32 protein-coding genes and 10 pseudogenes are annotated in these 47,051 nt (G+C 71.2%); 17 read left to right on the plus strand and 25 right to left on the minus strand.

Going from position 1 to position 47,051, the window contains the following annotated elements; all coding sequences use genetic code 11:
• Positions 1-581 (minus strand): annotated as a pseudogene (locus IE273_RS39640) (hypothetical protein); the annotation flags it as partial.
• Between the two features lie 943 nt (positions 582-1,524).
• On the opposite strand from IE273_RS39640, the gene IE273_RS39645 reads away from it, so the two are divergent.
• Complete coding sequence (locus tag IE273_RS39645; protein ID WP_229888036.1) at positions 1,525-2,418, plus strand: restriction endonuclease; 894 nt, start codon at positions 1,525-1,527, stop codon at positions 2,416-2,418.
• A 57-nt stretch (positions 2,419-2,475) separates the two neighbouring features.
• Positions 2,476-2,838 carry a hypothetical protein gene (locus IE273_RS39650; RefSeq protein ID WP_229888037.1) on the plus strand — a complete coding sequence of 121 codons (363 nt, stop codon included), beginning with the start codon at positions 2,476-2,478 and terminating at the stop codon, positions 2,836-2,838.
• On the opposite strand, the gene IE273_RS39655 is transcribed toward IE273_RS39650, so the two are convergent.
• The 4 genes from IE273_RS39655 to IE273_RS39670 all read right to left on the minus strand — a co-directional run bounded on the left by IE273_RS39655 (position 2,823) and on the right by IE273_RS39670 (position 6,180).
• A complete protein-coding gene (locus IE273_RS39655) occupies positions 2,823-4,604 on the minus strand; it encodes a hypothetical protein (RefSeq protein ID WP_189819974.1) in 1,782 nt (593 codons plus the stop codon). The two genes, IE273_RS39650 and IE273_RS39655, sit on opposite strands and share 16 nt — an antisense overlap.
• A gap of 169 nt (positions 4,605-4,773) precedes the next feature.
• Positions 4,774-5,040 (minus strand): hypothetical protein, encoded by a 267-nt coding sequence (locus IE273_RS39660; protein WP_189819975.1) that lies wholly within the window; start codon positions 5,038-5,040, stop codon positions 4,774-4,776.
• Positions 5,041-5,625: 585 nt separating this feature from the next.
• A complete protein-coding gene (locus tag IE273_RS39665; protein ID WP_189819976.1) occupies positions 5,626-5,973 on the minus strand; it encodes a hypothetical protein in 348 nt (115 codons plus the stop codon).
• Positions 5,974-6,030: 57 nt separating this feature from the next.
• Positions 6,031-6,180 carry a hypothetical protein gene (locus IE273_RS39670; protein WP_158506457.1) on the minus strand — a complete coding sequence of 50 codons (150 nt, stop codon included), beginning with the start codon at positions 6,178-6,180 and terminating at the stop codon, positions 6,031-6,033.
• A 23-nt stretch (positions 6,181-6,203) separates the two neighbouring features.
• On the opposite strand from IE273_RS39670, the pseudogene IE273_RS44310 reads away from it, so the two are divergent.
• Both IE273_RS44310 and IE273_RS44315 read left to right on the plus strand, forming a co-directional pair.
• Positions 6,204-6,350, plus strand: a pseudogene (locus IE273_RS44310) (transposase); the annotation flags it as partial.
• Positions 6,351-7,053: 703 nt separating this feature from the next.
• Positions 7,054-8,022 (plus strand): annotated as a pseudogene (locus tag IE273_RS44315) (AraC-like ligand-binding domain-containing protein); the annotation flags it as partial.
• A 48-nt stretch (positions 8,023-8,070) separates the two neighbouring features.
• Here IE273_RS44315 and IE273_RS39680 read toward each other — a convergent pair.
• Together IE273_RS39680 and IE273_RS44320 are read right to left on the minus strand one after the other, a co-directional pair.
• Positions 8,071-8,328, minus strand: a pseudogene (locus tag IE273_RS39680) (transposase); the annotation flags it as partial.
• 45 nt (positions 8,329-8,373) lie between these two features.
• Positions 8,374-9,255 carry a helix-turn-helix transcriptional regulator gene (locus tag IE273_RS44320; protein WP_229888038.1) on the minus strand — a complete coding sequence of 294 codons (882 nt, stop codon included), beginning with the start codon at positions 9,253-9,255 and terminating at the stop codon, positions 8,374-8,376.
• A gap of 101 nt (positions 9,256-9,356) precedes the next feature.
• Here IE273_RS44320 and IE273_RS44325 point away from each other — a divergent pair, with 101 nt between their 5' ends.
• Genes IE273_RS44325 through IE273_RS39695 form a run of 3 tightly spaced genes read left to right on the plus strand, consistent with a single transcriptional unit; the run spans position 9,357 to position 11,256 of the window.
• Positions 9,357-9,836, plus strand: coding sequence for an MFS transporter (locus tag IE273_RS44325; RefSeq protein ID WP_229888039.1), 480 nt, complete (start codon positions 9,357-9,359; stop codon positions 9,834-9,836).
• 30 nt (positions 9,837-9,866) lie between these two features.
• Complete coding sequence (locus tag IE273_RS44330) at positions 9,867-10,946, plus strand: MFS transporter (RefSeq protein WP_229888040.1); 1,080 nt, start codon at positions 9,867-9,869, stop codon at positions 10,944-10,946.
• Positions 10,921-11,256 (plus strand): EthD domain-containing protein, encoded by a 336-nt coding sequence (locus tag IE273_RS39695; protein ID WP_229888049.1) that lies wholly within the window; start codon positions 10,921-10,923, stop codon positions 11,254-11,256. The genes IE273_RS44330 and IE273_RS39695 overlap by 26 nt, the downstream gene beginning before the upstream one ends.
• 711 nt (positions 11,257-11,967) lie before the next feature.
• On the opposite strand, the pseudogene IE273_RS39700 reads toward IE273_RS39695, so the two are convergent.
• Positions 11,968-12,263, minus strand: a pseudogene (locus tag IE273_RS39700) (transposase); the annotation flags it as partial.
• A gap of 258 nt (positions 12,264-12,521) precedes the next feature.
• Between IE273_RS39700 and IE273_RS45400 the strand changes: the two are divergent.
• Together IE273_RS45400 and IE273_RS39710 are read left to right on the plus strand one after the other, a co-directional pair.
• Complete coding sequence (locus tag IE273_RS45400) at positions 12,522-13,100, plus strand: transposase (RefSeq protein WP_189819977.1); 579 nt, start codon at positions 12,522-12,524, stop codon at positions 13,098-13,100.
• A 183-nt stretch (positions 13,101-13,283) separates the two neighbouring features.
• Entirely contained in the window at positions 13,284-16,082 is a 2,799-nt protein-coding gene (locus tag IE273_RS39710; protein ID WP_229888043.1) for a helix-turn-helix transcriptional regulator, read from the plus strand.
• Between the two features lie 69 nt (positions 16,083-16,151).
• Here the strand turns inward: IE273_RS39710 and IE273_RS39715 are convergent, their stop codons facing one another.
• The 7 genes from IE273_RS39715 to IE273_RS39745 all read right to left on the minus strand — a co-directional run bounded on the left by IE273_RS39715 (position 16,152) and on the right by IE273_RS39745 (position 27,145).
• Positions 16,152-17,387, minus strand: a complete 1,236-nt coding sequence (locus IE273_RS39715) for a thiopeptide maturation pyridine synthase (RefSeq protein WP_059265103.1) — start codon at positions 17,385-17,387, stop codon at positions 16,152-16,154.
• Entirely contained in the window at positions 17,384-18,409 is a 1,026-nt protein-coding gene (locus tag IE273_RS39720; protein WP_014677375.1) for a lantibiotic dehydratase C-terminal domain-containing protein, read from the minus strand. Before IE273_RS39720 ends, IE273_RS39715 begins: the two co-directional genes overlap by 4 nt.
• Complete coding sequence (locus IE273_RS39725) at positions 18,381-21,008, minus strand: lantibiotic dehydratase (protein WP_189819978.1); 2,628 nt, start codon at positions 21,006-21,008, stop codon at positions 18,381-18,383. Before IE273_RS39725 ends, IE273_RS39720 begins: the two co-directional genes overlap by 29 nt.
• A gap of 14 nt (positions 21,009-21,022) precedes the next feature.
• Positions 21,023-23,059, minus strand: coding sequence for a TOMM precursor leader peptide-binding protein (locus IE273_RS39730; protein ID WP_189819979.1), 2,037 nt, complete (start codon positions 23,057-23,059; stop codon positions 21,023-21,025).
• 117 nt (positions 23,060-23,176) lie between these two features.
• Positions 23,177-23,359: a hypothetical protein gene (locus IE273_RS39735; RefSeq protein WP_014677372.1), complete on the minus strand. Its 183-nt coding sequence runs from the start codon at positions 23,357-23,359 to the stop codon at positions 23,177-23,179.
• Positions 23,360-23,520: 161 nt separating this feature from the next.
• The gene (locus IE273_RS39740) at positions 23,521-25,251 is read right to left on the minus strand and encodes a SagB family peptide dehydrogenase (protein WP_229888044.1); all 1,731 of its coding nucleotides are present in this window, start codon (positions 25,249-25,251) and stop codon (positions 23,521-23,523) included.
• Positions 25,244-27,145 carry a hypothetical protein gene (locus IE273_RS39745; protein WP_229888045.1) on the minus strand — a complete coding sequence of 634 codons (1,902 nt, stop codon included), beginning with the start codon at positions 27,143-27,145 and terminating at the stop codon, positions 25,244-25,246. Before IE273_RS39745 ends, IE273_RS39740 begins: the two co-directional genes overlap by 8 nt.
• A 491-nt stretch (positions 27,146-27,636) precedes the next feature.
• Between IE273_RS39745 and IE273_RS39750 the strand changes: the two genes are divergently transcribed.
• The 3 genes and pseudogenes from IE273_RS39750 to IE273_RS39760 form a co-directional block, all read left to right on the plus strand.
• Entirely contained in the window at positions 27,637-28,749 is a 1,113-nt protein-coding gene (locus IE273_RS39750) for an epoxide hydrolase family protein (RefSeq protein ID WP_189819980.1), read from the plus strand.
• Between the two features lie 127 nt (positions 28,750-28,876).
• The gene (locus IE273_RS39755) at positions 28,877-29,617 is read left to right on the plus strand and encodes a competence protein CoiA family protein (RefSeq protein WP_229888046.1); all 741 of its coding nucleotides are present in this window, start codon (positions 28,877-28,879) and stop codon (positions 29,615-29,617) included.
• A gap of 449 nt (positions 29,618-30,066) precedes the next feature.
• A pseudogene (locus IE273_RS39760) lies at positions 30,067-30,519 on the plus strand (transposase); the annotation flags it as partial.
• A gap of 103 nt (positions 30,520-30,622) precedes the next feature.
• Here IE273_RS39760 and IE273_RS45015 read toward each other — a convergent pair.
• Genes IE273_RS45015 through IE273_RS39775 form a run of 3 tightly spaced genes read right to left on the minus strand, consistent with a single transcriptional unit; the run spans position 30,623 to position 33,073 of the window.
• Positions 30,623-30,868 carry an Lrp/AsnC ligand binding domain-containing protein gene (locus tag IE273_RS45015; RefSeq protein WP_308437084.1) on the minus strand — a complete coding sequence of 82 codons (246 nt, stop codon included), beginning with the start codon at positions 30,866-30,868 and terminating at the stop codon, positions 30,623-30,625.
• Positions 30,798-32,315: an acetoacetate--CoA ligase gene (locus tag IE273_RS39770; RefSeq protein WP_189819982.1), complete on the minus strand. Its 1,518-nt coding sequence runs from the start codon at positions 32,313-32,315 to the stop codon at positions 30,798-30,800. The genes IE273_RS45015 and IE273_RS39770 overlap by 71 nt, the downstream gene beginning before the upstream one ends.
• Entirely contained in the window at positions 32,312-33,073 is a 762-nt protein-coding gene (locus IE273_RS39775) for a crotonase/enoyl-CoA hydratase family protein (protein ID WP_229888047.1), read from the minus strand. Before IE273_RS39775 ends, IE273_RS39770 begins: the two co-directional genes overlap by 4 nt.
• Before the next feature lie 96 nt (positions 33,074-33,169).
• Here IE273_RS39775 and IE273_RS39780 point away from each other — a divergent pair, with 96 nt between their 5' ends.
• The gene (locus tag IE273_RS39780) at positions 33,170-33,874 is read left to right on the plus strand and encodes a TetR/AcrR family transcriptional regulator (RefSeq protein ID WP_189819984.1); all 705 of its coding nucleotides are present in this window, start codon (positions 33,170-33,172) and stop codon (positions 33,872-33,874) included.
• A 39-nt stretch (positions 33,875-33,913) separates the two neighbouring features.
• Here the strand turns inward: IE273_RS39780 and IE273_RS39785 are convergent, their stop codons facing one another.
• From IE273_RS39785 to IE273_RS45405, 6 genes and pseudogenes are all read right to left on the minus strand, one after another.
• Complete coding sequence (locus tag IE273_RS39785; RefSeq protein WP_189819985.1) at positions 33,914-35,551, minus strand: amidohydrolase; 1,638 nt, start codon at positions 35,549-35,551, stop codon at positions 33,914-33,916.
• Positions 35,552-35,601: 50 nt separating this feature from the next.
• A complete protein-coding gene (locus IE273_RS39790; protein ID WP_189819994.1) occupies positions 35,602-37,020 on the minus strand; it encodes an APC family permease in 1,419 nt (472 codons plus the stop codon).
• A 538-nt stretch (positions 37,021-37,558) separates the two neighbouring features.
• Entirely contained in the window at positions 37,559-37,720 is a 162-nt protein-coding gene (locus IE273_RS39795) for a hypothetical protein (protein WP_189819986.1), read from the minus strand.
• 223 nt (positions 37,721-37,943) lie between these two features.
• Entirely contained in the window at positions 37,944-38,462 is a 519-nt protein-coding gene (locus tag IE273_RS39800) for a hypothetical protein (RefSeq protein ID WP_189819987.1), read from the minus strand.
• Between the two features lie 149 nt (positions 38,463-38,611).
• Positions 38,612-39,460, minus strand: a pseudogene (locus IE273_RS39805) (IS5 family transposase).
• Between the two features lie 714 nt (positions 39,461-40,174).
• Positions 40,175-40,435, minus strand: a pseudogene (locus IE273_RS45405) (transposase); the annotation flags it as partial.
• A gap of 222 nt (positions 40,436-40,657) precedes the next feature.
• On the opposite strand from IE273_RS45405, the gene IE273_RS39815 reads away from it, so the two are divergent.
• Positions 40,658-43,570, plus strand: coding sequence for a carbohydrate binding domain-containing protein (locus IE273_RS39815; RefSeq protein ID WP_373309481.1), 2,913 nt, complete (start codon positions 40,658-40,660; stop codon positions 43,568-43,570).
• A 437-nt stretch (positions 43,571-44,007) separates the two neighbouring features.
• On the opposite strand, the pseudogene IE273_RS39820 reads toward IE273_RS39815, so the two are convergent.
• Positions 44,008-44,462: pseudogene (locus IE273_RS39820) on the minus strand (transposase family protein); the annotation flags it as partial.
• Between the two features lie 271 nt (positions 44,463-44,733).
• Here IE273_RS39820 and IE273_RS39825 point away from each other — a divergent pair.
• The 3 genes and pseudogenes from IE273_RS39825 to IE273_RS39835 all read left to right on the plus strand — a co-directional run.
• Positions 44,734-45,234, plus strand: coding sequence for an LLM class oxidoreductase (locus IE273_RS39825; protein ID WP_229888048.1), 501 nt, complete (start codon positions 44,734-44,736; stop codon positions 45,232-45,234).
• A 110-nt stretch (positions 45,235-45,344) separates the two neighbouring features.
• Positions 45,345-45,740, plus strand: coding sequence for a MarR family winged helix-turn-helix transcriptional regulator (locus IE273_RS39830; RefSeq protein ID WP_189819989.1), 396 nt, complete (start codon positions 45,345-45,347; stop codon positions 45,738-45,740).
• Between the two features lie 748 nt (positions 45,741-46,488).
• Positions 46,489-47,051, plus strand: a pseudogene (locus IE273_RS39835) (SDR family NAD(P)-dependent oxidoreductase); the annotation flags it as partial.

Raw genomic sequence — 47,051 nt, forward strand, 5'->3', positions numbered from 1 at the left:
GTGAACTCCGGCTCGTTGCTCCTGGCCAGCTGCTCCTCGGTGACGTCGGCGTCCGCCAGCTGCTGGTCGGTCTTCCGCGGGCCCTCCGAGAAGTCCGTGACCTCGGGCGGCTGTTGCCGTGGTGTCGCGTCCGCGGCGCTCGGCGCACCCGGATTCGCCGGAGGCTGGTCCGGGCGCAGCGGGACGACCTGCTTCTCCTTGGCCTTGGAGGTGTCGGGGGCCGCCTTGGTCGTGGTCTCGATGTCCTTCGCCGAGGCCTTCTTGCCGTCCGTGACCTTGCCGTCGACCGCGCCCTTGACCTTCTCGGCCTTGCCGGAATCGGCGAACTTGTCCGCCTCGTCGAGGTTCTTGGGGGCCTGCGCGGCGATCGCCTCGTTGACCGCCGCGATGAAGGCCGCCTTGTCGAACGCGCCGGGCCTGGCCGCGTTCATCTTCTCCGCGTTGGCGGCCTTGCCCTGCGCCTCCTTGTCGTCGGGCGGGGCCTTCGCCGCGTCCTGGGCGGACTTCGACTCACTTGCGGCAGGCTGGTGGTGAGCGATCTTCTGCTTTTTCGCGGCAACGTCCGCGTTCACTCGCCGCATGCCGGGCGCCTGCGAAGGCGGCGTCTTGACCGGAGCGGTGTACCGCTGCGCCACCAGCCGGGAGACAGCGGCGTTCCCTGCCGTCCCCTGAAGTAACTGAACGGTGTGCCTGCTCAGCCGCCGAGTTTGCGGTACCGGGGCGGGTGCGGGTGCCTGTCCGGGAACCGGGGAGCTCTGCTGGGGTGCGTCGCGGGGAGACTGACGTGCCCCATTGCTGTCGGGTGACTTCTCCGGAGTGGCTTTCACGGCAACAGCCCCATCGCCTCGCCCGCTCATCCGGCCGTGCGCTCCCTCAGCATGCGAAGGAACACAGAGCTGAGGGATGAGCACCCGGGTAGTCACCGGTGCAAAGACGGCTGCCCGATGGGGAAGCGTGGGGCAGAGATGATTGGCGCAGTCAACGGACGCGTACCGATCGGCCTTCGTTTCGTACACCCTCACGGGCCATGAGGAAATGCCACGGCCCGTGAGACTGGAGCGCGTGGGCGTGGCGTGAGACAGCCTGAGAATCAGCAGGTCAGCCTATGGACGACGCGGCGTGTGCAGACGGCCCGTGATCAGGCCACCCGTTCGGCTCCGTGTGCGTGGGCTGGCACGGGGGCACCCCGCTGTGTGCGTTGTGAGTGCCCTCCGGGCGGGGGTGTCGCGGCCCGGTCCCCGAGTCCGGTCGCGACGCCCACCGGGCGCCGGCCCCGGAACGCCGCCGCGCGCCCGAGCGGGGTGGCCGGCCGCGTTGCTTCGCGCGGGAGCGGTCCATCCTTCGTACAGCTGCGTGCGGTAGCCGTCCGCGATCGCGCTCAGTCCTCGTTGGTTGCTCACCGGCCAGATGGCGGTGCCCTGGTCCGGTGTCGCCTGGCTGGCGGGCCGAGGGCGACGCCGGATGTCGGTGCTCTGTGGTGGAGCGGCTGCCTGACCTGTTACGTCAACTCGTCAAGGGGCATGGATGGTTGAGGGTGAGGGGCATGGCGGTCAGCGGCCCGGCGACGGCGAGGAATCCTGTGGCTTAACCCAGCCGTCCGCGGTCCCGGACGGAGGTTCGGACGCGGACCTCGTGGTGGACCTACAGGCCCCGGGCCGTGGGTCGGCCGGGGCGGAACGGTGGGTCGTGTCGGAGGGGCTGCGCGGTGGCGTGCTGATCGGCGCAGCGGTGGCCGCTCTCGCGACGGTGGTCGGGTTCGGGATCTGGCTGGGGTCCTGGCTGAACGAGCACTGGGGGATCTATGCCGTTGTGCCGCAGGTGGCGTTCATGCTGCTGGCCGTCTGGGGTCTGGCCGGCGAGCAGCGCCGGCGGTGGGAGAAGCGGCGGGCCCGGGGGGTGCGGATGTCTCTGGAGAAGATCGACGCTCTGCACCACCGGGAGTTCGAGTTCGCGGTGCGGGATTTGATGCGCCGCGACGGGTTCGAAGTCGAGCGGGTCGGCGGAGCGCACGATGGCGTCTGTGACGTGCGCGGTGTAGACGCTGACGGCCTGATCTGGGCCGTTCAGTGCAAGCACAAGCGAGACGGCTGGGAGGGCAAGGCCATCGGGGTGGACGCCTTGCAGCAGCTCAACGGCACCGCGCAGCCGGTCCACGGCGCCCGGTTCGCGGTGCTCGTCACCAACGGCCGCTTCACCCTGCCGGCGGTGGAGTGGGGCGAGAGGTACGGCGTCCACCTGATCGACCGGGGCCGGCTGGAGCTGTGGTCCGCCGAGGGCCGACCCCTGTGGAAGGTGCTGGAAGGGATCAAGCCAGCCCGGCGGCTTCCGGGACAGCGGCACCGGCGGCGGCCCGCGTCTGCCCGGGCCGCCGCTGCGGTGCCGGCCTTGGGCCGTCAGGGTCGGCCGAGGGCCCGGTAGATCCACCCGGCGCTGCGCCAGTCGTCGGCGGTCAGGGTGCCGCGGGCGTCAATCACCTTGAACCAGCAGGCCGCCGCCATGCCGCCCGGGGTGTTCACCCGCTCCGTCGGCATGCGGCTCGCCATCGTCGGCACCGCTCACCTCCAGGCCCGCGGCCTCGACCACGGACTCGACCTCGGCAACCGGTCCGTCGACATCCTCGCCCGCGTCCAGTCCAGCCGCGCCAAGGACTACGTCCGCGAGTTCACCGACGCCCTCGCCCCATGGAGCCGGGAGCCGGCCGTCCGCGGCTTCCTCCACCACGCCCGTACCGAACGCGGCGTGACCCCGCGCCCGGGCGGATTCCGGAGGCCGGCTGAACCGCACTCCGCACGGGGTGGGAGCGGTGGCCGCCGTTGCTGCTCCTACTGCGCCCGTTGAAACCGGGAGACCTCCACGGCCCACTGCGCCACCGCTTCCAGGTCTCCCCGCGGGCGCGGCCGGCCGGCAGCAGCCGCTATCCGGGGGTAGGCCGGGTGCATGTCGTGATCGGCCCCCGTGACCAGCGCGGACAGCAAGGGCGCGGTCCCCGCGCGGCTCCGGTCTACCTGGATGAGCACAGCAGTTTGCTGGCTCCGGTCGAGGGCGGGCAAACCTGGCGGGGGCTGGGCGCGAATCTGCGCCCAGGTCAGCGTGGTTCCGGTCGCTGCTGCCTTCTGCAGGATGGTCTTGACCGCGGCGGCCAGCGGGCCGAGCTTCACCCGAGCGGGGCTCTCCGGCTTCCCGGCCGCCATAGGCTTCGTGCGGGCTCGGGGCTGAGTGGCCGTGGTGCGCGCCGGGCGTCGCTGTCGCGCCTTACGACCCCAGCTGGCGACCCGCTTGCGTTCGGGGTCCCTAAGGTTGGGGCCTGCGATGTTCGCCGCCCGCGTCAGCTCCTCCACCAGCTGCGCCAGCTCATCGTCGGCCAGGAGGTCGCTCTCGCGGGCGAGCCGCTCCAGCAGGGCACGGGCTCTTGCTGCCGACTCCTTTGCCCGGTTCGGCTTCTTGCTCTTGGAGGGCCCCGGCCTCTTCGCGGCCGGCGCCGGCCGGTAGTGCGACTGCCTGCGCAAGGCCGCCTGGGCCGGGAACTGACCGGCGTAGTCGTGCTCGCGCAGATAGGCGCGCGCCGCGGCCAGGATGCGGCGCTCCTCGGCGCTGGCACCCCGGCGGGTCAGAGATGCGGCCTGCTGAATCCCCGAGCGGACGTCCCACGCTCGTCGTTCACGGACCGCTGCCTCGAGGTCCTTGAAGATGCGGCGCTGGTACTCCTCGTGGGTGACCAGCCACGCCTTCGCTTCCTGGAGGGCCCGCTCGGCTTCGGCGCGGGCCGTGGAGGGCAGGCTGTCCAGGAAGGAGCTGCTGCCGTTGCAGAGCCGGCGCACGTGGTCCACCGTCCCCGTCCGCTGCGCTGCCTCCAGGCCGCGGACGAACGTGACCACGCTCTCCGGCAGAGCGCCCCGGCCGGAGGACGGCGCCGGTACGGCCGGCCGGTTCCCGGCGGCGGCACGGTCGTGCAGGATGCGGGAGGCAGCAGGGGTGAGCAGGCCCTCGTCCGTCCACGTGCACTCGCTGAACGGGACCCACTCGGTGGAGCGGGCCAGGCTCTGGGTTCCGATCCACACGCTGCGACCCACCCCGTCGCTGTCGCACCTGACGCGGTAGACGTACGGGCAGCCCGCGAGCACATCCGGATCCGGCACCACGCCGGGGCCGAGGATCACGGCACCTTGATGCTCCCAGTCCGGCTGCACGGCGGCGTCCATGTGGATGCGCAGAGACAGCCCGTCCTCCAGCTCGACGTCGACGAGGGAGCCGATCGGCGGCGGAAAGGCGAACCGGGCGGCCCGACCGAACTCGAGCAGCGAGCGCGACATCGCCGACTTCACGTACAGGTGGTCCGCGCTGGACTCGCCGACGGACGGCCGACGGCAGGTGTTCGGGGCACAGTTCGGCAGCGGATTGTGCTGGAAGTGGCACTGGCGGTCGACGTAGAGCTTGGTGGCGAGCTGGCCCCCGCAGCCGCCCAGGAGCAGCCCACACCAGAATGTGTCCTGCTGGTGGGCGCGGCGGAAGACGTCGAGTTCGATCGCCTCCGTTGGCAGGATGATCGGGACATCGGAGTGTTCATCACCGATGACCGCGGTCTGCACCAGTCTCGTGTCCCGCACCACGTCGCCCCCACTCAACCCTCTGCAACAAACGATAGATCGCTGGATACATACGCGCGGGCGTTCCGCCGACAGCGGACCCGTCAGCGGGCCAGTACGCCTATGTGGGCCAGTCGGCGTGCCGGATGGTACCGAGCGGACGTCCGCTCCTGGGCTCCAGACGAAGTGGTCAGGAGCAGGTGAAGCCGTCCTGGCGCCGCCGCTCGGCGAGCACAGAGACGCCTCCCTGTCGATGACCGGGACTGCGAAGGGCTTCGTTCTCGATGGACAGCTCGGTGACGGCCCGGCGAAGGAACGCGGTCGTGCGGCGTTCGACGGCCAGCTCATCCTTGGCCTGCTGTAGTTCCTCCCGCGTCTTCTCCAGCTCGCGGGCCATGGCCGCCATCGCCTCGGGCACCGCTTCACGGGCCCTGACCTGAGCCTGGTAGGACTCCACGAGGTCGGCGTGCTGGTAGACGACATCCCGGCGCAGTCCGGCTTCGACGGCGAGCTCGCTGGTGGTCAGCCTGCCGGTCCTGGAACGCAGCGGGGTGCCGGTCAGCAGCCGCTCGGCCTCTGGGTGTGCGGGGCGCAGGGCCGGCCGGCGCGGTACCTGCCCAGAACGTGCCGATGACCCGGACTAGCACGGCAAGCCCCGACGCTCGGACCTGTGGCGTGAACAAGCCGGGAGTACGGGGAGCGTGTGCTTGCACGAGTACCAGCCAGCGGTGAGGCCCGATGAGGGAGCCGGGGTGTGTCGTCACGGGTCGGTGGCAGGCCGATTGCCGTACACCTCTGGCACTTTTGACGCACCACCGGCCTGAAGGACCGCTCTCTCTCACGGCAGGACACGATCGGAGGTCGCCTCCCGAACCCCTGGGAGTTCGGGCTCCCGCACCGGTCAGCGGTTACCTCGCCGCGCAGCACGGTTCCAGGGGCCGGCCCACTGGCCGGCCGCGGGTGGAAGCGGCCCGGGACACCAGGCATGCTCTCCCACAGCTCCTCGCGCGGCGGGCACTTTCCCTCGGGGTGCCGCAACGATTCAGGCGTAGTCCGCCCGGAGCAGTTCCCCGGTGCCGGCAGGCACCAGGCTTCCGCACCGCTCGCACTCCTGCTCACGCTCGTTCACGCGCGGCGGGGCCGCCTTTCGCTCCTCCGGTGGCGGGCAGTCCTGCGGGTGCCGGGCCTTCGTCATCGGGGCCAGCGCCGTTCCCACCTGGTAGTGGAGGCATTCCTCGGCCACCAGCCAGCCACCGCACCTCCCCCAACTCGTGGCCTTGAGGACGGCCGGGGCGTTGCGTACGGCGTCCTGGGAGAGGTACCGCGCCGCGCGGATGCCGATGGTGTCGGCCCCGAAGCCTGTGTGAACGTGCCGACGGCCTTCGCTCACGTAGCAGAAGCGACCAGGGACGCTGCCGAGTCCCGTTCATCCGAGGGGACCCGGCAGCTAGTTTCCGCGTTGCTTGTCGGCGTACAAGGCGCCGACGTTGAACCCTTGGGCCCAAGTGATCGCCAGCAGACCACGGATGGTCTCTTCGGGCGTCTTGCTCTGCGCCAGACCTCGCAGCATGGTCTCGGCATCCAGCGACTGTGCCACCGCGTCAGCTACCAGCTTGATGGTGGGTCATCGAACATACCATGTCCTGGCTGACCGGCTACCGGCGTCTCAACCACCGTTACGAACGGAAACCAGGCAACTACCTGGCCCTTCTCGGACTGGCATCCGCCCTCTGCTGCTACAAGCGGTTTCTCAGACTGACCATGTAGGACACGGTCTTACAGTCCCTGAGCGGGCGTGCATGCCGGCCGAGGTGTCCTGGTGGTGCCGCTTGCTGCGTCTAGTGCTGCCGTGCCGCAGCGGTGCCCGGTCGTGTGCTGGTACGACGGCGGCGGCCGGCACCGGGTCAACGCGATGGCGATCGAGGCCCTCGGACGGGCCCGGACGCAAGGCGTGGACCCCGACGGCATGGAGGAGTTCGCCACCGCCCACGCGGCTACGGCCGGCGCCACCGGTTGGGAGACCGGGGCGCCGGCCGCCCCGTTCAACGTCGCGAACGCCCTCCCGCGGCACCGGCTACACCAACGTCCGGCACCGCACGCAGGCCACGCCGGAGTGCGGCGCACGCCGCACCGTCGTCCTGCACCGCGCCGACGAGACGCAGCCCGCGCGCCGCCCGCCGTCCGGCTGCCCAAGCCCCGGCCCACGACCGGCCCGCACCCGAGCGCCGGCACCGGCCTGGCCGGCGACGCCCCCGGCTCCCGCTCCGCGTCGGCCGGGGGCGTCGCCGTGGGCTGCGCGGCTCAAGGAGCTCGGCATCGGCCCCACTTCGCGGGCAGGCCGGACGGTGGCGTATCCGTGGCAGGAGTCAGCTGGCGGAACTCGCCCGCACCCTTGGCGCATTGCAGCTGTCGCGTCGCTTCGAAACCGGGAAGGGAAGGGGGCAAGGACTCAACGAGGGCATGGGGGGCCATGGTGCGCGAGACGGTGTTCCGAAGCGAAGACGTGCCTGCCGCGGACCGGTTCGACTACTGGCGTGAACTGATGATCCAGACGCTCGCCCCACTGGACATGAGCAGTGACCATGCTGACGATTTCCAAGCCTCCATGAAGCTGCTGGAGTTCGGTGCGGTGCACGTTTCGCCGCAGACCTTCCAGTCGATGCGCTTCCACCGGACTCCCGAGCTGATCCGGCGGTCTGATCCGGGGCTGTTCCACATGTCGCTGGTCACGCGCGGGACGGTAGGCATCGTCCAGCGTGGACAGGAGACCACGTACAACCCTGGTGACCTGTGCGTGGTCGGCTCCTCGCGGCCGTTCGACTGCCTAGCGGCCAGCGGCCGACGAGCGGTGGAAACGGTAGCGGTCGCATTCCCCACGGAGATGCTGGCTTCGGCCGGGAACGCGGTCGACAAGCTGATCGGGCACCCCGTATCAGGACGGGAAGGCTTCGGTGCCCTGCTGGCGCAGTTCCTCACCCGCATCACGACGGACACCGGTTCCTTCACGTCCTGCGACGGCCCCCGGTTAGGGGTCATCCTGCTCGACCTGCTGTCCGGGCTATTGGCCCACGTCCTCGAAGCCGAGAAGCTGCTCACGCCGGAATCTCACCGCCGGACGCTTGTCCTTCGCATTCGTGCCTTCGTCCGGAGCCACCTGCACGACCCGCAACCGACCCCGCGCAGCATCGCCGCCGCCCACAACATCTCCACCAGCTACCTGCACCGCCTCTTCCAGCACGAAGAGGAGACAATCGCGGCCTGGATACGCCACCAGCGCCTGGACCACACCCGCCGCGACCTCGCCGACCCGGCCCTGCGCACCACCCCCATCCACGTCATCGCCGCCCGCTGGGGCTTCCCTCGCGCTGCCGACTTCACTCGCGCCTTCCGCGCTGCCTACGGCATGCCGCCCAGCGACCACCGGCATCACGCGGACGCTCCAGTCCGAGTGGACTCATCCCCCAAGCCGATCGAGGACCCCTCGCTAGTCCCAGGTGCCGTCCGCCGACCAGCGGCGATGCCGTTCAGAGACCGTCTTCCAGGCCCCGTAGCGTTCCGGCAGGTCACGCCACGGGACACCGGTGCGGACCCGGAACAGGATCCCGTTGACCACCCTGCGATGGTCGCTCCACCGGCCTCGCCGACGGCCCGCCGAGGGCAGATGCGATTCGAGTAGCGACCACTCGCGATTCGTCAGATCCCCCGACCCATGCCCCGTCCAACGAGCAACCGGTCGGAGAGTCACATGATCCGTCGGACAGTGCCTGGCCGCGGGCCTCGACCGGCCTCCTCAGGTTGCTGCACGCAGGTGCCGCACACGCGCAGGGCCGTCGATGGTGCCGCGGGCGATGCGGTGGGCCAGCTCTTCGAGCCGTTCCTGGGTCGTGCGATCCGCCGGTTGGTACACGACGACGCGGGTGCGGGGATTCTCCTCGAGCAGCAGGGTGATGGCGCGCACGGACAGGCTGCCGACGTGCCGTGACCGGATGCGCTTCACACGTCCGGGCTCGGTGGACACATCCGCCTGCTCCCACAGGCGCACGAACAGCGGTGACTCCTCGCGGAGCCGGGCCAGCAACGGCGCCCACGCCGGATCGGTGACCGACTCGCCGTGGTACGCGCGCAGTTTGGCCACGACGGCCGCGCATTCCTGTTCGTGGTCGGAGTGTGCGGCGATCCAGTCGGGGTGCGTGAAATGCAGGTAGGCGCAGTTGCGATCGGCCGGAGGCAGTGCCTCCAGGTCGTCGATCATGAAGCGGAACGGCGCGTTGTAGGCCAGAGGCTCGAACCAGGGGTTCATCACCACCGCCGGGTGCGGAGAGAGGCTGTCCAGCAGCGTCTGCACCCGGCCGTTTGTCCCTTCGCAGTTTGAGGGTGGTTCTGCGTCCGGGTGTCCGCCGAGGAGGAACAGGTGCCGGCGCTCGCTGCTCGACAGGCGCAACGCGTCCGCGATCGCGGCCAGCACCTCGACGCTCGGCCGCACGTCACGTCCCTGTTCGAGCCAGGTGTACCAGCTCGACCCGACATTCGCGAGAACCGCGACCTCCTCCCGGCGTAGTCCCTTCACCCGACGCCGGCCGCCACCGCCGGGCAGACCCACGTCCGCGGGCGAGAGCCGGTCACGCCGTGCCCGCAGGTACGCGCCGAGTTCGCGAGATCGTACATCCGCCATGGCAGCGATCATCGCACGGTGAGACCAGGCCGGACTGGTGGTCCGAGCACCAGCATCACCGCACTCTGGGTCGTGGCCCGCCGGACGCGCAGGGTGAGTGCATGCAACGGACCTGGTCGGTTTGCGTCGCGGCATTCGGCGCGACGTACACGTTCAGTATCGGCAATGTCACCGGCCCGCGCCTCGGACCGGAACTGGGCGCCAGTCGTGGCGAAGTCGCCCTCGTGCTCGCCGCGTTCGCGGTGTCGTTCGCGGCCGGGCTGATCCTCGCCGGCCGCCTCGGTGACCGGTATGGCCGCAGGCGGCTGCTGGGCATCGGGCTTCTTGCGCTCGCGCTGACGTCGGCGCTGGCCGCGGCGGCACCCGGTCTGTGGCTGCTGATCGCTGCCCGCGTCCTGCAAGGCGCGTCCTCCGCGATCGTGATGCCCCAGACCCTGGCGATCATCCAGACCTTGGGCAGCGAGCCCGCCCGGGCACGTGGGCTCGCGGCGTTCACCGCGAGTTCCGGCGTAGGAACAGTGGCGGGCCAAGTCGTCGGCGGCCTCGTCATGGGGCTCGGCCTGCCCTTCGCGGGATGGTGAGGGGCGGCCCTGACCTCCGCGATCCCCGGTGTGCTGGCGCTGCTCGGTGTGCGCCGACTTCTGGTTCATCCGCCGAGCAGCACCGAACGGCCCGACCTCGGCGGCGCGCTTCGGCTGGGCACTTCGCTCCTGGCTCTGGTTGCCGGGCTGTCGCTCGGCCCGGCAACGGGCTGGGCCTGGTGGGCGTCGGCGCTGGTGGCACTGGGGTTCCTTGGGTTGTACGGTTTCTGGCTCGACCAGGGACGGCGCGAGCGTGCGGGACGTCCGGTTCTCGTCGCGCCCTCCAGCCTGCGGCTGCCCTCGGTTCGGCTCGGCCTGCTGATGGCTGTGCTGCTTTTCGCCGGCTACGGCGCGTTCAGCTACGAGTACTCGATGCTCACCCAGGTCGGCCTCGGGTTGACACCGGTCCAGTCCGGTCTCGCGCTGACCGCGTTCGCGGGGACCTTCGTACTCGCCGGGCTTCACATGCCGGGCATCATGTCGCGGTTCGGCGAGCGCACAATGGAGCTGGCTGCGGTCCTGCTGTGTGCCGGCCTGACACTGCTCGGCGTGGCCTCGTGGTTCGCTCAGGGCAAGAGCGTCGCGATCTGGGTCGGTTGCTTCGAAGTGCTCGGCGTACTCCTCGGCGCGGCGCAGGCGAGCCAGTACGGCCCCCTCGTCGGGACGGTCATGGCAGCGGTGCCCCACCGTGTCGCGGGCCTGGCCGGCGGTCTGTTCACGACGGCGCAACAGGCCTCGCTGGGACTCGGCATCGCCACTATCGGCGGAGTCTTCGGGACTCTGGCCCCCAGGCTCGGCTGGGAGCGCGCCTTCGCGGTCGCTCTCGGCGTCCAGCTGATCACCACCGTGCTCTTCTGGGTCCTCGCACGACGCCTCCGCAGCCGACCACGTGCCTGCGGCACCGTCCTTGCTCCGGGCGTAAGCACAGGACGGAGGCACTCGATTGACCACATCCCCGCCCGCGGGCGCAGGCTCGATCAGAGCCGGACCTGTCGCGTCCCGCTCACCTGTCCACGAAGTGCCTGCGCACTGTCCCGCCAGCAGAACTCCAGCCAGCAGAAGGAGACATCCCGCTGTGATCAAGATGATCATTACGCTCAAGCGTCGTGAAGGCATGACCCACGACGAGTTCAAGCACTACCAGCAGAACATCCACCGCCCGCTGCTCATGTCGATTCCGGAAGCAGACCGGTACATCCGCCGGTTCGTCGTGTCGTATCCCGTTCCGGCACCGCGCTACCCGGAACCGGAGTACGACTCGGTGGTCGAAGCGTGGTTCGACACCATGGCCGACCTCGAAGCCTTGTTCTTCAGCGACAACTTCCTGAAGACCGTCGACCCGGATCACGGGAACTTCATCGATCTGTCGACGTTCGGGCGCGTCATCACCGAGGAGGACGTAGTCATCGACGGCCGATGAATGCGCACCGGCGCATCGGTGTGCGAGCCGGTTGACCACCGATACGCGGCCGGCGCCATGTGCAGATCGCAGAGCCGGAGGTGGAGGTCGCCCGCCGCGCGAGCCGTTGGCCGCGCGACGGGGCAGGTCCGGTCAGTGCGCCGCGACTTCCGGTCGTCATCACGGCGGCGACGAGGCCGCGCCCTTTCGTCCCTTCTCTTCAGGAGGCGGCAGCGGCTACGGATGCCGCAAAGGGGCCTGGTAGTCCGGGGGCCCGGTCCCCTTCACGGCCGGGGGCCGGCGCCCGGCCGCTGGCCGGTCGCGGAGGGCAGGAGGGCAAGCCTGATGGCGGGCAAGCGCATGGAGAACGAGGCGGGATCGAGCAACGATCCGCGCGCGGATGTGCTGCGCGTCCTGGGGATGCTGAAGGTCGCCACCGCCGACCGGATCAAGCGGCTGTCCTCGCCGCACCCGACCTACCGGCACACGACCAAGCCGACGGCGGCCAAGAAGGAAGCCCGGACCGCCTCCCACCGCGCCGCGGTGCACGACCTTCGGCTGCACGGCCTGGCTGTGGAGGGCGGCCGGACGCGGGGAGGGGGAGGAGACCCGGCTGGTCACGAAGAAGGTCTGGCCACCGCCGCGATCGACTTGGACCGCGAGATAGAGGAGATGGGCGGCATGCCCAAGAGGGCGGGCCGCTCCGGCGCCTCGCACGCGATGACGGTGAACCGTGTCGTCGATGATCAGCACCCGTCGGGCCCCAGCTGTTCCGCCACGTAATCACGGACGTCGTCACGCAGGGCGTCCACGTCCCAGACGCCGCTGTTCAGCAGCCGCTGGAAGCCGTCCGGAGTGCGGTGCCCTGCCCATTCCGCGAGCTGCCAGCCATTCTTGCGTGTCGACCGCCCCAGCAGACCACGGACGCAGTCCCGCATCCGCCACCGCAGATCCGCCCGAGCGAACCGGCCCGCCACCCGAGCGAACACCGACTCCAACTCAGCTGCCCAGACCGCTACTTCAGTCATTTCCTCCGCTCTTGTGGCCCAGGCCGACGCCGATGAGGACCTCGACTGGGCCGTCCCGGTGGACTCCACGATCGTGCGGGCCTACCAGCACGCGGCCGGAGCCCGCAAAAAGGGGCCCCGGCCGGCGGACCGGACGACCACGCCATCGGCCGGTCCCGCGGCGGACCGACGACAAAGATCCGCCTCGCCGCCGATGCCCGCTGCCGGCCCCTCGCATCCGTAGGCCAAGCCGGTGACGCACCTGCCTTCACCGCCGTCATGGGCCGCCTGCGCGTTCCCCGTCGGCGAGGACACCCCCGCACCAGGCCGGATCTGGTCCTGGCCGACAAGGCGTACTCCTCCCACGCGATCCGCGAGCACCTGCGCAAGCGCGGTATCCGGGCGGTGATCCCCGTCCCAGGCGGACCAACGCAGCCACCGGCTCCGCCAGGGCGGCCGAGGCGGCAGGCCACCGGCCTTCGACCGCGAGACCCACAAGCAGCGCAACACCGTCGAGCGGTGCATCGACCGCCTCAAGCAGTGGCGAGGCATCGCCACCCGGTGCGAGAAGGCCGCGCCGGCGCGGCGCATTTCGGACGCGGAGGTGTCCACAACGGCGTCCCATACTTCACCGGTCAGAGTCAGGGTGGCGTGGTCCCGTCGACGTGCCAGCACCGGCCCGGCCTTCGCGCGCGGGCGCCGCGGACGGGCGTCGGGTCTTTTCGGAGCCGGCCGCAGGAAGGCGGCGCCCCACCCGCGGCGGGGCTCGGCCGCTCCCCCGGTGAGGGAAGCATTGCTCGGTTCGCGCCTAATCCTTCGGCCGCTCGTCCCCGTTCGGCGGCGGGCACGGACGGATGAGGAGCAGGCCGCAGTCGAGGTATGACGGGCCTGGCCTGGTGCGAGCACTGTGCGCCGGAATGCTCGCTTTCAGGTCATGTTGCGTCGATCCTCACATCCTCCCAGGTCAACGCCACTAAATTGAGGTGCTCGTACATCCGGTTGACCGCGGATGCACGGTACGTCGTGCAAGGAGGCGAGCAGTTGACCTCAGTCGATCGAATCGGGCACGCACGCGAGCGGGCACGGCTTCTGGCCGTCATCGACAGAGCACGCGGGGGACGGGGTCCGGCGAGCATCGTCATCAGGGGAGAGCGGGGGATCGGCAAGTCGGCCCTGCTGGGCGAGTTCGCGTCGCTCGCCGCCGACGCCGGGTTCCGAGTGTCCGCCGTGTCGGCAGGGACCCAGCCCGGTGACCCGCTCGGCGCCGCCCTCCGCGTCGTCAGCCGACTGGACGCGAGGTGCGCCGAGCCCGCCGAGGGCACGGCGCTCCACCGGCCGGCGTCGGCCGGCGAACCCGTGCCCCACCGTGCCGCCCCGAGCGAGGAAGTGCTCCGCGAACTCGTGGAGACCGTGTGCCGGCAGGCCAGGCGGACGCCGGTCGCGATCTGCCTGGACGACGCCGGACATCTCGACCCGTGGTCGCTGCACTGGCTCTCGGGACTGTACTCCGCAGCTTCCGACCTGCCCCTGGCCATCGCCCTGACCGGCGGGGACATCGCGGCGGCGGACCAGGACCCGTGGCCCCCCGCACTCGCCGCGGACGCAGAGCACATCGCACTGTCCGGGCTGGACCCGGAGGAGGTGGGCGCCTTCGCGGCGGCGTACCGCAACGTCCCGCTCGACGCGCCGACCGCCCAACTGTGCCACGAGTTGACCGGCGGCAACCCGGCCCTGCTGCTGTCCCTGCTCGCGTGTCACACCGGCACGGCCCCCACCGCCGACGCCCTGCGCGACACCGCCGCGTCGGCGGTACTGCCCGGTGCCGATCGCTGGCTGGCCGGGCTCGGGGGAGCCGCCCTCGGGCTGGCACGGGCCGTCGCCGTCCTCGGCCCCCAGGCGGAGATCACCCAGTGCGCCGAACTGGCAGGGCTCTCCGTACGGGAGGCGCTGCCCCTGATCGACGAGTTGGTCGCCCGCTCGCTGTTCGCCAACCGCACCCCGCTGTCCTTCCGCCACCCCCTGCTCGCCGGGATGGTCATCAGCCGCGTCCCGGCCGGTACCCGGGCTGCCCTGCACCTCACCGCCGCCGGGATCCTGCGCGACGGGCACTTCGGCGCCACCCACGTGGCACGGCAACTGGTCGCCGCCGGACCGCTCGGCCTCGCCTGGACCGTCCGGCCGTTACGGATCGCGGCGAACCAACTGGAGCGCGAGGGCAGGCATGAGGAGGCCGCCGGACATCTGCGCGGGATGCTGCGGGAACGTCTGCGCCCGCGGGTCCGCTCGTCCGTCCAGTGCCAGCTCGCCGCGCTGGACGGGTTCGCCGCCCCCGACAGCGCCGTACGCCGGTTGGACGCCGCGCGGCGCGAGGCCGACGACCCGCGCTGCGCCACCGACTACGCCGTGGCCCTCGGCACCCTGCTGGCCGAGTGCGGACGGCCTGAGGACGCGGTGGCCGTACTCGACGACACCGCCGAGCGGCTGGGTCCGCAAGCGGCGGCCCAGCGCTGGCGGCTCCGGCTACGCAAGGCGCTCCTCTGCCTGGGCGGACCGGTCCCTTCCGTCCTCCCCGCCGATCTGCCCGACAGTCTGGCCGCGCAGGCCCCGTCCGACGACGAGGCCCGACGGGAGCTGTCGGCGCTGCGGGCCGTGCACGCCCTGCGCGACGGCACCGACCGGGACGCCGCCGTGGGACACGCGCGCGGAGCGTTGACCGGGAGCGAGGACCCCGGCCGCCTGTTGTGGCACGGCTGCGAGGTCCTGATCCGTGCCGACGAACTCGCCGAGGCGTGGTCGTACTGCAGCCGGGCCCGCCTACTGGACCAGTCCCGGCCCGGCACGTGGGGAGACGTCGGCGTCGGTCTGCTGCGTGCCCTCGTCCTGTACGCCCGCGGCAGCCTCACCGCCGCCGACGCCGCCCTGACCCCGCTGACGGACCTGCTGCGCCCGGCCGCCGAGGCCGCCCGGCTGCCGGCCACCCTCACCGTGGCGGCCCTGGCCGAGGTGCGGGCCCAGACCGGTGCCACGGACGCAGCCCTCGCCCTCCTCGCCGACTGCGGACTGGACGGCGAGCTGCCGGCCCGCCAGGACACCGTGGCGGTCCTGGGCGCCCGCGCCGCCGTGTGGGAACAGGCCGGGGACACCGCTCGCGCCCTGGAGGACCTCTACGCCGCTGGACGGCTGCTGGCCGACTCCCGGGTGCGCAACCCCGCGGTGCTGCCGTGGCGGTCCCGCGCCGCCCGGTTGCTGGCTTCTCGCGGCGACCTGACCGAGGCGTCCGGGCTCGCCGCCGCCGAGTGGGAGGACGCGCGCCGCTGGGGAACCCGGCGCGCGGTCGGCACGGCCCAGCACGCGCTCGCCCTGACCGAGACGGGGGACCGCCGGCTCCGCCGTCTCGCCACGGCCGTGGAGACCCTGGCCCACTCGCCCGCCCGGCTGGAACTGGCTTACGCCCGCCGTGATCTCGGGGCCGCGCTGAGCGAGGCGGGACGCGCCGACGCCGCGCGCACGGAGTTCCGCGCGGCGCTCTCCCTGGCCAAGTCCTGCGGAGCGCAGCCGCTGGTGCGCCGCGTCCTCGCGGACCGCGAATGTCTCTGGCCGGTGGTGGACGACGACCGGGGCTCGCCCGCGCTGAGCGGCCTCACCCCCCAGGAACAGCGGATCCTGGGCCTGGCGCGAGCCGGGCACACCAACAAGGCCATCGCGGGCAAGCTGTTCGTCACCGTGCGGACCGTGGAGTTCCATCTCTCGGGTGCCTACCGCAAGCTCGGCATCTCCGGACGCGACCAGCTGGCCGATGTCATCCCCGCACCCTTGGGCACCGGCGGCGGCCGGGCGTAGCGGCGCGGCGGGGGAGGCGCCGGGCCGGAGCCTCCCCCGCCACTGCCGGAGCGGGCCGTACGGCGGTGTTCAGCCGGCTCCGCCGGCGGCCCACGCCTCGCCGATACGGCGCCACTCGGGCCGTTCCGAGGAGGGGTCGACGGAGGCGACGTACCGCTGGAAGCTGTCGACCGCGTCAACGCCGTGCACCGCCTCGACGGTGAGCGCCGCCAGATGGCACAGCAGCGCCCGGTCGACCGGCTTGAGTCCGAGCCGGTTGAGGTGCAGGTAGAGGTAGTTCATCATGAGGCGGAACGAGGCGAACCAGTCGTCCGTCCGTACGAAGTCCTCGTGCCCGTGGTCCGACCGCAGGACCGCGTGGAACTCGCTCGTCCGACGCGTCGGCATCCGAGGTGCCCGGGCGGCCCCGCCCATCGACACCTCGCCGGAGGCCAGCAGCGGGTGCGCGATCCGCTGGTGGTGGCGCACCGCGGCCGCCCATTCCGTGACGAACGGCACCACGTCACCGACTGCCTCCGAGCGGTCCGACCGGTCCGAGCGATCCGCTCCGTCCCCTTCAGTCGCTCCGTCCGAGAGGGCCGCTTCCACGGACCGCAGCCGCTCGCACAGCACCGTCTCCTGCCGCCGGAACCGGTCGTCGAAAGCGGCCCGCACGGCCACCGGGTCCCGGGTGCGGGACAGGAAAGCGTCGGCATGCGATCGCAACGACAGGAAGCCACGCTCGATCGGCTCCCCGCCCGTGGTGAAGGGGACAGCCGCGACGGACGTCGTCGTCCACATCAGGTCCAGAGCGAGCAGCGACAGCGCGCCGCCCGCCCGCACCCGCTCGTACGCCCGGAAAGCCTGGCCGTTGGTGTCGCTGAGGAAGCCGGCCAGCAGCTCGCTCGCTCGCAGCGACTCCAGCACGGGCAGCCGGTGATCGTACGGCCGTTCCAGCACCGTGTTGTCGGGCACCCACGGGTGTCTCGGGCCGGTCTCCATCTCCAGCTCCGCAAGCCGGGCGTGCACCGGGGCGAGCGCGCCCTCGTCCAGCCGTGCCGCGGAGGGACGGGCGCGCAGGTAGTCCGTCACGATCCCGGTCACCGTCGGCCGGACGCGCTCCTCCCAGTCCGTGCCGCGACAGCGGAAGTTCAGCCGCAGATGCGGACCGCGCAACCAGTGCCGGCCGAACCAGGCCGCCTCGGCCCACGGTGCCACGGCCTCGAAGGCCGGCCGGACGGCGCGCAGGACCAGTTCCGGCTCGGCTTCCTCGTCGTGGTGATGGACATGGAGGCTGTACCAGCTCGATCCCGCCGTCCCGTTCACGAGGCGGCCAGTGCCTCGGGCAGCTCCGCGAGCACCCGGCCGACCAGGAACCGCAGTTGATTCTCCTGCCACAGGGTCAGCCCCAGCCGGTTGCTGACCAGGTGGGCACAGCGCAGCAGCACCAGACTCGTGCCCGGATGACGGGTGTCGGACAGTCCGAGGGGCTCCGCCAGCGGAGACCCCGCCCACGCGGAGGTGAACACGCCCGTCTCCTCCAGGGCGTGCAGCCGCTCGCGCAACCGCCGCACCGAAGCCAGCCAGTACGCCCGCTGATCGTGCCCGCCCGCCCCGGGGTCCTCCGCCATCCGCCAGGTCAGGCGGGCCCGCGCACGCAGCTTGTCGCGCTGTGCCAGATAGCGCGGGGCGACGTCCTCGGCCTCGGGACCGCTGCCGAACGGAAGTGGCGGTCCGCCGTGCCGCGCCCACTGGTCGCGGACCTCCTCGCACAACGCGAACACACCGACGACCAGGTCGAAGGCCAGCAGCGCACGCTGCTCCACCGTCGCCCCGGCCGCGACCACGGACAGCGCGAGCCGGCTCGACTCGAAGAAGTGCTGCTCCACGGCGGCGATCGCCGCACCCCGCCCGTAGTCGTCGTACTCGCGTTCATAGGGCAGGAACTCCACGGAGTTGTTGGGGCGGACCAGGACGTCATGGCCGCTGCGGCCCTCCAGACCGGCCAGTCCGGCGGCGACCTGGGTGAAGCGGGACCGGTCCACCACGTCCGCGGCCGGGGTGCTGGCCAGGAACTCCCGGATGCGTTTCCCGGTCCGCAGCTCGATCGCCGAGCGGTCGGCGCTCGCCGCGGGCAGCAGCCGCAGCCGCACATGGGGCCCGCCCTCCCAGTACCGCAGGAAGAAGTACCGCTGCACCAGCCCGTCGGCGGTCAGCTCCGCGACCAGGGGTCTGACACAGTCGGTCAGCAGCAGATCCTGGTCGGTGTCGTAGAAGATGTGCGCGCACACCCAGTCCGCGCCCCGGGCGGCCTCGGGGTCAAGCGGGCCGCTGTCGTTCTCCGGCATCCTGTCCTCCGTTGATCTCGATCAGAAACTCGGTCACCCGGGGTCCGCTGTCCCCGTAGCCGGGCATGCCGTCCGGGCCGGGCAGTGCCTCCTGGAGGAACAGCACCTGCCCGTCGCCGGCCACCGCCCGTTCGAACACGCCGGCCAGCAGCAGGTTCGCGAAGTCGACGTAGAGCGGCTTGCGCGACTTGATCCGCCACACGCTGCCCCCGACCACGGAGGCCGGGTCCAGGGCGCGTACGAAGCAGCGGCGCGGGATGCCGCGCTCGCGTAGCCAGCCGGCCAGTCGCAGCAGGTGCGCCCGGTCGCTCGCGCCCTTCTCGCGGACCGGAACGGCGGACGCCGGGAACACCCACTGACGGCGGCTGACCGTGGTCGCGCCGACCGTCACACGGGGTTCGGCCAGCACGCCGCCCACCTCGGCCAGGGACGGGTCCCCGAACATCCGGCGGCCCGGGATGAGCAGGTTGGATGTCGCTCCGAACACCTGGAGCAGCAGCCGGATCGCGGGTGGGAGCCACAGCTCCGCGATGAGGTTGGGATGCACCGGGCGCACCTCGGTGTCGCGACCGCGCGACCACAGGACGAGCAGGCCCCGCGCGGGATCGTGGCGCACCAGCAGGTCCGACAGCGGAATGCGGTGCTCGGCCGCGCGCTCGCTGTGCCCTTCCGGGTAGTCGATCTCGGCGGCGACGGCGGACCGCCGTAGCCCCACGTTGCTGCCGAAGTGCCGGCAGGTGTCCGCGACGATCACTGCGTCGTCCGGTGCGGCTGTCTTCGCCCGGGCCTCGATACCGGCCTGCGTCAGCAGGCGGCTGATGCGGTCGCGCCCTCGGCCGTGCCCGGAGTTGACCGCGTTGACCACGAACCGGGCGTCCGGCCCGTCGAGCGGCTGCCCGTAGAACGCCACGGAGTCCGGCGCCCGCATCCAGCGCGGCCAGCCGTCGGCCAGATCGGCCAGCCGCGCCGGGTCCAGCCGCACCACGCCGTCCTCGTCGGCGTGGACCGGTGCGGCTAGCGCGCACAGGTCGGCCCGTCGGGCGGCGAGTTCACGGATGCGGGGGAGGCGGTGGTCCAGCAGGGACGCGTAGCCGTGGGTCGCGATGGACAGCAGGCCTGGCAGCTCCGGGTCCTCGCGCAGCCACTCCTGCACCGTGCGGTGGAAGGTCAGCAAGGGCATGCCGGCACCAGTGCCCACGCGTTCGGCGAAGGTGTCTGCGAGGGCCACCCGGCCGGGCAGCGCCGGGTCCAGTACCGCGTAGCAGCGGCGGACGGTGTCGAGGTCCCGCAGGACGGGCTCCCAGTCCTGCCGGACCGGGCCCGCCAGGGGCTCCGCCAGCAACGCGTTCTCGATGACGCTGTTCTTGGCGGGCAGCTGGATCTGCTCGGGCCCGGCCAGGTCCCGTACGCGGCGCAGCACCTCCTCGATCGCCGTGCCGCACCGCAGCCGGTCCGCCGCGTCCGGCAGCGTCGGGTACCGCGCCACCAGGGCCGCCAGCGCGTCGACCTCACCGACAAGCGCCGCCGTGTCGGGGCCCGAGCCGGCCAGCCAGTCTCGCAGGGCGGCGAGCGGGTCCAGCGCCTGGTCGGCGAAGGGACGCTCGGCCTCCAGCAGCCCCAGTTCCACCAGTCGGCCCAGGTACGTGTCGGCGGCGGCCACGCCGTTCCCGGTGCGCGTCGCGATCTCGCGCGCGGCGTCCGCACGGACCCGCCCGGCCTCGCCGACCGCGGCCACACAGGCCGCGACCGCGGCTCCCGCCGGCAGCCTCCGCAACGGCTCCTCCGGCCCCGTGCCGAGGAACTCCCAGCGCCCGTCCGCCAGATGGGCGCTGGGGTTGAGACGCAGCCGCATCCGGGCGGCCAGCACGGGGCGCAGGCTCAGCTGCCGTACCACTTGCTGCACCACCCACACGTTGATCTCCGCGACCGTCACCACGGCGAGTCCCGGGGCGGGCGCGGGAGCGGGGCGCGCGTCCGGCTCCCGCCAGACACCGAGACCGCTGACTGTGAAGGTGCTGAAGGGGCTGGTCTTCATGGTGACCCGGGCCAGGTACTTCGCCAGGCGCAGGGCCAGCGAGTGGTCCGGCACCGCCTCGTCCGGACGCGCCAGCCACTTGCGGACCTGCCGGTAGAGAACCGGACTGCTGAGCACCAGGCCGTGCTGGAAGCCCGGGTCGGCGACCGCCTTGCGCAGCAGCAGGTGCTGCTCGGCCGTCCGGTGCGCCACCAGCCCGTCCAGTCGGGCGGTGGCCCGCTCATGTTCCGCGAGCAGTTCCGTCCAGGACCGCACGCCGGCGGTCACGGCGGGCGGCAGCGACGCCCTTACCTCGTCGTTCCAGTACCGGTCGGTCAGGGCGCGCCGGTTGTGGACGGCCCGGCGCAGCGCCACCAGCAGGGACTTGCCTGTCGTGGCCTGCCCGATCAGCCCGTACAGCGCGTCGGACAGTCCGGCCTCCGCGGCGCCGAGCGCCCGCTCGCCGTCCAGGACCGTCCCGACCTGGTTCCACAGCTCCGGTGAGCTCATGTCGTCGAGCATCGGTACCGGCAGGCCGCCGACGCGCACGCCGAAGACGTCCGGGGTGGTGTGGTTCTCGGTCATGGCCGGCTCCAGTGTCACGGGAACGGGTGCGGGTGCGGGTTGATGTCCGACGGGGACAGCGGCCCGGCCCGGTAGCCCAGCAGCGCGGGCAGCCGCAGCAGCCGGGGCAGTCCGTGGGTGCGGCGCATGCCGTGGCCGAAGGTCATGGGCAGCAGACCGGGGACGATCACCTTCGCGCAGGCAAGTCCGCCGGCCCGGTGCTCGTCCGTGGTCTGGTCCACCACGATCACGTCCTGGCCGCGGCGGGTGAACCGAGCCACCACCTCGATGAGGTCGTCCCGCAGATCCGTGCCGCGCGGCCGGCAGTCCGCGCGCGCGAACGCCTCCTCCACCGGGAGGCCCGGCGCGCCGGTGCCGGGAGGCCCGTCGCCGAGGAGGAAGCCGAACCGGTCGTACGCGGCGGGGTGGCAGTACAGCAGGGCGTGGTCCCGCATGTCCCGCACCTGGTCCGGGTCGGTCACCATCGCCCCGATCCGCTCCCGCTCCTCTCGGTAGGCGTCACGGTTCCAGCCCAGGTTGGCGGTCAGCTCCAGCAGGCCGTTCAGCAACGCCTGTTCGGGATCGAAGTGCGCTCCTGCGGCACAGACGGCGGCCGGTTCCGCCCGCGGGTCCCCGGGTGCGGGGGAGAGGCGTGCGGTGGGGTGCACCGCCATGACCCACGCGGTGGGGATGCCGTGCTCCGGCGTGGTGGCGAAGGCCAGGACCCGGTGCCCGCTGTCCTGCCGGATGCGCTCGGCCAGCACCGCGATACGCGGGTCGGTCACCGTCGCCAGGTCCACCCGGGGCGCGGGCAGCCGCGCGTACCAGGTGAGCAGGAACGCGTCCCGCTCCGCCAGCTCCACCAGCCCGTGCAGCGCCGCCTCCTCCAGACAGCCGCCCAGAGCGCACCCGTTGGACACCTCGTACGCCAGCGGCCGGGCGTCCGGACTGCCGTGCCGGGTGCGGTAGTACGCGTAGTCCTCGGGTACGAGGACGGGCGCGTCGCGGGCGAAGGAGTGCCCCCACACCCAGTCGAGGGCCATTCCCGGGTCGAACGGCGGGTAGGGGAAGCCGGGTGCGTCGTACCGCTCGGACGGATACAGGCCCAGCTCCACCGGACACAGCGCCTGGTCGGCGACCTCGCGGTAGGAGGCCCGCACCGTCGTGCGACGGCCGCCGGGGCGGGCTCCGCCGAGTCGTTCCAACGCCTCGGCCAGCGCGGTGCGTTCACAGGAGGCGTAGGCGAGGTTCCGGCCGAAGCCGGCCTCCTGCTGTCCGTCCGGCAGGTGCAGCGGGGCGGACACCATCGGATAGCGGTAGTCGGTGCGTACGTCGAGTTGGCGGACCACTCCGGTGTGTCCGTCGACGTACGTCCGGGTCAACGCCTCCCAGTCGGCCCGCAGATCGCGGACCCGGTAGGTGTCACGGTCGGGTTTGGGCCGGGCGGTGCCGAGCAGCTCCGGCGGCCGGTCGTCCGGGAGCCCGCCGCACTCGGGGCAGCGCGGGTCGGGCAGGAAGGGATGGGCGTCGACCGTCATGGTCGTCAGTGACAGCATCACCAGACCGCACCGGGTCAGCCGTCCTCCGGGGAAGCGGAGTTCGTCCGCCACCAGTTCCGCGACCGCGTCGCACGCCCAGGCCGTCAGCACAGGGGCGGGGTGGTCGGCGAGGCGCTCACCGAATCGCCGTACCAGTTCGGCCCGGGGGCTGTCCGGCCCCAGTGCCCGCTCCCGGCGGGTGCGGGCGCACCGGGCGCAGCCCGCGCGCCCGGGCACGACCATGGGCCCGACGACCACCCTGCCCAACTCCACCCGGACGGGCAGGCGGGGCGTCTGCGCGGAGACGATGGCCGAGTCGTCGGCCCAGCCGTCGTCGGCGACGACGGTCACGGCAGGGGAGCCGCTGTCGGGGCCGGTGAGGCCGATCCCGTTCGTGGCGCCGGTGGCGTCTTCGCCACCGGTCCCGGCCGGTGTCCCGTGGCTGCGGGAGAGCACCGCCCGGACAGCGGTGGCGAGCAGGCCCTTGCCCAGGACCGCCGCCGTGGCGGGGCGGACTGCGGCGGTGTCGGTCACGGTCACTTCCCTCGTCGGTGGGAGCGGTGCCGTGTCCGGCGGGCGCACCGCCCGCCGGACACGGCTGTGCGATGTGTGCCGCTTCAGCTGTGCGGCGCGTGCCGCTTCAGCGCCGCGTCAGCAGCAACAGCACGAGCAGCAACTCGCCGGGGTACCGGTCGAGGTGCAGTTGGACGCGCCGATCTCGACCATCGCGTGACCCACGTTGATCGACTCCAGGCCGGCGCCCGGGGAGGTCGGCAGCACGTCGAGTTCGTCGACGCTGAGGTCGGCGAGGTCGAGGACGAGTTCCTTCTCCATCGGATTCCCCTTTCCGCGTTGTCGGTTGTGCCCAAGGCCAGGAATCTGGCCGTGTCCGATGTTCGAGCGGAACGGGGCCCGGGGTCTTCACGGTGCGACCGCAGTCCCGCCCGTAGGATCGAGCGGCTACGGGCCCGGGGCCGCCCCCGGGGAGCCGCGGTTCACCATGTCAGCGGCATCTCGTACTGCGCCGTGGCCCTGCGGCGGCCGACGGCCATGCAGAACACGGGTACGTACGCCGGGTCGGCGACACCCATCAACTCGCGGACGACTCCCTCGTGGTAGCCGTTGGTGATGCGCACAGAGCGTCCCACTGCGGCCGCGAGCACGCTGATGCGCTGGGCCACGATCCCGCTCTCCTGGTGCAGGATCCGGTAACCGCGGGCCCCGAACGCCCGCTCCCCCTCGACCCGGTTCACGGTCAGGAACACGATCGCGTCGGCCTTCGCGGAGTTCACGGCAGGGGTCCGGTCGCAGAGCATCGCGAGGACGCCGCGCCAGTTTGGTCCCGGCACGCGCGCCAGCACGGGGGCGGGGGCCGGGTGAAGCCGGTACAGCCCGGTGTCGAGGCCGTCGACGCGGAGGGCGAGCACATGGCAGTCGACGAGCGGGCGGCAGACCCGGCTGGTGTGATCGGACGGCACGGGCTCCAGGGCATGCCGCAGAACGGAGGCGAGCCGGTGCACGGGCAGCGGATCCCCGCCCGGCAGGAACATCCGGCCACCGGAGTCACGAGTCCGCAGCGTGGCGGCCAACTCGATCTCGCCGGGGCCGGGTTCGGTCGGCGTCGCCAGGGACAGTTGCCGTTCACCGCCCCGCACGCCGGCCGGGAGGTGGAAGGCCCGTGGGTCCACCGCCGGGCGCCCGGCCGCCCAGGTCCGCCTGGCGGCCCGGTCGACTTCCAGCAGTCCCGACCAGGCGGCGGGATCAACCGCGTTGGTCCGCACGTGCGCCGCCCGGATGGCAGGCAGGGCGGTGGCTGGCGACGCTTTGCGGGCGGCGCCGGCCGGCGGTGGGGGAGGTGCGGGACGCTGCGCGGCCGGGACGGGCGCGGGCAGTGGACCGGTGCGCAGATCGAGGACGGCGACCGAGGTCTCCTCGGACGCGTCCAGCCCCAGAGCCCGGTTGACGACCTCGTCGTCGAACCGGTGGTGCACACGGGCCCGCAGCCCGAGCGCGCCCGCGGCGAGCAGGGCGTTGCCGACCGTCATACCGGCCTCCTGGGCGCACAGCCGGTACGCGTAGTCGCGGTAGCGGAAGGCCGCCTTGCGGAAGCAGACCGCCGCCACGAGCAGGGCGTCGGGAGCGTCGTGCGCTCCGGGGGCCACGGCGGCGGGCCGTTCCACTCCGACGGCGGCGAGGAGCACATCCGGCAGACCACCCTCCCGCAGCCTGGTCAGGACGTGGTGCGCGGGGTCGTAGTGGTAGCAGCCGGCGCCCAGTTCGCCGGCCGGTCGCGCCGTCCACAGATACAGCTCGACCGGATAGAAGCAGCGGGCCGAGGCCACCAGCCGGTGATACGGCCAGACGGCGTGCGGTCCCACCTCCATGCGACCCATCCCGTAGACGCAGTGCAGCAGCACCGACACGGCGGGCTCGTCGAGACGGTCCAGGCACGGCGCACCGCCGGGGTGCGCCCGGCGGAAGGAGGCGAAGGACCATCGCGCGTCGCCCACCGCACGGGCCGGCGCGCTCAACGGGTGCCGGGGCAGACCGCGGTACGTCTTGGCCGGCAGCGGATCGTCCGCCCCGCCCTCCTCCCCGTGGCCCTCCGCGAAGAGTTCCCGGACGCCCTCGAAGGTGCGGTGCCAGAAGCGGAGTCCGACGGTGTCGGCGTCCGCGTCGGCCACACCGTGCGCCGCCCCGGCGCCGTGGTCCGCGGTGCTAGTCATCGAGGACCACGACCCGGAGCAGGGAGGGCAGCACTTCGTGCACGGCGGGGTCGTGGTCCAGCGGCACGGCCACCGGTCGCAGGCCGCGGGCCCGCAGGCAGTCCACCATGCGCTCCGGCCCGGGTGCGGACGGCCACGGAGCACCGGCCGCCGGTCCCTCCCCGGGCGGTGACCCCAACCCCGCCACGGTCGGCGGCGCGTACGCAGGCTCGCCGGTGATGACGGCCTGCCGGTCGAGCAGGGCTCGCTCCAGACCGTCCGCGACCGCGTCCGGACCGCAGGTCGCCGCCACCGCACGGCCGCCCTGCCACCAGGCCAGCACCGGCACCCTGAGCGCGCCCCCCACGTCGGCCACCCGGACCGATCCCCCGGCCGCCCGCAGCAGACCGAGGAGCGACTTCGCGCGGACGTCGAGCACGGCGGTGGCGAGGTCCAGGCCGGCGGGCTCGACGCGCCCGTCGGCCACGTCCGCAACGGCCAGCCGGACGCAGTGCTGGGCCAGCCCGTCGGTCACCGCGTCGTCCCAGCCGAGCCGCGCCGCCACCCCGGGTCCGAGGCCCGACGCCACGGACGTGGGAACGCGCCGCGCGCACCCGTCCGCGACGTCCCAACCCCACACGGTGGCGTCCGCGTCCACGCGGCGCGGGTCGGTGAACCGTGCCGCGTACGCCGCGATTCCGCGCAAGGCGGCCGCGCGGCGGGCCCCGGCGAAACTCGTCCCGGCGCCGAACACACGCGGAGCACCGTCGTCCGTGGGCCGGACCGCTTCGGTGACGTTCAGCGGCACCTGCGTGAACTCACCTTCCTCCAGGCTGCGCAGCACCCCGAGATGAGGATCGAAGCAGCGCGCCGCACGCGCGGAGAACTCCTGCTCGCCGACCGGTCCGGCCGCCCGGAGCGCGCGGACCCGGCTGACGAACTCCTCTTCCCGCTCCGGGCGCACGGCCAGGGCGTCCGGGTGGGGCAGGAACGCGTGAGCTGAGGTGCGCAGCGTCTCCAGGTCGATACGGGTCAGCTCCGTCTCGTGGGAACCGCTGATCCCGGTGCGGGCCTTGAACGCGGCGAGTCCGAGATGACCGGCGACGACGGCAGCGGCCGGCCCGCCGAGGAAGCGGCTGGACCGGTACGGCCCCGCCGCCCCCAGCCGGGACCAGGCCGACGCCCAACCGGGGCCGCACGGGCCCAGCCAGGCGACGTCGGCGAGGACCAGGCCCTGCACCAGGAGGGCGCCGGAGTCCCGGCAGAGCCGGTCCAGCCGCACCGCACGATCGACGCGATCACCGGCGGAGACGACGTGCAGGACGACATCGGCACGGGCCGCCGCTGCCTCCTCCTCCGGGGACCAGACGGCATGCTCCACTTCCTGGTCCGGGTCGCGGTGCAGCGCCTCGGCGGCCAGTTCCGTCAGCCGCCCCGAGTCCGTCGCCGCTTCCGTCGTCCGCACCGCCCGCAGCCGCCGCACCCCGGAGTGCAGCGCCGAGCAGACCAGCGAGACGAACACTGGGCCCGCACCCATTACGACGACCTCGCTGTCGCGGTAGGTCTCGAACCGCCTCGGAGCGGAGTCGAGGTGGTACTCGACGAACGCGATCTCGGCCGCGTAGGTCTCCAGCTCCCGGTCGGTCAGGCCGTGCGGGAGGTCGTCGGCGGCGTCCAGGACGCATCCGGCCGCGCGCAGCCGCTCCACCAGGGCGCCCACGATCTGCCGCTTCTCCTCCGGCAGGCCCCGCACCAGGTCCTCCAACTCGGTCCGGCCGTCGAAGTGCGGGGCGAGCCGGTCGAGCCATTGATAGGCGGCCCGGCCGCGCAGGGCCACATCGGCTCCCGCCCCGAACACATGTACTCCGTTGTCGGTCGGCACGTACAGCACGTCGGACTTGAGTTTGGGACGCATCGCCAGCCTCCGATTCGGTGGTCTGGCGATTGTCACGGCCATCGCCCCGCCCGTCCTGACGGGACCACCGAAGAACCTGCCACAGGATCAATACCGAAGGAGCCACCCATGACCCACCTCCACTCGGGCACCGTGCGGCACGGACCCGGGCGACCCCCGATCAACCGCGCGAGATGACGCCGAGTGATACCCGTGAACAGCTGATGCGCCAGCACCGCTCGATCGACCATGAACGCCACAGCCGGATCATGCCAGCTGCCAGACACGCCTCACCCGCTATCCCGCACCAACTCGTAAATGACCGGGGCCAGGCCGCTGTCCTCGCCCGCGAACGCACTGCTGGCACAAGGTCTCGGTCCGCTCCGGGAGGTCATTCGTCGCCGTTCACGCCCACCGGGCAGTTGTCCCGGAGAAGGCGTCCCGGGGAACATCGCCGGGACGCGCATCAGTGTCGCTTCGAGCGAACGAGATGACGACCGAGCATGATCAGCATGGAACACGCCACTCCCCCAGTCGTGGAGCAGTCGGTACTCGAGGACCTGCGCGCACGCCTGCGCAGCTACCGCCGAGTCGATGTCCCCGCCGGGTTCGGATGGGCGCGCGGTGTCGACGGCGTCCGCCTCGCGGACCTGATCGCCCATTGGGCCCGCTCCTACGACTGGCGCACGCACGAAGCCCGGATCCGTAACCTGCCCTGGGCCCTGGCCGGCCTGGCCGACACACCTGTGCGGGCGGTCCATCTGCGAGCCGCGCGCACCGACGCGGTGGCGGTGGTGCTCCTCCACGGCTGGCCCGACTCCGTCCTACGGTTCGAGAAAGTCTGGCCCCTGCTGTCCGACCTCCACGTGATCGTCCCGGCCCTGCCAGGCTTTCCGTTCGCCGCGCCCGTCGCCCCCCGGGGCATGTCGTCCGGGGCCATGGCCGCGGCGATCGCGAACGCGATGACCGAGCTCGGCTACGAACGGTACGTCGTGTCCGCGGGCGATGTGGGCTGTGACGTCGCCGAGGCGCTGGCAGCTGCTCGCCCCGACCGCGTGGCTGCCCTGCACCTGACCGATGTGTCGCAGTACCGCTTCCTGGTGGACCCGCCACAGGACCTGTCCGACGCGGAGCGGGCGTACACCCGGCGCGGTCATCACTGGCAAGCCACCGAGGGTGGCTACATGCACGAACAGGCCACCAAGCCGCACACGTTGGCAGTGGCGCTCGGTGACTCGCCCGCGGGCTTGGCGGCCTGGATCCTGGAGAAACTACGGGCGTGGACCGACTGCGGCGGTGATGTGGAAACGGTGTTCAACCGCGACGAGTTGCTCACCTGGATCACCGCGTACTGGGTCAGCGGCGCCATCGGCACCTCCTTCACCCCCTACGCCGAGAGCGCGGCGAAACCGAGCGGACGCATCGACGTCCCCACGGCGTTCACGATCTTCCCGAAGGACCTCGTCAACGCGCCCCGCGAGTTCGCGGCACGCTTCTTCGACGTCCGCTCGTGGACCGAGGAAGCGGCCGGCGGTCACTTCGCGGCCTGGGAACGCCCGTCGGAGTACGCCACCGGCATCCGCACGGCAGTTGACCTGGCGAAGCAGAGGTTCGCGGCCCTGTGAACGTCAGGGCCTGCGTGCCGGCCGCACCCGCAAGCCGGCCACCGGCCAGAAAGGTCGCCGTCCGACATGGGGATCAACTCACCGACCCGTCCGCAGCCCCTCGACACCGCACGCCTGGGGAGGGCGGATGGGGTTCACCGCGGTCCACGCCGACTGGGGGCGGCTGGATGCGTCACTGGACGATCTCGGGTGCGGCTGTGCCTGGGAGGACGTTCACCGGATCGAGGGGCTGCATCTGGCATGCCCGGAGTGTGAGGGCCAGGTGTTCGCTCGGGTCTGCTCACGCCACGCCCGGCACTTCTACCACCAACAGCGGCCGGGCGAGTGCGAGCCGGCGAACGAGTCCGCGGAACACCACCTGCTGGAGCTGGAGCTGGCCACCGCCGCCCGGACGGCGGGGTGGAGGACAGAGCTCGAGGTCGCCGGCGAGACGAGGAACTGGCGTGCCGATGTGCTGGTCCTCGATGAGCAGGGCCATGCGTTCATGGCCTTGGAAGCGCAGCTGTCGCCGATGACGCCCAACGAGGTGCGAATGCGTACGGACCGCTATGGCCACGACGGTGTGGCGGTGTGCTGGATAGGGCTGCACGGGCGGCCGTGCCAACGGGCCGTGTCCTCGCTGCGGTGGACCACCCGAACAGCCGCGGGCCAGCTGGTGCGGCACGGCCTGGCGCGCTACACCTGGGCCTGCGCACGCTGGCCGCGAAGGCCGGCTGGAGCCACATCACCTGCCCGCTCGTGGATGCGATCCGATGGACACTCGAAGGGCGTGTGCACCTCCATACCGGGCCGGGCGGAACGGTGTGCTGGACGGCCCCTGCGTACATGGAACTGGCGGCCGCCCGCGCTCGGCTGGAGGCGACACTGATGCCGCCGCGCGTGCCAGGCCGCCGAGCAGGCCCGCCGGTCTGCCGCCGCGCATGCCGCTGCCTGCGAACGGCGTCTACAGCAGGCCCCACCCGGGCCGTGAGTGCAAGCTCGCTGGTGTGGTGTGCCCCGACCCTCAGGCACTCGCCCGGTGGCCGGCGGAACTGACGACCCTGGTGCCCAGCCAGACCTGGCTGGCCCGCATCCAGGCCGCAGCACGCACCCCGCTGAGAGTCGTGGTGCTGAACCCGACGACCAAGCGCTGCACCTTCCTGCGCATCAACGCCCAGCCCCGGATCCCACCGCAGCACCTTCCGGCAGCGAGTGAGCGTTCGACGGCGGGCCCAGCGGGCAATACACGCTCCGGTAGCGAGTGCCACAGCAGGCGCCGGAAACCTCAGGCTTGCCGGCGCATCGCTGACCTGGCCCACCCGGCACGTGGCCGGACGCCTGGCCACCGTCATCGACCTCGCCTCACGCCGTCTTACCGGCTGGGCGATCGCGGACCACATGCGCACCGGTCTCGTCACCGACGCACTGGCCGCCGCCGAACGGACCCGCGGCAGCCTCGCCGGAGCGGTCATGCACACCGACCACGGAGCCCAGTACACCAGCCGGGCCTTCGCCGACGCCTGCCGGCAAGCCGGCGTCCGCCAGTCCATGAGCGCGATCGGCAGCTCGGCGGACAACGCGCTCGCCGAGTCCTTCAACGCAACGTTCAAACGCGAGACACTTCAGGGCCGCAAGCACTGGTCCAGTGAACGCGAGGCCCGCCTCGACGCGTTCCACTGGCTCAACCGCTACAACACCCGACGCCGTCACTCCAGCCTCGGACAACGCAGCCCGATCGCCCACGAGACAGCGTCCAAAACAACATCAACTACGCTGACACCAGCCGCATAACCCGTGTCCAGGATTCGGGGTCAAGGCCCCCCTGTTCGGCTGAACAAGCCTGCCGTCGACAGGCGGATGGCCTCCGAGTCTCGGGCGTGATGCCGTTTCGGGGTTACGGGGTGCCGGCTTGCTCGGTCGCGCGGGTCCAGGTGTTCATGATGATGAAGGTCTTGGTGCCCTCCACCTTGCCGGTCCGGCGTACAGCGTTGATCACCTGCTGAAGATGGTTCACGTCCCGGACCCGGAGCTTGAGCAGGGCGTCGGAGGTGCCGGCGATGCTGTGGCTCTCATCGATCTCCGGGATGCTCTCGGAGATGCCCTGGATCTCGTCGCTGTCGGTCGCGCCGAGCAGGCGGATCTCGGGCCCGGTAGCGGGAACCGTCGGCGTCGCCCCAGAAGCCGACGGGCATGGACGGCATGGGCTCGGTGATCACCAGCTCGCCGACGACCCGCCGGCCCTCGCTGTCGTAGGCGTACGCGGCGACCCCGAGGCAGGGGCCGGAGATCTCTCCGGCGCGGACGGTCTGGAGCGGGCCGCCCTGGAGGATGCCGGTGCAGACGTCGGTACCGCCGCAGCCGACGTTCAGGAGGACCTGGTCCCCGAACTGCTCGGCCACCCAGCGGAAACCGTCGGCGGCGAGCGGGCTGCCCGCCGAGCCGAGCTGCCGCAGCCGCGACAGGTCGAACTCCTCTCGGGGCCGGATTCCGGCCTTGCGACAGGCCATGAGGTAGCCGGGGCTCACGCCCATCAGCGTCGCCCCCGTCTCCTCCGCGATCCGCCACTGCTCCCGCAGGTCGGGGTGGACCGGATTGCCGTCGATCATGACGATCGAGGCGCGGACGAGCAGTGCCGAGACCAGGCTGTTCCACAACATCCAGGCGGTCGTGCTGAACCAGAGCATCCGGTCGCCCGGCTTCAGGTCCCAGCTCAGCGCGTGGTTCTTCAGGTGCTCCAGGAGGATCCCGCCGTGCCGGTGGACGATCGCCTTGGGGACGCCGGTGGTGCCGGAGGAGAAGAGCACGAACAGCGGATGGTCGAACGGCACGGGTTCGAAGGACAGTTCGGCCCGTTCGGCCAACAGCTTCGTCCAGCCCAGCGCGTCGGGGAGGGCGTTCGGTCCGTACGGGACGTGGACGACCCTCTCCACGGTGGGCAGCCGGGAGACGATCTCCGCCACCTCGGTGCGGCGGTCGACGTCGCGGTCCCCGTAGCGGTAGCCGGCGACGGTCAGCAGCACCTTCGGTTCGAGCTGGGCGAACCGGTCGACCACGCTGCGCGGGCCGAACTCCGGCGCGCAGGCCGCCCAGATCGCGCCGATGCTCGCGGTGGCGAGGAAGGCCACCAACGTCTCCGGGATGTTCGGCAGGTAGGCGACGACCCGGTCGCCCCTGCCAACGCCGAGGCGGAGCAGCCCGGTGCGCGCCCGGGCGACCTGGTCGCGGAGTTCCCCGAAGGTCAGCTCGACCGGTGCGCGGGTCTGGGAGCGGGCGACCAGCGCGACTGCGTCGAGGTCCTCGTCACGGCCGAGCGCGTGCTCGGCGTAGTTGAGGGTCGCGCCGGCGAACCACTCGGCGTCCGGCATGGACCGGCGGCGCAGCACGGCCGTGGGCGGGGTGTGCGGGCGGACGTCGAAGAAGGCCCAGATCGAGGACCAGAAGCCGTCCAGATCGGTGACGGACCACTGCCACAGGCTGTCGTAGTCCGGGAAGCTCAGCTGTCGCTCCGACTCCAGCCAGCGGAGGTAGCGGCCGATCTCCGACTCGTCCCTGACCGTCGGGCCGGGGGTGCTGAGGATCTCGCTCATCGGTCGTCCTTTCCGTGCGAGCCGTGTCCGGCCGTGACCTTCGTCGCGCGTCCGGCCAGGAACGCCCGTATCCGCTCCTGGGCGTCGTGGCTGCCGGCGGCGACGGCCGACATGAGGGATTCGAGCAGCAGGCCGCCGGCGGGCGATGCCTCGGCGATCCGGGGGAGTGCCTGGAGGACGGCGAAGTTGGTCAGCGGCGCGTTGGCCGCGATCCGCTCCGCGAGTTCGAGGGCCCTGGCGCGCGCCCCGCCCTCCTCGGTCAGGTACTGCGAGAGGCCGGCGGCGTGGCCCTCGGCGGCGCCCAGGACGCGGCCGGTGAGCATCATGTCCGCCATCCGGTGTGCGCCGATCAGCCGGGGGACCCGGACCGAGCCGCCACCGCCGACGAAGAGTCCGCGCTGTCCTTCGGGCAGCGCGTAGAAGGTGGACGGCTCGGCCACGCGGATGTGTGCGCAGGCCGCGAGCTCCAGACCGCCGCCGATCACCGCGCCCCTGAGCGCGGCCACCACGGGGACGCGCCCGGCCTCGATGGTGCCGAAGACGCGGTGCCACATGAGCGAGTGCTCCAGTGCTTCCTCGGTGGAGCGCTCGGTCAGCTCGCCGAGGTCGAGCCCGGCCGAGAAGTGATCACCCTCGGCGTCCAGGACGATGGCGCGGACGTCCGCGCCCGGCTTCCGGAAGAACTCCTCGAAACTCAGCACGGTGGCGTCGTCGAGGGCATTGCGCTTGGTCGGGCGACGGAGCGTCAGAATTGCCACGCCGTCGCGGTGTTCGATGGAAAGCGACCTCAAGGGAAGGCTCGTCAACTATCGGGAATCTGTACTACGTCAATTGCGTTGTCCTACGCTGCGGGGATGAACGAACGCGTAGTGCCCGAGCCCCAGCGGCGCCGTCGGCGGCCGACCAAGCAGGGAGTGGTGCTCTCCCGCGAACTGATCGTCGACACGGCGCTGCGGCTGGTCGGGCAGCAGGGTGCGGAGGCGCTCACCGTCCGCCGGCTCGGCACCGCGCTGGGTGCCGATCCCAGCGCGGTCTATCGCTACTTCCACAGCACCGACGATCTGCTGCTCGCCATCGCCGAGGAACTGATCGCCCGCGCCCAGGACGGCTGGCAGGCCACCGGCAACTGGCGGGCCGACCTGCGGGAGATCGGCCTGCGGATCCACGCCGGCTACCGGGCTCACCCGCAGGCCGCGCTGCTCGCCGCCCACCGCACCACCGGGCGCACCCACGAGATCGCCGCCGTCGAGGCGATCCTCGGCATCCTGCGCACCGCGGGGTTCCCCGACCGGGAGGCGGTGCGGATCTACCACGCGTTCGTCGACCAGAGCCTCGGATTCGCGGTGCTGGACGCCGCCGCGCTCGCCCTGCCGGCCGCGGCGCAGTCGGCGGACCAACGGGTCTGGCACGCCTCCTACGCCAGGCTTGACGCCGGGACCCACCCGCACATCGCCGCCACCGCGCACCTGCTCGCCGCCGACATGGGACGCAGCGCCTACCAGTTCGCGCTGGACCTGCTGCTGGACGCCGCCGAGGCCCGGCTGGCGGCGGCGCGCTGAGCGGTGCGCGCCACCGCCGGCTCGGGGCCGCGGGTGGGATCAGTCGGCGGCGTGGACCAGTTCGCCGCCGACGTATGTCCGCAGCACCCGCGCCGCGGCGATCTCTGCGGGCGGGCCGGTGAGGATGTCGCGGTCGAGGACGACCAGGTCAGCCACCTGCCCAGGGGCGAGCACGCCGGCGTCGTCGTGGCCGTTCACGAACGCCGACCCGGCTGTGTAGGCGGCGATCGCGGAGGCGAGGTCGAGCCGCTGCTCGGGCAGCAGGACCCGGTCGTCGTCGGCGTCGGGCCGGCGCCGGTTGACGGCCACGTGCAGGCCGGCCAGCGGGTCCGGGCTGCTCACCGGCCAGTCGCTGCCCGCCGCCAGCGTGGCGCCCGCCCGCTGGAGCGCGCCGAACGGGTACTGCCAGGCGGCCCGCTCCGGGCCGAGGAACGGGATGGTCAGCTCGTCCATCTGCGGCTCGTGGGCTGCCCACAGCGGCTGGATGTTGGCGATGGCGCCGAGCCTGGCGAAGCGCGGCACGTCGTCCGGGTGGACCACCTGGAGGTGCGCGAGGTGGTGGCGGGTGTCGCGCCACCCGTTGGCGGCGCGGGCTGCCTCAACCGCGTCCAGCGCCTCGCGAACCGCCCGGTCGCCGAGCGCGTGGAAGTGCACCTGGAAACCCAGCGCGTCGAGTTCGCTGACGTGGCCGCGCAGGGCGAGCGGATCGACGAAGCTGAGGCCGGAATTGGCGGTGGCGCACCCGCAGCCGTCCAGGTAGGGGCTGGTCATGGCGGCGGTGAAGTTCTCCGCGATGCCGTCCAGCATGATCTTCACCGAGCCGGCCCGGAACCTGCGGTGCGTCAACTCCGCGCGCCGTTCGACAAGTTCGGGGATCTGTTCGGCGCCCCGGTCGCGCTCCCACCAGAGAGCACCGGTCACCCGGGCGGTCAGCACGCCGGAACGGGCGGCGGCCAGGTACGCGTCGGAAGGGTCGGGCATGCCGTTGAACTCGCCAAGCAGGGCGTCCTGCCAACCGGTGATGCCGAGCGAGTGCAGCAGCCGCTGTGCGCGCAGCAGCCCGGCGAGGCGGTCGGCGGTGGTGACGGGCGGGATCAGCCGGGCGACCAGGGCGGTGGCGCCTTCCTGGAGCATGCCGCTGGGAGCACCGTCCGGCTCCCGTTCGATCCGCCCGTCGGCCGGGTCGGGGCTGTCGCGGTCGAGGCCCGCGAGCTCCAGGGCCCGGGTGTTGGCCCAGGCGCCGTGGTGGTCGCGGTTGGTGAGGTAGACCGGGCGGTCGGGGACAGCGGTGTCGAGCAGGTGCCGGGTCGGCAGTCCGCCGTCGAAGCTCTCCATCGACCAGCCGCTGCCGGTGATCCACTCCTGGTCGGTGTGGGCCTCGGCGTAGGCGCGGATCCGTGCCAGGCAGTCGGCGGCGCCGACGGTGCCGGTGAGGTCACAGGCTGCCAGCTCGGTGCCGCCGCCCACGGCGTGGATGTGCGCGTCCTGGAAACCGGGGAGCAGCAGCTTTCCGGCGAGGTCGACGACCTCGGTGCCCGGACCGATCAGTTCGCGGACCTCGTCGTGGCCGACGGCGGTGATCCGCCCGCCGCTCACGGCCAGGGCGCTCGCGCGGGTTCGAGCTGCGTCGCCGGTGTGCACGGGCCCTCGGGTGAAGACCAGATCGGCCTTGGTCATGGATGGTGCTCCGTTCTCGGGTAGTACGGGATGGTGCGAGGCGCCCGCGACTAGCGGATGTCGCCGAGGAAGTACGGTGAGCGGCGCCGCCAGCGCGCCCAGGCCGCCGCCGGCAGACCGCTGACGATCACCAGGACCACCACGGAGAGTTCGAACCAGCCGTTGTCGGCGGCGAGTCCGAAATGGTCGGCGGAGTCGTAGAAGGTCCAGGCGAGGTAGGCGCCGACGGCGAGCAGCGCCGCGGCGCCGAGCAGCGGACCGACCACCGCCCGCAGGCCCTCCAGCAGGCTGGTGCGCAGCAGGTGACGGAAGCGGACGGCGGCCGCTACGGCGGTGAGCGCGTAGTACAGCGCGACGATGATGCCGATCGCGTTGACGGCGGCGGAGATGAGGTCGTTGACGGTCGGAATGGCGACCGCGCACAGGGCCAGGGCGACCGCGACGCCGGTGATCAGCAGGGTGGCCGCGGAGGGCGTCCGGTGGCGGGGATGCAGCCGGGTCCAGACGGGGCCGAGTACGCCGTCGCGACCCATCGCGTACAGGCCGCGGGCGGTCGGGATCACCGAGGACTGGAGCGAGGCCACCGCGGAGAACATCAGCGCGATCAGCGGCAGCGCGGCCAGCGGCTGCGAGGCCAGCCGGGCCCCGAAGTAGGTCAGCCCGTGCGCGCCGTTGTCCGCCAACTCGTCCAGCGGCAGCACCCGTTGGAAGGCGGTGCCGGCGAGCAGGAACAACAGCAGCATCACCACCAGGGCGACCGTCCCGGCCCGGGAGGCGTCGCGCGGGTCGCGGACCTCCTCGCCGACGCTGAACACCGACTCGAAGCCCCAGTAGCAGAACACCGCGAGCACCATGCCCTGAGCCAGCGCCTCCAGGGACGGGATCGCGAAGGGGTCGTACCACTGGAGCGAGAACGGCTGGTCGCCGGCGAACAGCCCGTACCCGCAGAAGGCCAGCAGCACCGCGTACTCGAAGACCAGCAGCGTCTTCTGCAGCCGTGCGGCCAGGTCGAGCCCGCGTACCGCGACCAGCGCGGCGCCGACCAGGACGGTCAGGCCGATCAGCGTGCACTGGACGGTCGAGTCGGCATCCAGCCGCAGGCCGGCGACGCTGTGCAGGTGCACCAGGTCGAGGAGTTGGACGATCGACGAGCCCGTGACGGTCGTGGTGTACGCCATGAACACCACCGTGCCGACGGTGTTCACCCAGCCGGTGAGGAAACCGAGCCAGGGGTTGAGCGTGCGGCCCACCCAGCGGTAGCTGCTGCCGGCGTCCGGCTCGGCGGTGTTCAGCCGGCCGTAGCCGCCGGCAATGGCGAGCACGGGGAGGAACGCCAGCAGCATGATCGCGGGCAGGTGCAGCCCGACGACCCCGGCCATCAGGCCCAGGCCGATGCCGATGCTGCTGGTCGCGGCGGTACTGGAGGCGGCGATCGCCACGCCGTCGAGGAGGCCGAGGGACCGGTGCATGGAGTGCTGGGGGTCGCTCGCGCCGGTTCTCGGACCGCTGCCCGTGGCCTTCTCCGTCGATGCCAAGGGATCACCGCCTTAGGGGTGTGGGGTGGGGAAGTGCGAGCCATGAAACCGGGGCGGGCCGAAACAGGTCAATGCTGTTGTCATAAGGGGCCAGCCGCTGCGAACTCGGCCGCAGCGGCGTCCAGGATCTTGCGCTTGGTGCCTTCGGTGTCCCATGCCACCCCCGGCCCCCTCCGCGGCTGGCGTGCGTCACCGGGATCAGCACCGCGCTGTCGGTCATGGATCCGGCGCTGTGGGCATCGGTCGGCGCGCTACACGCGGACACCGCACTGCGCAGCCCTGGTCACGCAGCGCACGCCGTCCCACCCCGATCGGCCACGTCCTGCACTGGTCGACCTGGCGCCGCCGACGCCAACACCAAGCCCGCATCAGCCACTACAAACGACGCGGACACAGCCCCTGAAAACTGCCCAGCACTCAGTACAAACACCGTTGCAGTACTAGGTGACCTCCTCACTAGGTGACCTCCTCACTAGGTGACCTCCTCACCCGGCGTCAGCCCAAGCACGGCCAAGCCGCGGCCCATCCATCGCCCGGCCGGGACACCAGCTTGCTCCTGGGCCTCGCGCAGCGGCGTGCGTGCCGGGCGGCGGCCGTCGCCGACGACGGTCTCGCGCGAGTAGTAGCGGTACATCTGACCGGCTCTGATGACCCTGATATCTGCTGCCTGCAGGCCACGCCACACGGCCCTGACCTGCAAGAAAAGGCTCGCCCATCGTTTGACGACGGGCAGCCGACGCGCCCGACGCCTTCCCTGGGGTAGGCACATTCACCTCTGCCGCCCGTGGGGGGCGCAACCCACGAAGCGCAGGGCCCGGCCAGTCGGCCGGGCCCTGCGCTTCGTGCTGGCGTGGCGGCTACAGGCCGCCGACCTTCGCGGGGAACTTCTGCAGTACCGCGGCGATGTCGTCGGGCTTGGCCGGGTCGACGAACTCGACCGGGGCCTTGAGCTGGTACAGGTCGCCCCTCGGGGGGAACTGGGTGAGCCAGCCGATGAGCGCGGCTTCGCCCTTCGGGGTGAGCACGAGCGGGTCACTGCCGGGCCGTTCGACCGTCAGGGTGCAGATGCTCAAGTCCACGCGGTGCTCGTACCGGGGCGGGAACTGCTGCGTCTGTGTCAGCAGGCCCTTGGGGTCGGCGTCGTGGTCGTGCTGTTCGAGCGTGACGGTGCCGCCCCCGGGGATCTCCGCCGAATACCTGAGCCCGACCAGCTGCATACGGACGCTGTTGACCGGGTCGTCGGGGTTGACCTCGACGCGGTGCTTGAAACCCCCCTTCAGGTCCACCTGGACCGTGTCGGACCCGATCTGCAAGAGGGTGCCGACGGCGATCGAGCTACAGGGAATCTCGGCACCGATCGGCGGAAGTCCGGGCATGAGGAAGTCCCTTCACGAGGCGGAAAACGGGACGGAGACTCGTCCCACACCCCACCCTCGACGCCGCCCTCGCACGGACCCGGAACCGCCACCCGCCCAGCACCCAGGTTCACCCCAATAACAGCGGCTAAGAGAGTATATGTCAATGTTCACGCCGATGTAGGCGGGATGTCCGTTTCGATTCGCCAGGTTGGTACGGATTCTCCAGTCAGCTCGCAGGACATTTTGTTAGCCATCCCCAGTGGATCATTGTCCGGGATCTCTGCGGGAGGGCTTCGTAGTCCCGCGCCAGGCGACGGTGTTGCATCAGCCAGCCGAAGGTCCGCTCGATCACCCACCGCTTCGGCAGCGGCTCGAACCCCTTCACCCGTGGCCGCTGCACCACCTCGATATCGACGCCCAGCCGGGCGCCGTGGTTGAAGATGCTGTTCTGGTAACCGCCGTCGGCCCAGACCTTGGTCACGCTGGGATGCGCCGCGGCCAGGTCATCGAGCAGAAGTCTGCCGCCGGTGGTGTCGTGCACGTTCGCGGCGGTGACCAGGACGGCCAACACCAGACCGAGCGTGTCCGTGATCAGATGCCGCTTGCGCCCTTTGATCTTCTTGCCGGCGTCGATGCCCTGGCTGGTCTCGGCGACGTTTGCCGAGGTTCACACTCTGCGCGTCCACCACGGCCGCAGTGGGCTCCGCGCTGCGGCCGTGAGCCCGCCGGGCCTTGTCGCGTAATAGGTCGTGGACCTGCTGGGTGGTGCCGTCTGCTTCCCACTTCGCGTAATAGTCGTAGACGGTCTTGTACGGCGGGAAGTCGTGCGGCGGGTACTCCCATGGGATGCCGGTGCGGTTGACGTAGAGGATCGCGTTGACGATCTCCCGCAGGTCGTGCACCCGAGCTGCCGTGCCGGGTCCGGTCCGTCTCGCCCGCCAGGCGGAGAAGACCGGCTCGATCAAGGCCCAGCGGGCATCGGACACATCACTGCGGTAGGGACGACGAGCACTCACACTCGCCTAACGGCAGCCCACACCAGCCGTCACAAAATCATCCCTAACTACCAACTACTTAGATCAGATGCTCTCTAAGCGGAAGGAGTGCCTGCCCAGTCAGTGGGCGTCAGCGAACGGGTCGGCCTTGGCAACCTTCAGGCTGATCTTCGAGCCGCCCGCCGCCTCCTTGAGGCCGGAGGCAGTGATGTCCGTCTTGGTCGGCCATGTGGTGCCCGGCCAGACACCGTCGGCCTTCTCGGTCACCGAGAACGGAGACTTCTGCGTACCGCCCACGACCGTCAGGGTGACGGTGTACGTCATCCGCTTGTCCCCGTTGTTGTGGATGGTCAGCGGTACGACCTCTCGTCCGGACTCCAGGCGAGGGGTGTACGCGATGACCTCACCCCGCGCCGCCGTGGCCGCGGCCTTACCGAACCCATAATCTGCGGGATCCGGGACAGCGGTGTTCGTCGGGCTGACAGGATCACCACTGGGAGCGGCGGCCGCGCGCTGGGCGGCCGCTTCCTGTGCTGCCTTGCTGAGGTCGCCGGCCGCCTTGGGCGGCTTGGGCGGCTTGGGCGGCTTGGGCGCTGCCTCGGCAGCTACCGAGGAGCGTGGCGAGGAGGGCGCGTCGGCCTTTTGGCCTCCCTGGGTACCGCAGGCGGTCAGAGCAAGCGTCCCTGCTGCCATGGTCACTACAGTAGGCACCGCGGGGCCACGCAGGACCACCCCGTGCAGCTGAACGGTGATATCGCCGCGAATGCCGACCACGTAACGGATCCCCCGCTGGGTCAGGCCAGCGCGGAAGTCGGCGTTCTGGCCGTAACAGGCATCCGCCACCACGACCGGCGGCACCGGCTGCCATCCGGCCAGTTCGTCCAGGACGTTCAGCGCCAGCCGCTGCTTCTCCCGTGATTCTGGAGCCTGGTCGCGCCTACGACTCAAATGGCGGGCGCGCAAACGAGCTAGGCACCGAAGAGGGCTGTGCGTCATCTCCGAGCGTGTACCTCTTGGCACACCCCTTTACCTGACTGTCATGTCCCTGTAGCTTCTGTCATCGCAAGCGCTTGCAGCAAGTTACCGACTCCGCTTTCATCAACTTCCCACTCCAGCCTGGGAGATGTCGTGAGATTCAGGTCAACAGCTCCTCCAAGCGCAGGACCGCGACTCCACCGACTACGGCCCGCGCTCGCGGCGGCCGCCGCGGCCACGGCGGTGATCGGACTGCTCACGGGACCGTCGCAGTCCCCACCCACCCCCGTGCAGCCGGTGGCCGCCAGCTCCAGCACCACGACCGTCTTCTACTACACGAAGACGAAGAACTGGGCGTCCACCTACCTGCACTACGCTCCCGACGGCGGGTCGTGGACCACCGTCCCCGGTACACAGATGGAGACCGCCTGCACGGACTGGGTGAAGAAGACCGTCGACCTCGGCTCGGCCACCGGGCTGCAGGCCACCTTCAACAACGGCGGCGGCGTCTGGGACAACAACGGCGGCGGTAATTACGCCCTGGGTACCGGAACCGTCACCGTCAAGGACGGCGTGATCGCTCACAGCGATCCCTGTGCGGACACCGGCACAGGGTCCGGGAACGAGGCGACCGTCTACTACTCGACGGCCACCACCGGCTGGACCACCGCCAATATCCACTACGCCCCGGCCGGCGGCTCGTGGACCGCCGCCCCCGGAGTCGGCATGGAGCCCGCCTGCACCGGCTGGTGGAAGAAGACCCTCGACATCGGCACCGCCACCTCGCTCAAGGCCGCGTTCAACAACGGCAACGGCGTCTGGGACAACAACAACAGTGCCGACTACACCATCGTCACGGGCGCCTCCACCGTGAAGGACCAGAAGGTCACCCCCGACGCGAAGGACCCCTGCGCCGCGGCGCTCCCCGACACCCAGGCCCCGACGGCCCCCACCAAGGTCACCGCAAGCGCCACCAACACCTCCGTGGTGGTGAGCTGGGACGCGGCCACCGACGACACGGGGGTGGTGAAGTACCAGGTCACACGGACCGGCGGCACCAGAGGCACGACCGTCACCGACGTCACCTCGACGGTCTTCTCAGACACCAGGCTGGAGGAGAAGACCGCCTACACCTACACCGTCAAGGCGATCGACGCGGCGGGCAACACCTCACCCTCCTCCGCGGCGGCCTCCGCAACCACTGGGGAGAAGGCGCCGGAGCCCGCCACCGGCGCTCCGCTGGGCACCGACCCGCGCAAGGATCCCATCTACTTCGTCCTCACCGCCCGCTTTTACGATGGTGACAGTTCCAACAACCGTGGCGGCAGCCAGGACGTGAAGTCGGGCAACGCGGCCAACAACGACCCGATGTTCCGCGGCGATTTCAAGGGACTGGTCGACAAACTCGACTACATCAAGGCCCTCGGCTTCTCCGCCGTCTGGATCACTCCCGTGGTCCTCAACCGCTCGGACTACGACTACCACGGCTACCACGGCTACGACTTCTACAAGGTCGACCCGCGCCTGGAATCGGCCGGCGCCTCCTACCAGGACCTGATCAACGCCGCTCACGCCAAGGGCATGAAGATCTACCAGGACGTGGTGTACAACCACAGCTCCCGCTGGGGCGCCAAGGGCCTGTTCACGCCGACCGTGTACGGCGTCCGCGACAGCCAGTGGAGCTGGTACTACGACGAGAAGCACGACGGATTCGAGTACGACGGTCTGACCGTGGAACCCAAGTCCGGTAAGTCGTACTACAACGGTGACCTGTGGTCCACCACCGAACCGGCGGGCAACACCTGCGTCAACTGGGGCAAGCCCACCGGCGGCAAGAGCGCGGAGGGCTACACCGTCTACAACTGCCAGTGGCCCAGCCCCACCTCGGGAATGTTCCCGAAGCAGTACTACCACCAGTGCTGGATCGGCAACTGGGAGGGCGAGGACTCACGCTCCTGCTGGCTGCACGAGGACCTCGCCGACTTCAACACCGAGTCCGCCCCCGTGCAGAACTACCTCATCGGCGCCTACGACAAGTACATCGACATGGGCGTCGACGGCTTCCGCCTGGACACGGCCGTACACATCCCCCGGGTCACCTGGAACCGCCGCTTCCTGCCCGCCATCCAGGAACGGGTCACCCAGAGATTCGGGGCCGACAAGGCGGCGAACTTCTTCGTCTTCGCCGAGGTCGGGGCCTTCGTCAACGACAAGTGGAACCGCGGGTCCGTGAACCACTCCGCCCAGTTCTACACCTGGAAGGAACGCAAGGACTACAGCGCCGACGACGTCCAGGCGGCCCTCGACCAGTACAACTACGAGGAACAACTCGGCACCGGCAACCAGCCCACCTCCACCAACGCCTTCCTCAACGGCAACGACTACCACGCCCCGGACCACTCGAAGTCCTCCGGCATGAACATCATCGACATGCGCATGCACATGAACTTCAGTGACGCGCAGAACGCCTACAGCAACGGCAAGGACTCCGACGACAGCGTCAACGACGCCACCTACAACGTCGTCTACGTCGACAGCCACGACTACGGGCCCAACAAGTCGAGCACCCGCTACAGCGGCGGCACCGATGCCTGGGCCGAGAACATGTCCCTGATGTGGACCTTCCGCGGCATCCCGACGCTGTACTACGGCTCGGAGATCGAGTTCCAGAAGGGCAAGCAGATCGACTGCGGTCCCACCTGCCCGCTCGCCTCCACCGGACGTGCCTACTACGGCGACCACCTGGCCGGCACGGTCACCGCCTCGGACTTCGGCAAGGTCGGCTCCGCCACGGGCGAGGTCGCCAACACCCTCGCCCAGCCCCTGGTCAAGCACCTCCAGCGGCTCAACCAGATCCGCCGGGCCGTTCCCGCCCTGCAGATGGGCCAGTACTCCACCGACGGCATCACCGGGGGCATGGCGTTCAAGCGCCGCTACACCAGCGGCAGCACGGACAGCTTCGCCCTCGTCACGGTCACTGGCGGCGCCACCTACACCGGCATCCCGAACGGCACCTACACCGACGCCGTCACCGGGGACGTGAAGACCGTCTCGAACGGCTCGCTGTCCGTCACTGCTCCGGGCAAGGGAAACCTCCGGGTATACGTACTCAACGGACCCGGCAAGATCGGCAGCGACGGCCCCTACCTGAAGTGACGCCTCAAGGCAACGGGATGCTGCGGGCCGCGCCCCGCAGCATGCACCACTCCTCGTGAGTGAGTGCAGGATCCCGGCTCACGGCATCACCGAAGACCCGCTGCGCTCGAACCGGATTGTTCCGGCGACGTGCGAGGTGAGCCGGATGACGCTGGAGCCACAGAGCCGGAGGGTCTCGGTGTCGTCTCCGCGCTCCGGGCGCGATCTGTAACGAGCCGCTTCACTGGTGTCTCATGCCATCGGTGAAGCGGCTCCGGGCACAAGGGCCCCGAAGTTCAGCCGCGACTTGAACCTGCTGACCTTTCCGCTCAGCTGTCGGGGTGATTGACAGCCCGGTCTGGTGCGACCGCCCGCGGCCACGCGCTGAGCGCCTCCGGCACACGGCTGATGGCCACCTTACTGAACCACCTCTGCCCCGAGCCGTCATCCGCTTCCAGCACTGCTCCTGGTGCTCGACCACGGTTTGCCCACAGCAGCCGCCCGAACGGGTCGGCGGTGTCCTGCACGTTCATGCCGTGCTTCCTGTGCTGCCCGGAGTAGTACGGCCGGTCGGCGGCGATCCGGTCGATGGGCAGCAGGGTGCCGTCGAGGATCACGAACGCCTTGCGTGCGGCGGTGCGGGCGACCGTGGTGAGAGTGGGCGAGAGGGCAGCCAGGACCTCGATCGCCTCGGCGACGTAGCGGTGGACGGTGGCGACCCCGACCCCTAACCCGGCCGCGAGCTGGGCATAGGTATACCCGCACCGCAGGTGGGCCAGGACCAGCAGGCCTGCCGGTCCGCTGGGAGTCGGCGCCACCGCGTGCCCCGCTCCCGGCGCCGAGCGGCCAGTCGGCGGGACGGATACCGCAGGGCCGAACTGGACAGATCGATCCCCGATGGGCAGACAAGCACGTGAAGCTCCGGGCGGACAGGTTGCCCTTGGTCGACAACCCATCTGCCAGGAGCTTCACCTCTTCCCGGACACCGCCCCGCGCCAACTGGCCAGCCGCTCGACCAAGCTGCCCGGCGCGACGTACCGGGCACTGGCCGCGCTCAACGGCTATCCCGACCGCCTCGACGCGGCGGCGGATCCCGTACCCGCCGGTGAGCGGCTCGTGGCAGCCTGGAGCCCAGGCTCACCGAACTCGCGGCCCGCCGCAGTGCCGGCACGCACCCCTTCCTCGTGACTCCCGAGTTCACGGCCGACGCGCGCGCCATCCTGTCGGACGGCCCCCTCCTCGCGCCCTACCAAGACGTCGTCGTCGACGATCCGCGGAGCGCGAGGGCGAGGGCGCGGAGCTTCCTCGCCCCCTTCATCGGCATGGGGCGCTACGCGAAGAGTCTGCTGCGCCAGCCATTCTCGGCGGCTGACATCGCCGACGGCGGCAGCGACCGCCTCATCGACTCCGTCGTCGCCCGGGGGACCGTCGACGCCGTCGGCGCGCGTGTCCAGGCACACCTCGACGCCGGCGCCACCCACGTCGCCCTTCATGCCATCAGTCCTCGCGCGGGGCTGCCGCACGCGGAGTGGGCGGAACTCGCCCCGCTGGTCCGCCGACCGGCCGGAACGGCCGGAGCGCGACCCGCGCCCGCCCCCGAGCAGGTGCCTTCTGCGTCGGCCGTCGCGGCCGACGCAGAACGCCTCGCCTCGCCTCGCCCGGCGGTGCTGTCGGGCACCGGTTGACATGGCATTCAGGTGGATGATGCGTCAACTTCTTCATAGGGTGACCTCATGACCGAACAACCCGCGGGATCACCCCTGTCGAGGAACGGGCATGGCGCGGTGTCCTGCGCATGCACGATCTCCTGATCAATCAGGTCGGCCGGTCCCCGCACAGCGAGTTCGGACTGTCTGCGACCGACTTCACGGTCCACGCCAAGCTCAGCCGCTCCGCGCACGAGTGCCTGCGCATGATGGAACTCACCAAGGGGCTGGGGTGGGAGAAGAGCAGGGTCTCGCACCACCTCGCGCGCACGGCCAAGCGCGGTCTCGTCATACGTGAGGAGCGCGCCGACGACGGGCGGGGGGCGTACGTCATCGTGACCGCCGTCGGCCGGGCGGCCATCGAGGCGGCGGCGCGCCACGTCGAGGCCGTCCGCCGGCTGTTCCGGGACCACCTCACGCCCGGGCAGACGGCCCTGCTGGCGGAGATCGCCGACATGGTCATCGAGCGCATCGGGACGCCGTAGGCGCACGGTCCGGAGCCGGGCGGTCAGGTGGGCGTCGCACCGGTCTCGGGGACGCTTGCCGCCGGATCTGCTCCCGAGGTCCGAGCGTGGGCCGGGGTTCAGGACGGGCGGTCACGTCCGGCATTGGGAGGTCCCCGCCGTTCGGCCCCGGATTCACAGGAGCCGGCCGGCTCGTCGTCCCGGTGCGACAGCGCCCCGGCGCGGGTTCGGGATGGTCGGCCGCGGTCCGCCCGCGGACGTCACCCGTGCCTGCACGTCGGACCGGGGTGTGCGAGATGTCTCGCACACCCCGGTGGCCCCGCTGCCACCTCGAGTGCCATCGGCTCCGTGAGGCACGACGGAGCCGGCCCTGCGGAGCCGCGTTGCGCTTACACCTCCCGTCCTCCCCCAGCCGGCGACCTTCCATCTCGATCCGGGCACCGGAAGGCCGTACGGCGTTCCGGTGTCCGGCGGCTGTCTGTCGGTGTTCCCCATTCTGGGGCCGACGGGGCATCCGTAGTTTCACTCATGGCCCGTGGACACGGCCGCCGCGCAGGGTCGGTGGGCGAGGGACTCCGTATGCCGCGGTGGTCGTCACCACGGAACCGCGGAGGTGAGGTGACGCCTTCCGGCGCGTGATTCTGGCGAGTGTGACGCTAACCGGACGGCAGCCCTCCGAGGTAGTTGATGTGTCATCTTTATTGACGCACATTGATTGAGCATTGAACGGAGTGTTGGTCCCCAGGGCCACCGATCCAGGGAGAGCACCATGACACAGCTGGACGGCAAGACGGTCGTCGTCACCGGCGGCACCAGCGGCATCGGACTGGCCACAGCCCGCCGCTTCCGCGAAGAAGGCGCCCGCGTCTACATCACCGGCCGCCGCAAGGACACCCTCGACAAGGCCATCGCCGAAATCGGCGGCAACGTCATCGGCATCCAGGCCGACAGCGCCAGCCTCACCGACCTCGACCGCCTCTACACCACCATCACCGACCACACAGACCACATCGACGTCCTCTTCGCCAACGCAGGCGGCGGCGAATTCGCCACCCTCGAACAGGTCACCGAAGAACACTTCGACACCACCTTCGACACCAACGTCAAGGGCGTCCTCTTCACCGTCCAAAAAGGCACTGCCCCTCCTCAACGACCACTCCTCCGTCATCCTCACCGGCTCCACCGCCGCCAGCGTCGGCAACGAAGCCTTCGGCGTCTACGGCGCCTCCAAAGCCGCCATCCGCTCCTTCGCCCGCACCTGGGCCAACGAACTGCGCACCCGCGGCATCCGCGTCAACACCATCGCCCCCGGCCCCATCGCCACCCCCGGCA

It is taken from the genome of Streptomyces olivaceoviridis (genome assembly GCF_014650115.1).
In the GTDB taxonomy this organism is placed as follows: Bacteria; Actinomycetota; Actinomycetes; order Streptomycetales; family Streptomycetaceae; genus Streptomyces; species Streptomyces olivaceoviridis.

What these genes read in the sequence shown, in the direction of transcription:
- IE273_RS39750 (WP_189819980.1), top strand. Translation starts at nt 27,637, where the DNA reads ATGGAACACGCCACTCCCCCAGTCGTGGAGCAGTCGGTACTCGAGGAC.
- IE273_RS39785 (WP_189819985.1), bottom strand. Translation starts at nt 35,551, where the DNA reads ATGACCAAGGCCGATCTGGTCTTCACCCGAGGGCCCGTGCACACCGGC.
- IE273_RS44320 (WP_229888038.1), bottom strand. Translation starts at nt 9,255, where the DNA reads ATGGCGGATGTACGATCTCGCGAACTCGGCGCGTACCTGCGGGCACGG.
- IE273_RS39745 (WP_229888045.1), bottom strand. Translation starts at nt 27,145, where the DNA reads ATGCGTCCCAAACTCAAGTCCGACGTGCTGTACGTGCCGACCGACAAC.
- IE273_RS39645 (WP_229888036.1), top strand. Translation starts at nt 1,525, where the DNA reads ATGGTTGAGGGTGAGGGGCATGGCGGTCAGCGGCCCGGCGACGGCGAG.
- IE273_RS39720 (WP_014677375.1), bottom strand. Translation starts at nt 18,409, where the DNA reads ATGCCGGAGAACGACAGCGGCCCGCTTGACCCCGAGGCCGCCCGGGGC.
- IE273_RS39770 (WP_189819982.1), bottom strand. Translation starts at nt 32,315, where the DNA reads ATGAGCGAGATCCTCAGCACCCCCGGCCCGACGGTCAGGGACGAGTCG.
- IE273_RS39735 (WP_014677372.1), bottom strand. Translation starts at nt 23,359, where the DNA reads ATGGAGAAGGAACTCGTCCTCGACCTCGCCGACCTCAGCGTCGACGAA.
- IE273_RS39740 (WP_229888044.1), bottom strand. Translation starts at nt 25,251, where the DNA reads ATGACTAGCACCGCGGACCACGGCGCCGGGGCGGCGCACGGTGTGGCC.
- IE273_RS44325 (WP_229888039.1), top strand. Translation starts at nt 9,357, where the DNA reads ATGCAACGGACCTGGTCGGTTTGCGTCGCGGCATTCGGCGCGACGTAC.
- IE273_RS39795 (WP_189819986.1), bottom strand. Translation starts at nt 37,720, where the DNA reads ATGTACCGCTACTACTCGCGCGAGACCGTCGTCGGCGACGGCCGCCGC.
- IE273_RS39755 (WP_229888046.1), top strand. Translation starts at nt 28,877, where the DNA reads ATGGGGTTCACCGCGGTCCACGCCGACTGGGGGCGGCTGGATGCGTCA.
- IE273_RS39830 (WP_189819989.1), top strand. Translation starts at nt 45,345, where the DNA reads ATGCACGATCTCCTGATCAATCAGGTCGGCCGGTCCCCGCACAGCGAG.
- IE273_RS39790 (WP_189819994.1), bottom strand. Translation starts at nt 37,020, where the DNA reads ATGCACCGGTCCCTCGGCCTCCTCGACGGCGTGGCGATCGCCGCCTCC.
- IE273_RS39695 (WP_229888049.1), top strand. Translation starts at nt 10,921, where the DNA reads ATGATCATTACGCTCAAGCGTCGTGAAGGCATGACCCACGACGAGTTC.
- IE273_RS39800 (WP_189819987.1), bottom strand. Translation starts at nt 38,462, where the DNA reads ATGCCCGGACTTCCGCCGATCGGTGCCGAGATTCCCTGTAGCTCGATC.
- IE273_RS45400 (WP_189819977.1), top strand. Translation starts at nt 12,522, where the DNA reads ATGGGCCGCCTGCGCGTTCCCCGTCGGCGAGGACACCCCCGCACCAGG.
- IE273_RS39725 (WP_189819978.1), bottom strand. Translation starts at nt 21,008, where the DNA reads ATGACCGAGAACCACACCACCCCGGACGTCTTCGGCGTGCGCGTCGGC.
- IE273_RS39780 (WP_189819984.1), top strand. Translation starts at nt 33,170, where the DNA reads ATGAACGAACGCGTAGTGCCCGAGCCCCAGCGGCGCCGTCGGCGGCCG.